Here is a 57671-nt window from a genome sequence, read left to right on the forward strand (position 1 = left end):
GCCGGCCCTCCTGCAGGGCCGGCCGTTCCGTGTTCTCCGGTGAGGGAGCAGGATGACGGCATGGGCAACGCGTTCTCGACCGGCTGGCGCATCGCGCGCGCACGGCGGTCGGAGTTCCTCGACCCGGCGCGGCTCCGACGCCGGACCGTCGTGACCGGCACGGTCGCCGTCGTCTCCGGCACGGTCATGGTCATCGCCGATCTGCTCTGGGGCGTCTTCGACGGGCCGTGGCCCCTGCGTCTCCTGGCGATCGTCTGCTTGGCGGCCGCACTCGGGTGCATGGTCGGGGTGTTCCTCCGGGTCCATCGTCGAGATCTCGACCTCGGCGGCACCCACCGCGGCACCGGTGACTGGCGCCGCGATGAGCGCATCGACCGGCAGTTCGCCGCCCGTCCTCCGGCGATGTTCCCGGAGGACCGCGACGAGGTACTCGACCGGGCCGAGCGCACCCTCGGCCCGTCCGTCGCCCTCGCCGCCCGGTTCGTCCTGCTGCCGATCGCCTGGGCGCTCGTCTGGGCGGGGGCGCTGCTGTCGGGGCTCGGCTCGCTCGACTCCCCGCTCGTGTTGTTCTGGCCACCGATGCTCATGCTGCTGCAGTCGGCGTCCTTCATCGCCGTGGTGACGGGGATCGGGAGGTCCGACGCCGCACGCCACCGAGCCCTCGCGCTCGAGCCAGCCCCGGTCGTCGAGGCACCGCCGCGCCGGAACGTCGACCCCCGCGGCTCGAAGATCGGTCTCCCCGGCGACTGACCCCGGTTGCGGCAGGCTGAAAGCGTGAGTCAGATCAGACGTGGGCAGGTGTTCGCGTGGGGCATGCATTCGATCACCTTCGCCCTCATCGCCGGCCACGCGCTGGCGTGCGTCCTGGCAACGCCAGCGGAATGACCAGCAGGACGTTGAGACCCCAACCGGCGCAGTCGATGAGGAACGGGCCCGATGGGTCTGTGGCGATGATGATTCCGCTGACCGTCCCTGCAGCCGCCGAGGCTGCTCACCTTCGGGTTTGACGGCACCAACTACGAAATCGACCTCACGGACGACAACGCTGACCAGCTCCGCGAAGCGTTCTCCGACTACATCGCCGCGGATCTCCACACCAGCAACCGCAGCGGCCGCGCCTCCTCTGGCAGCGCCCCCCAAGCGTGGCAACCCCGAGGAGCTCGGCAAGATCCGCGAGTGAGCCGCAGCCAACGGCCACGATGTCTCCTCCCGCGGCCGCATAGCCAGGCCGTCCGTGACGCGTACGACGCGGCACACTGACGCCACTTCCCCACCCGCAGCAACGGCCGGCCGCCCCTCGGGATGGCCGGCCGTTACTGTGCGCGCCGATAGCGGTCTCTTATGTCAGGATGCTGGTTCAACCCCCGCGATTGGCAAGTTGGGACTGAACCTTTTGTTCCGCGTCCGCCCCGTAATCATGGTTGGATCTCATCGACGTACGCAACCGGTGTAATTCATCTCGCACCTCTCTACGGATTCGCACCTCGTCCAGTCCTGTCATCTCCTCGCGCCGTTTACGCGCCGCGCGAATCAGTTCTTCGGGGACGGACTCCATTCGCGTGACATCAACTACGAGAGGAAGACGCGGGGCATCGGACGACATCGATCTCCTCAAGGGCCCGAGACGAAGCAGCTGTGCCAAGTAGTCCGGGCTCAGAGCAGGTGTGTCTGGAGCGTTTCGCCCCAACTGATCACGTAGCCAGGCATCCAACTTGAACGCCGTCTTGTCGAATGTCAGCCACCAGGCGTCATAACCCAGAGCAGACCGAGGCCCGTGGCGGAGCTGTATGACACCAACCGCACTCTCCACGTCGTGGGCAGCCAGACGGTCATGGGAAACGTCAGACCGGCGTCGTCCACCACGTCCCGGACGATTCCGCCCATACCCACCGTTTTTCTTTCTGAACAGTTCCAGTACCGCGGCGCGCAATTTTTGATCTGCTTGATCCGCCAACTCTTTCAGGTCTCGCCTCGTGATTGAATAAGTGAGTTCGAGGAATTCCGCAATGTCGTGATCGGGAATGACATCACCGCGGAAGTTGAGCAACCAATGTCCGAATGCCCTCTCATCGCGCCCTGAAAGCATGTAAGCGCTATAGACGAACGGCACCTCCCCTTCCCAATCCCTCCCGGCATTGATATACGCAACACAACGTTCTAGGTGGTATCGAATCTCCTCGATGACGCCATCCGTAACCAACAAAGAAACCCCGGAATCCACAGCGGCGCGAAGGAGAGAGGTTTGTAGCCGATCCGAGGGTTCGTCGATCAAAGTTTCGGCGATAAGAGGTAGCACCGCCGAAGTATCAAGCCAGATCTTCGCAGTGTCGAACACCCGCGATAGCGCCTTTTGCACATCTGGGGTCTGCTGCAGGAAGGCCATAAGGGTATACGCGTTTAGGACCCGTACAAGGTGACTTCTGGTTCTCGCATCCGGCGCGGCCAGCACATCCATAATGGCTTTTGCAGCATCATCTGGATGCATGCGAAGCGCCGACGCGCGTTTCGAAAGAAAGTCAGAAATTGATTGCCGCGACAGAAGCTTCACTTCCCCGCCTTCGACTGCATCCACGAACTGCTCCCCATTCTGCAGTAGCAGTGCTTCGAGTGCGAGACGCAGCTCTTTACCCTCAGCTTGCAGCTGAACGAAGTCTGCATCAAGTTCAACGACATAGCCGTAAGCTGCGGCGGCCAGATCGGCCTCAACGGTGTGCTGATCGAGCAGGTACTCTGCGGCAGATTCCTGCCAGCGCTTTGTCGCCTCGTGACTGAGATGATAGGTATCGGCTGTCCTGATCCACTTCACGGGCCCTCGCTTTGCGCTGAGTCGCGTCAGAGCACTGTCGATCAAATCCTTCACTTGACGTTCGGAGCCGTGAGGCACTAGCACGTGAACGCGATCAAACACTTCGCCGCGGTCAACTGCCGTATCCTGCGTGGTGCCTATTAACACGCTTTGCACAAGCGAATCAAAGGATACTTTAGTTAGATTTTTATCGCCGACGGTATCAGAGGAATTTAGGGCAAGCTGAACTAAGGCAACACGGCCGTCTTGCAAAGCAAGAGCGCTACCCGTATTCTCCGCGATACCACGCGCTGAAGTGATCGGATCAACAACCAGACGGCAAAATTGTGCTGATGCCGCTTCGCGTTCGGCAGTGTCCATTTCCCGGTCGCAGAACCACTCGCGATCTCGGACATCGAGAAGGATTTGATGGTCCTTCCAAAGGGCCGCTTTCAGGTCGTCGACCTTTGATCCGATAGCCTGATTTGTGCAGTACACGATTAGTCGATAGTCGAGCTTGTTATCGAGCAGTGTCTGTACTGTCCGACGAATTTTCGCAGACCAATCTGTCGCAACAGAATACTGAAACCCCGTGTGCTCCTCGCCGGGTACAGAAAAGACTTCCCCGTCTCGGCCTCGATCACCGGAGGCAGTTGCCGTGGTACGAATACTGGGAAATTCGCCAACTAGAAAGGTTGAAGCAAGCCGCTCAAACAGCAGCCAGTCGCCTGACGACAGCTGTTCGAGCCCGAAACGGAACCTGCCACTCACCATGAACAGATGATATTCCGCTTCGCGTTGGAGCGCGAGCCATTTCGTCGGCAGCGGTCGCAGAGAAGCCCTGGGTGAAGTTGTGGTGCTGAGGTACACCTCAGCGCAACGCCAGCCGGGCGCGCTCCCTTACGTGCTGTCAGGGTCCGTTGCACTCCTTCGCCACAGATCTGCGTGAGGGTCTAGACGTGGTGCAACACCAGAGGCAGATCGGCACCCGCGCGCGCATCAACTCGACCGATCAAACCCTCGCCCGCCCGAGGCCGTCGGTGGCACGGATCGGGCCTTCGAGGGGAAGGCGTCGGTCAGGCCCTGGCCCGATTGGCGTCCCCCATCGTGTCGCAGAGACGTCGCGAGCCCAGCGCGCAGCCCGAAGTTGTCACGGTCGACGTAAGCGGGCGAGCGGAGACATCGGTCTGACGTCGCACGCCGCCGATCCCTCCCGCTCGCACCGACCCCCGTCGTAGCCGCGCCCCACAGCGGAACGTCCACCCCCGCGGCTCGGCCACCATCCTCCCCAACGCCTGCCACCCGCGCTCCGCGGACCCTCCCGCCGCGTGCCCCGCCCACCCGGTGCCCGTGCGCAGCCGAGCGGGGATTCACTCGGTGCATGCGCACCATGGGAGTCGAGGAAGAGCTGCTGCTCATCGATCGGAGGACTGGTCACCCGGTCCCGGTCGCGGACCAGGTGCTCGCCCGTGCAATCGCGGCCGGCGGCCCGGGCGACGGCGGCGAAGTCGTGGCCGAGATGCACCGCGAGGCGATCGAGCTCGTCACCCGCCCGCACTCGTCCCTCGCGACGCTCGGCGACCAGGTCCGGACGAACCGTGCGTTCACCGAACAGCTCGCGTCCGAGGTCGAAGCGCACGCCGCACCGCTGGGCACCTCGCCGTGCCCGGTGACACCGCACCCGACCGAGTCTCCGCGGTACCTGGCGATCATGCAGCGGTACGGCGCCCTGCCGCGACGGGTGCTCACCTCGGGCCTGCACGTGCAAGTGTCGATCGACTCCCCGGACGAAGGTGTGGCCGTCCTGGACCGGATCCGGACGTGGACGCCGGTCCTCATCGCCCTCTGCGCGAACTCCCCGTTCCACGATGGCGTCGACACGGGTCACGCCAGCTGGCGATCGGTGCTCTGGAACCAGTGGCCGTCGTCGGGCCCGCAGGAGCGCTTCGGCTCGCTGTCCCGCTACCGTGCGGTGACCGAGGCGATGCTCGGCACCGGCGCGCTGCTCGATCCCGGCATGCTCTACCTCGACGCGCGGCTGTCCGCGAACCACCCGACGGTCGAGGTCCGCGTCGCCGACGTCCCGCTCGACCCCGGCACGACCGTCACGGTCGCCGGCCTGGTGCGCGCCCTGGTGGACACGGCGGCGAACGACGCCGCAGACGGCCGGGAGGCTCAGAGCACCCCCGCCGCCGCGCTCCGGCTAGCGAACTGGCAGGCTTCCCTCGAGGGGCTCGATGGGTGCCTGGTCGACCCGACGACGGAGCGTCCGGCGCCGGCGCGGGAGGTCGTGATGCGGTTCCTCGCGCACGTCCTGCCGGCCCTCACGTGCAACGGCGACGACCAGCTGGTCGAACGCGGGATCGACGACCGCTTCACCAGGGGCACCGGCGCAGCTCGGCAGCGCGCGGCCCGCCGGCCTGCCGCGGAACCCGGGCGCGACGACCTCGGGCACGTCGCCCTCGCCGCAGCTCGGCAGGAGGGCTGAGCCGGCGGGGTCGCGCGTCATCGGGGCAGCGGCGCCTCGAGCGGCCGGTCGCCGCCGTACTCCACCACCACCCGGCTCCCGTCGACGTGCAGGTGGAAGACGCCACCGATCGACGCACGGTCCGTCCTGACCTGGTTGCTGTTCGCCCAGGCCCGTTCTCCCGTGGCGGCGCGGAAGGACCACCCGTCGCGGAAGCCGAGCTGGAGCTGACGTCCGCCGAGGGACCGGTAGTCGGCGACGGTCACCGTGCGACCGGAAGCCGAACCGACGTCGACGTACCGCACCGACCCGCCGAGGGACGAGAGCGCGACGTAGCCGAGCGCGCACGCCACGAACCCGACCGACAGGAGCACCGCCGCCGCGCGAACCGGCGTCCTGCCCGCCCGGCGTGCCGCCCGCGTCAGGTGCCACGCCCAGGTGCAGGCGGCACAGGCCGCACAGAGTGCGCCGACCGACCAGCAGGCCGCCCTGATCGTCTCGGCCCCACGCCCGGCGATGACGAGCTGTGCGTCCGCACCGTCGGACTGCCCGAGGACTGCGCCGCCGACGAGCGCGACGACTGCCATCACGAGAGCGGCCCACCGGATCAGCGCCGACCCGGTCACGTCAGAGCCGAGTTCGCGGTACCGCCACTCCGCGACTCCCCCGCCGGCACGATCCGCTCCAACAACCGCAACACCCGTTCCCCGTCAACCGCGTCCGGATCGAGCAGCCACTGCACCTGCAGCCCGTCCGACACCGCGATGCTCAGGCTCGCCAGGTCCTCCGCGTCCAGGTCGTCCCGGATCCGTCCGGACGACTGGTCCCGCCGGATGAGCTCGGCCAGGTCGGCACGCAGCCGGGTGAACCGCTCGCGCATGAACTCCCGCGTCGCCGGGTGCCCCTCCTGCACGGCGTCGGCCGAGAGGGTCGTGTACAGCTGCACGAGTCCCGGCACGGCGCGGTTGCGGGCGGCACTCTCGCGCATGTCGCCGATCGCGGACTTCATCCGCTCCGGTGCACCCTGTTCGCGCACCTCGTGCTCGCCGTAGACGGCGAGCAGCAGTTCGTCGCGGCTCGGGAAGTAGTGCCGGAGCGCCGCGTGCGTGATCCCGAGGGCGTCCGCGACGGACCGCAGCGAGGACGCGTCGACCCCCTGCTCGGCGACCATCCGGATCATCTCGTCCAGGATCTGGGCCCGCCGCTCGGTGCCCTTGCGGTAGCCGCCGCGGCGCGACGGCGTCACTGCGTCGTCGTCCACGGGGTCGGTCATCGTGCCAACTTACCGCTGGAAGGTTTTCGCGGCCAGTGGCGGACGGGAGGCCGGGCTCACGCGGTCCCGCCGGTGCCGGACGCCTTCCCTCCGCTTCCCGACTGCGCGGAGCGGAGCAGGAGGCCGTGGTGGTGCGTGGTGAGCGTGGCTGCTCGGACGGTGCCGAACGGGTCGCCGTCGAGTTGGATCCGCTCCGGGGTCTCGAGCTCCAGGTGCAGGGTCCGCGCGCGGGTCGTCGGGAGTGCTCGGGAGGTCGGGAGCACCCGGGCGATGACCCGTCCGAGCCGGGTGCTGGAGAAGAACCGGTTGAGGGAGAGCGTGTACCCGATCTTGGTCCACCCGAGCCAGCCCTCGGGGCGGAACGCGACGGCGTCCAGGATGCCGTCGTCGGGTTCGGCCCGGGGCAGCAGCAGCACGCCCGCGGTGAGGCTGCCGCAGTTCCCGACGATGACGGTGTGCGCGTGCATCGTCCGGGTCGGCCCGTCGTCCAGCGAGTAGTGGACGGGGATCTGTCGGTTCCCGACGATCGACCGGGCGATGGGGTCGGAGTACGCGACCCATCCGAACCGCTTCTTCACCCAGGCGTTGGTGTCCGCCGCCATGCTGGCGTCGAGACCGATGCCCGCCATCACGAGGAACGCGTGCGTGCTGGTCGCTCCGTCGGCGTCGGTGAGTTCGGCGATCCCGACGTCGATCGGCCGGTCGGAGCCGCTGAACGCCGCCCGCACAGCGCCGGCCATGTCGTTGCGGTGCAGGCCGATGTTGCGGGCGAACAGGTTGCCGGTCCCGCTCGGGACCAGCGACACCGGGATCCCGGTCCCGCGCAGTTCCTCGGCGACCACACGGAGGGTGCCGTCACCGCCCGCGACGAGCACCACGTCCGGCGCGGCGTCGACGGCAGCGCGCGCAGCAGCACGCCCGTCGTCGTCGGCAGCGGTCTCGAACCACCCGGTCTCGGCCCAGCCACTGCGGGCAGCCTCGGCGTCGACGAGTGTCCGGAGTCGTTCCGGGTTGCCCTTCACCGGGTTGACGACGACCGCCGCGCGCTGCGGTGCCGGAGCGTTCATCCGGCTGTCGGCGCTCAGTTGGTTCCTTCGATGGGTGCTGACTCCGGTGCCGGAGCCCCGGGGCAGGGGTGCGCTCAACGCTAGGGCGGCGGCGGCATCCTGAGCAACTCCACGCGTGAGCAACGTGGCGCGTCAGCGACTCGCCGCGCAAGCGACGTGACGCATCAGGTCGCGGTGGCGGACGGGAGGCCCGGATCACCACCCGTGACGCGCCTCCCGTCCGGTGGGTGTCAGGAACCGGCGGTCGGACCGCCGGCGTCAGCCCCGGCCTCCGGCACCGTGTACTCGTCCACCGGTGTCGGCAGGCCGGCGTCGAGCGCGGCCGTGATCTGCGCGAGACAGCGTGCCAGGACCTCGTTGTCCTCGGCGGAGAGGTGATCGATGACCTCGACGACGGCCTCGTGGAAGACCTCGTACGACCGGTCGATCTTGCGGGCGGCCTGCACGGTCGGCTCGAGCACCTGCGCCCGTCGGTCGGTGGGGTGCGGGACCCGGAGCAGGTCGCCCTTCTCGACCAGGCCGTCGACGATCTTGGTGACCGAGGCGTTCGAGACCGACAGCATGACGGCCAGGTCCTTCGGGCCCATGCTCCGGCCGTCGCGGTGTGCCTGCAGCATGTAGCGGACGGTGAGGAACTCGTTCTTCGTCAGGCCGCTCTCGCCACGGGCACGTTCCAGCTGGTCCTCTTCGGCGTGCTGCAGCCGGAGCAGGGCGTCGACGGCGGTCTTGGCGGACCGGGTGCGGGGCTCGCGGGCGTAGAGGTGGACGTGCTCGCGGCGGACGACGGTCAACGGCATGGGTCGGTGTCTCCCTCACCCGTCCGGGCGGGTGGTCGTGCGGGTGGGGCGGACGCGGTGGCTCCGGCGCCTGCGGTCAGGCGATCGGGTCAGGCGGCCGGCGCGACGAAGAAGTCGGCGTAGGACAGTTCGGTGCGGCGGGACAGCAGCGACGGGTCCTCGATCCGCTGGGCGACCCAGGCCTCGATGACGGCCGGGTCGGTCAGTCCCACGCGCGGGTGGGAGCCGCCGAACCGGGTGTCGTGCGACGTGCCGTGGTACGTGCTCTGCATGGGTGCGCCTTCCTCGTCGAGGGTCTGCCGTCGGTCCGCCCGTCCGGACGTGAGAACTATTTCACGACGTGAACAATGAGGGCAACAAACAGTTCGTCGAGTTGTACAGTTCGCGCACCGAACGACCGCGGAGCCAGGTGAACGTGCAGGAGCCCCTCCTCCGTCGGAGGAAGGGCTCGTGCGTGGAACGGGTCGGACTACTCCTTGTTGAGCTTGTCCTGCACCGTGCCGGCGATCTTCTCGACCGTGTTCGGCAGCTCGGTCGTGCCGTACAGGCGCGAGTCCGGGTGCGTGGGCGGCGGCATCGGCACCGAGGTGGTGGGGCCGTCGTGGTACGAGTACTCGCCCTTGCCGTCGAACGACGGGCCACTCGCCCACGAGCCCTCCTTCGCCTGCGCACCGTCGGAGAAGTTGAGGTACTGGTAGTTGACCTCCTGGTTCTCCTTGTGCTGCGGGAAGTTGCTCGGCACCGGCAGGGTCTCGAGGCCCTGCTCGCGGAGCTCGGCGGCGGCGGTCGCCCACATGTTCTGGTGCATCGTGTCGCGGGCGATGAGGAAGCTCAGCAGGTCCCGGACGCCGTGGTCGTCGGTCATGTGGTAGAGCCGCGCGGCCTGCACACGGCCCTGCATCTCGGCGTTCTCGTTCGCCGTGAAGTCCGCCAGCAGGTTGCCGCTGGCCGTGATGTAGGAGCCCTGCCAGGGGTTCCCGTTGCTGTCGACCGGACGCGCACCGGCGCCGGCGACGATGGCGTGCTGGACGTCCGTGCCACCGACGATCGCAGCGACCGTCGGGTCGTCCTGCAGGGCGTCCTCGGTGATGCCGAGCGGGGACTTCTCGAGCAGCTGGGCGATCATCGTCGCGAGCATCTCGACGTGGCCCATCTCCTCCGCGCCGATGCCGAACACCATGTCGCGGTACTTGCCCGGGATGTGCATGTTCCACGCCTGGAACTGGTACTGCAGGGCGACGGAGATCTCGCCGTACTGGCCGCCGAGCACCTCCTGGAGCTTCCGCGCGTAGACCGCGTCGGGCTTGTCGGGGGTCGCCTTGAACTGGAGCTCTTGCTTGTGGAAGTACAAATCGTTCTCCCGTTTCCGTGTCGGTTCAGTGGGGCGGGTCAGAGGTGCCGGCGCAGAGGTGCGAGCTCAGAGGATCGGCGTGCCACCGGTGACGGCGATGCGCGCCCCGGAGACGTAGCTGCCGTCGTCGCTCGCGAGCAGGACGTAGACCGGGGCCAGCTCGGCGGGCTGTCCGGCGCGACCCAGGGGCGTCTGCGTCCCGAACTGCTCGACCTGCTCGGCGGGCATCGTCGACGGGATCAGCGGCGTCCAGATCGGACCGGGCGCGACGCTGTTCACCCGGATGCCGCGCTCCCCGACCAACTGCGCGAGCGCGGCCGAGAAGTTCGCGATGCCGGCCTTCGTCACGTCGTAGGGAAGGAGCGTCGGGACGGGGTTGTCTGAGTTCACCGAGCTCGTGCCGATGATCGACGCACCGGCGGACATGTGCGGCAGCGCGGCCTTCGTCAGGTGGAAGTAGGCGCTGAGGTTCGTGGCGAGGGTGTGGTCCCACTCCTCGTCGGTGATCTCCTCGAGCGTCTCGTGGGTCATCTGGTACGCCGCGTTGTTCACCAGGACGTCGATGCCGCCGAGCTCCGAGACCGCCGTGTCGATGACGCTCCGGCAGTACGCCGGGTCGCTGACGTCACCGGGGAACAGCACGACCTTGCGACCGGCGTCCTCGATCCAGTGCTTGGTCTCCTGCGCGTCCTCTTCCTCCTCGGGCAGGTAGGAGATGAGGACGTCGGCCCCCTCGCGGGCGAAGGCGATCGCGACCGCCTTGCCGATGCCGCTGTCACCGCCCGTGATGACGGCCCGCTTGCCGGTGAGCTTGCCGGAACCCCGGTAGCTGGTCTCACCGTGGTCGGGCGCCGGCCCCATCGCCTGCTCGGACCCGGGGGGTTCCTGCTGTTGATCGCTCATGTCGCTCCCTGGACGAAGGTCGTCGTGCAGGGAGCGATGGTCGGCGGAGGCCGCTGGACGGCCGTCCGGAGTGTTCAGATCACGCGGACGGGTCTGCCGTGCCCGCCGGTCAGGAGGCCGTGGTCACCCGCCCGAGCCACTCCTGCAGCAGCGCCCGCTCCGGGTCCGTCAGCCCGGGGAGCGCGGGGGCGGCGGCACGCACGGCCTGCAGCGCGCCGAGGGGCACCGCTGTGCCGTCGGCGCCCTCGTCGTCCGCCCAGGTCGGCGGGTCGGTGACGATGGCTGCCAGGACCGTGTCGAGCATCAGCTCGGGCAGCGAGGACCCGTCGCCGGGCGAGCTGCCCTGCGGTGCGCCGCCCTCCGGTGCGCCGCTGGAGAGCATCGTCAGCATCGACCCGGCGCCGGCCGCGCGGATCATCGCGACCGCCTGCTCCTCGGGCACACGGAGGCGTCCGGCGGCGGCGACCCGGTGCACCCGCGCGCGGAGGACCTCCAGGCCGGCGGCGACCGCCGGGGACTCGTCGTCCCGGTCCGAGGCGTAGAGCAGCCGGAACAGTGCGGGGTTGGCGAGCCCGAAGGCCACCTGAACGCGCCAGGAGTCGCGGAGGTCCTCGACCGGGTCCCCGTCGCCGTCGGCCTCGGCCGCCGCGTGCTCGGTCTTCGCGGCGACGAACTCCGCCAGGACGTGCTCGGCGACCGCGTCCAGCAGGCCGTCCTTGTCCCCGAACAGCCGGTAGATCGCGGGGGCCTGGACGCCGGCGGCGAGCGCCACGCTCCGGGTGGTGACCGCGGCGGCGCCGTCCTCGGCGAGCAGACGTGCGGCCGCGGTGACGATGCGGGTACGCGGGTCGGGTGCGGCGCTCATGGTTCCGATGCTACCGATCGGGCAGTAGCGGTGGTTCCGTCCCGATGATTCCAGTGGTACCTTCATCGTGTTATCACTGGAAACACGATCGGAGCAGTCATGATCATCGTCACGGGAGCCACCGGACAGCTCGGCGGAGCCGTCGTCGCCCACCTCCTCGAGCAGGTCCCCGCCCGCGAGCTCGCGGTCAGCGTCCGCGACCCGCACTCGGACGCTGCACGTCGTCTGGCCGACCGGGGCGTGCAGGTCCGCCGCGGTGACTTCACCGAGCCGGAGACACTCCCCACCGCGTTCGCGGACGCCAGCCGGGTGCTGATCGTCTCCGGCCCGGCCGACCCCGAGCCGCACCGCATCGCGGTGGAGGCCGCGGTCACCGCCGGCGCCGAGCATCTCGTCTACACCGCACACATGGCGACCTCGCCCGACTCACACTTCGGCCCGGCACGACAGCACGCCGTCACCGAGCAAGACCTCGCGGCCACCGGGATCGCCACGACGTCCCTGCGGAACGGCTTCCACGCCTCGAGTGCGCCGTTCATGCTCGGAGCGGGCCTCCGGACCGGCGAGCTCCGGCTGCCCGCCGACGGTCCGGTCGCCTGGACCGCGCAGGCGGACCTGGCCGTCGCCGCCGCGATCGCCCTCACCGACCCCGACCGGCTGCACGGCACCACGCCGCCGCTCACCGCGTCCCGTGCACTGGACATGGACGAGCTCGCCGAGGTCGTCTCCCGGATCACCGGCAGCACGGTCACCCGGACCGTGGTCGACGAGGACGAATACCGCGCAGCGCTCATCGCGGGCGGACTCCCGGAGGCGTTCGCCCCGATGATGACCGGGTTCTTCGCAGCCGCTCGAGACGGCGAGTTCGCCACCGTCGACCCGACGCTCGCCGACCTCCTCGACCGCGAGCCGCGCAGCATCGAGGACGTCCTCGCCGACACACTCCGGGCGTACTGACCCGGGCGGGTCACGTCGGTCCGATGCAGGCACGCTCCGGACGGGAGGCGCGGGGCGGCCCCGCCACGGGCCTCCCGTCCGGCACCCGGCCGGCCACCGGCGTACCGTCACCGACGTGGATCTCCAGCTGCAAGACCGTGTCGCACTCGTCGTCGGCGGGAAGGGGTACATCGGCACCGCCGTCGTGGACCGCCTCCGCCAGGAGGGTGCGACCGTCGTCGTCGCCTCCCGAAGCGCCGACGCGACCGACGGCCCCACGACGGGCAGTGTCGCGATGGACACCGCCGACCAGGCCGCCGTCGACGCGGCGGTCGCCCGCGTGCTCGAGCAGCACGGACGGATCGACGTGCTGGTGGTCACCGCGGCCCCGGCGGCGAACACCCTCGACCCCGAGCGCCGTTCCGACCCGGACCAGGTCGCCGGGGCCGTCGACGGCAAGGCCCTCGGGTTCCTCCGAGTGGCCAACGCCGTCCTGCCCGCGCAGCGTCAGGCCGGCTTCGGCCGGGTCGTCGTCGTCAGCGGGCAGAACGCCTACCTGTCGGGGAACATCACGACCTCGTTGCGGAACGCGGCCACGAACGTGATCGCGAAGAACCTGGCCGACGAGACCGCGGGCACCGGCGTCACCGTGAACGTCGTGAACCCGGGCACCGTGCGGGACGAGCCGAGCGCCGAGGTCCGACCCGGCGCCGGTGGCGAGTCCAGCCCCCAGCAGATCGCGGACCTCGTGGCCTTCCTGTCGTCCCCGCTCTCGGTGGTGTCGGGCGAGTCGATCTCGATCGCGCACCGCGTCCTGGGCAGCGTCACCGTCTGATCCCCCGGTGCGGACGACACTGCGTCCGTCCCCCCTTCCACCGCGATCCGGGCGGGTGTTGACTGCCGCCATGCAGCAGGCCCACTCCGCCGACGGAACGCCCATCGCCTGGGAGGCGATCGGCCCTGCCGACGCTCCCGGCGTCGTCATCACCGGCGGTGCGTTCAGCACCGCCGACGCCGCCCGTCCGCTCGCGCAGGCCCTCGCCGAGGTGGGCCTCCGCGGCGTGGTCCTCGACCGGCGCGCCCGAGGTGGCTCCGGCGACACCCGGCCGTACGCCCCCGAACGGGAGGCCGAGGACCTCATCGCCGTCGCCACCGCGGCCGGGCGTGTCCGAGCTGCGCTCGGACACTCGTCAGGTGCGGTCCTGACCCTCCGGGCAGCGGCCGGCGGGCTGGACGTCGACCACCTCTTCCTCTCCGAACCGCCCTTCGCCTTCGACGAGTCCCGGCCACCGCAGTCACCGGACCTGGTGGAGCGGTTGCAGGCGCACGTCGACGCCGGTCGGCCCGAGGACGCTGTCGTCCTCTTCCAGCGGGAGGCCGTGGGCCTGCCCGACGAGGTGATCGAGCAGATCCGGCACGCACCGATGTGGCCCGCCCTCGTGGACGTCGCCCAGTCGACCGTGTACGACGCGACGATCACCGGCGAGACGCCCGTGCCCTCCCCCGCGATGGCAGCCGTGACGACGCCGGTGACCGTGCTGCGGGGTGGGCGGACCTGGCCGTTCCTGGTCACCGCGACGGACCGGCTCGCCGCCCTGCTGCCGGCCGGGAGGCTCGTGGTCGTCCCGGAGTCGCAAGACCACGGTCTGCACCCGGCGGGCACGGCGCGGGAGGTCGCGGCCGCACTCGGGTGAGCCGGGTGGCCTGAGCGGGCGTGACGGCGGACGGGCGTGTCGGCAGATGACCGAGCGCCGGAACGATGAAGGCCCCGATCTCTCGATCGGGGCCTTCATCTGCTCGCTCTTGCGTGAAGAGCTCTGGTGCGCGAGGGGGGACTTGAACCCCCACGCCGTTTCCAGCACACGGACCTGAACCGTGCGCGTCTACCAATTCCGCCACTCGCGCCAGCGACGAGAACACTACCACGCACAGACGGGGCCAGGAGCCAACCACTACCATGCAGAGGTCAACGACCGAGAACGTGGGGACCATGGGCTTACTGGACAACTTCGAGCGAGGGTTGGAGCGCGCCGTCAACGGCGCCTTCGCGAAGACCTTCCGCTCCGGTGTGCAGCCGGTCGAGATCACCGCGGCACTGCGGCGTGAACTCGACACCAAGGCTGCCGTGGTCTCCCGCGAGCGCATCCTCGTGCCGAACGAGTTCACGGTGCGACTCGCGCCGCCGGACCACACCCGCATGCACGACGTCGGGCAGCCCCTCATCGACGAACTCACGCAGCGGGTGCAGCAGCACGCGGTGGCGCAGAACTACTCGTTCTCCGGTCCGGTCACGATCCGCCTGCAGCAGGACGGCACCCTCTCCACCGGCATCCTCGAGATCGACGCGACGACGGTGCAGCGCGACCTGGCCTGGGTGGCGGTCCTCGACATCGGGTCGCAGCGCCACCACCTCAAGCGCGGACGCACGATCATCGGCCGCGGCACGGATGCCGACATCACGGTCGCCGACACCGGGACGAGCCGGAAGCACGTCGAGGTCCTCTGGGACGGCAAGCACGCGCAGGTGAACGACCTCGGGTCCACCAACGGCTCGAAGCTCAACGGCGAACGCTTCAGTCAGGCCATCCTCGAGCCGGACTCAACCATTGAGATCGGTCGGACCCGTATGGTGTTCCGGGTGATCCCGGAGAACGACGGAGGTGCGCGATGACCACGGGCCTGACCCTGCTCGTCCTGCGCTTCGCGTTCCTCGCGGTGCTGTGGCTGTTCGTCTTCGTGATCGTCTTCGCGTTGCGCAGCGACCTCTTCGGCCAACGCGTCCGTGCGATCCCCACCGACCCCAAGGCCGGCCCGTCGACCCCGACCACCCCGCCGATGCCGGCCGGTGCCGGAACCGCAGCCGCAGCCTCCGGGGCGTCTCCCGGTGCGTTCACCGAGCTGATCGGTCAGGCCAGCGCACCGACCGCCGCCACCGCGGGTCCGGTCGCGACCCGTCTCGTCATCACCGAGGGCGCCCGTGAGGGCATGGAGATGCCCCTCGGCGGCGGCCCGATCACGATCGGCCGCTCCAGCGAGAGCAACGTCGTGATCCGCGACGACTACACGTCCACGAACCACGCCCGCCTCGACCTGCAGGGCGGTGCCTGGGTCCTGACCGACCTCGGATCGACCAACGGCACCTTCTTGGGCGGCCAGAAGGTCACCGTCCCCACCACCGTGGCGGAACGCACCCCGATCACCATCGGGACGACGACGTTCGAGCTGCGGCGGTAGTCCCGGATGACGGCTCGCACGCTGAGCGCCGCTGTGTCCCACGTCGGACGCATCCGCGCGAACAACCAGGACTCCGGCTACGCCGGGCAGCACCTGTTCGCGGTGGCCGACGGCATGGGCGGGCACGCCGGCGGCGACGTCGCCTCCGCGATCGCCATCCGGCGCATCCGAGAGGTCGACCGCGAGTTCCCCTCGGCACACGACGCCGAGTTCGCACTGCAGTCGGCACTCATCGCCGCGAACCAGCTCATCACCGAGACCGTGTTCGAGCACCAAGAGCTCACCGGCATGGGCACCACGGTGAGCGCCATGATCCGGGTCGGCGACCAGCTGGCGATCGCCCACATCGGCGACTCCCGCATCTACCGCTGGCGTGACGGCGAACTGCAGCAGATCACCTCCGACCACACGTTCGTGCAGCGACTCGTCGACAGCGGGCGGATCACGCCCGAGGAAGCCGCGGTGCACCCGCGCCGCTCGGTCCTCATGCGCGTGCTCGGCGACGTCGACGCCGCGCCCGAGGTCGACACCGCGATCATGGACATCCGCCCGGGTGACCGGTGGCTGCTCTGCTCCGACGGGCTGTCGTCGTACCTGGCAGAAGAGCGGATCCGGCACGCGCTCGCCTCCACGATGGACGCCAACCAGGTCACGCAGCGTCTGGTCAAGGAGACGCTCGACCACGGCGCCCCGGACAACGTCACGGTCGTCGTGCTCGACGTCACCGACTCCGAGCCGGGCGACGACGACGACGCGGCCACCACGGTCGGCTCGGCCGCCGCCCCGCTGACCTTCGAGGCGTCGACCGGCCGCAAGCCGATCCGCCTCCCCACGATCCTGCTGCACCCGCTCAAGGTGTCGGCCGCTCCGGAGGACTCGCACTTCGAGCCGGAGTCGGACCAGTACTTCGCCGAGCTCATCGCCGAGGACCGCCGCCGCCGGGTGCGTCGTCGGGTCTCGTGGTCGATCGCACTCGTCATCGCGATCCTGGCGCTGATCGGCGCGCTCTTCCTGGGCTACCGGATCGTGCAGGACCACTACTACGTGGGCACGGACCGCGGCTCGGTGGCGATCTACAAGGGCGTGCAGCAGTCCATCGGGCCGATCGCGCTGTCCGACGTCTACGAGGACACCGACATCTCGCTGACCGAGCTCCCCGACTACACGCGTGAGAACGTCCGCTCGACGATCAACGCGACGTCCCTGCAGGACGCCCGCGCGATCGTCGACCGGCTGCGCACCGCCGCCGAGACCGGTCAGGACCAGAGCGGGACGGGAGGCTCGGGAGACTCCCCGACGTCGTCACCGTCCGCCTCCCCCTCGGGGTCCGCAACGCCCCGATCCCCGTCACCCTCCCCGTCGAGGAGCGCACGATGAGCGCCACGACCGCACCCTCGTTGACCCAGGCGATCACGATCAAGCTCCGGGAGCCCGCGCGCGCCCGGAACCTCGAGCTCGTGCTGCTCGTCATCGCCTGCGGCATCTGCGGCGGTGCGATGGTGCTCGTGCAGCTCGGCACCAAGGGCCGCGTCTTCGACACCTCGGTGCTCTGGACCGCGGCCTCGATCCTCGGCCTGGCGCTCGTGATGCACGTCATCCTGCGCGTCGTCGCGAAGAACGCCGACCCCTTCATCCTGCCGGTGGCCCTCGTGCTCAACGGCATCGGGATCGCCGAGATCTACCGGATCGACATCCACAACGGCGCCTCCGGGTGGGCGGCGATCGGCGTCAAGCAGATCGCGTGGACCCTGCTGGCGATGGTGTTCGCGATCATCACGATCCTGCTCGTGCGCAACCACCGGTTCCTGCAGCGCTACCGCTACATCTTCATGCTGCTCACCATCGTGCTGCTCCTGCTGCCGATGCTGCCCGGCATCGGCACGAACATCGGCGGTGCACGGGTCTGGATCCGGATCGGACCGTTCTCGTTCCAGCCGGGTGAGCTCGCGAAGATCACGATGGCGCTGTTCTTCGCCGGTTACCTGGTCACCGCGCGGGACAGCCTGTCGATCGTCGGCCGGAAGTTCCTCGGCATGACCTTCCCGCGGGCCCGTGACCTCGGCCCGATCCTCATCATCTGGGGTGTGGCGATGAGCGTGCTGGTCTTCCAGCGCGACCTCGGCACCGCCCTGCTGTACTTCGGCCTGTTCCTCGTGATGATCTACGTCGCGACCGCCCGGCTCAGCTGGGTCGTGATCGGCCTCGTGCTGTTCATCGGCGGCGCCCTCGTCGCGGCGAGCGTCCTGGTCTACGTGCAGGGCCGGTTCCAGCAGTGGCTCGACCCGTTCGACCAGCAGATCTTCCTGCGACAGACGCAGGGCAGCTACCAGCTCGTGCAGGGCCTGTTCGGCTTCGCCAACGGCGGGATCACCGGCACCGGGCTCGGGCAGGGCCGGCCGTACATCACACCGGTGGCCAACGCGGACTACATCATCGCCTCGCTCGGTGAAGAGCTCGGGCTGATCGGGGTCTTCGCGATCCTCGGCCTGTTCGTGGTCCTGGTCTCCCGGGGCATCCGCGTCGGCTTCATGGCGCAGGACGACTTCGGCAAGCTGCTCGGCATCGGGTTCGGCTTCACGATCGCCCTGCAGGTCTTCGTCGTCGTCGGTGGCATCACCCGGATCATCCCGGTCACCGGACTCACCACGCCGTTCATGGCGGCAGGTGGTTCGTCCCTCGTGGCGAACTGGATCATCGCGGCGATGCTGCTGCGGCTGACCGAATCGATCCCCGCCGAACAGCGCATCCAACAGGGTGCGTTGTCGGAGCGGGGCAACACCGGCCGTGGCCGGTCCAGGAAGGAGCGCCGGTGAACCGCCAACTCCGCGGCGTCTCGACCGTCGTCGTGCTCATGTTCGTCGCGCTCTTCGTGTCGACGACGTCCATCCAGTTCTTCGCGGCGGACTCGCTCCGTGCCGACAGCCGGAACTCCCGAACCATCCTGGACAGTTACTCGACCAAGCGCGGGGCGATCCTGGTCGACGGCAAGCCGATCGCCGAGTCCACCGCGGTCGACGACCAGTACCAGTACCAGCGCAAGTACAACAACGGCGCGCTCTACTCGGCCGTCACCGGCTACTTCACGATCGGCCAGGGCAACTCGGGCATCGAGAGCGCCGAGAACGCCGTGCTGTCGGGCAACAGCGACGACTCGTTCTTCCAGAACCTCAACGCGATCCTCACCGGACAGGACATCCAGGGCGACAACGTCAACCTGACGATCGACCCTGACGTGCAGCAGGCCGCGTACGACGCCCTCGGCGCGAACACCGGTGCCGTCGTCGCGATCCAGCCGAAGACGGGCAAGATCCTGGCGATGGTGTCGAAGCCGGGCTACGACCCCAACACCCTCACCTCGCACGACACCAAGGACGTCATCGCGCGCTACCAGGCGCTCGAGGCCGACGCCTCGAAGCCGCTGGCGAACCGTGCCATCGCCGGCGACCTGTACACGCCCGGATCGGTGTTCAAGCTCGTGGTCGCCTCCGCGGCCCTGGCGAGCGGCGACTACACGCTCGACTCGACACTGCCGAACCCCTCGACCCTGACCCTGCCGGGCAGCAGCTCACGGATCAACAACGCCGAGGGTGGCAGCTGTGGCGGTGGCGACCAGGTGAAGCTCCGCGTCGCGATCCAGTACTCGTGCAACATCCCGTTCGCCGAACTCGGCCGGAAGCTCGGCTACGAGACGATCAAGAAGACCGCGGAGGAGTACGGCTTCGGCAACGTCATCGACGTGCCGACCTCGGCGACCCCGAGCCAGTACCCGGAGCCCGAGTCGACGGCCGAGCTCATGCTCAGCTCGTTCGGCCAGGCCAGCGACCGCGTGACCCCGCTGCAGATGGCGATGGTCTCCGCCGGCATCGCGAACGGCGGCCGCGTCATGCAGCCGTCGCTCGTCGAGTCGATCGAGACGAGCGACCTGAAGACGGTCGACTCGTTCTCGCCGAAGCAGTACAGCGCCCCGCTGTCGTCCGACGCGGCGTCCGACCTGACCGAAGCGATGCAGAGCGTCGTGAACGCGGGGACCGGAACGAATGCGAAGATCGACGGTGTCGATGTCGCCGGCAAGACCGGCACGGCCGAGGGCGGCACGGGCGATCCCTACACTCTCTGGTTCACGGGCTTCGCCCCGGCCAAGGACCCGGAGGTCGCGGTCGCCGTGGTCGTCGGGAACGGCGGCGGGCTCGGGCAGTCCGGAGTCGGCAACACGGTCGCGGCTCCCGTCGCGAAGAAGGTCATGGAGGCGGTGCTGAACAAATGAGACCCACCAGCGGACTCACCTTCGGTGGGCGGTACCAGCTCTCCTCCCGAGTCGCCATCGGCGGCATGGGAGAGGTGTGGCAGGCGACTGACCTCGTCATCGGGCGCACCGTCGCCCTGAAGATCCTCAAGGACGAGTACCTCGGCGACCCCGGGTTCCTCGAGCGCTTCCGCGCCGAGGCCCGGCACGCCGCACTCGTCAACCACGAGGGCATCGCCAACGTGTTCGACTACGGCGAGGAAGACGGCAGCGCCTACCTCGTGATGGAGCTCGTCCCCGGCGAAGCACTGTCCACGATGATCGAGCGCGAGCACACCCTGCCCGTCGACAAGGTCCTCGACATCGTCGCCCAGACCGCGAACGCCCTGCAGGCAGCGCACGCCGTCGGCCTGGTGCACCGCGACATCAAGCCGGGCAACCTGCTCATCACGCCGGACGGCCGCGTCAAGATCACCGACTTCGGGATCGCCCGCATCGCCGACCAGGTCCCGCTCACCGCGACCGGCCAGGTCATGGGCACCGTCCAGTACCTGTCGCCGGAGCAGGCGAGCGGCCACCCCGCCTCGCCGTCGACGGACGTGTACTCGCTCGGCATCGTCGCGTACGAGTGCCTGGCGGGTCGTCGACCCTTCACGGGCGAGTCGCAGGTCGCCATCGCGATGGCACACATCAACGACCAGCCGCCCGCGCTGCCGGGGACCGTCCCGGAGCCGGTGGCCGCCCTCGTGATGTCCTGCATCGCGAAGAAGCCCGCCGACCGTCCGGCGACCGCGGCGAACCTCGCCCGCGCCGCCCAGGCCCTCCGTCGTGGTGACGTCGCTGCGGCGACCGTGGCGGTGCCGGCCATCGGCGGCGCCGGGACGGTCGCGTTCAACCCGCCCCCGGGCAACGACGCCGCCACCGCCCTCATCGGCACCCAGGCGAACGCGCCGGTCGTCGGTGGCGGTGCGCCGCGCAGCCCCGCCGGTCCCGAGGAAGACACCGACGAGAAGAAGAGCCGCGCCTGGATCTGGTGGCTCGTCGGCGCCGTCGTGCTCATCGCGGCGATCGTGATCGGGGTGCTCGTCTTCGCGAACGCCGACCCGGACACCAAGCCGTCATCGTCGCAGAGCAGTGCTCCGTCGCAGACGAGGTCGCAGGCGCCGAGCCAGGAACCGTCGGCCACCCCGACCGAGACCCGGACGACGATCAACCCCGCCGACTACATCGGGCGGGCGACCGACCAGGTCCAGACCGAACTGCAGAGCATGGGCTTCGCCGTCCAGGTGCAGGACGGCGACCCGGCCGAGACCGCCGAGCAGGCGAACACGGTGCAGTCGATCAGCCCCACCGGCAGCCTGTCGGACGGCACACTCATCACCCTGCGTGAGTACACCGCGCCGCCGTCGGTCAACAAGCCGAACACCCCGAGCGCCGGCGCGGTCTCCGCCACCGGAGCCGTGACGTTCAGCTGGTCGACCGCCACCTGCCCGACCGGGTACACCGTCTCGAAGTACTCGTGGACGGTCTCCGGCGGCAAGGACTCCAGCGGCGCCACGAGCGGTGACACCTCGGAGACGTCGGTGGACATCCAGGCCGACCAGGCCGGCGACGACGTCACGCTGTCCTACACGGTGACGTGCGGCAACCTCGCCGCGTCGAGCACCTCGGACCCGGCCACCGCCACGTGGGTCGCCCCCGTTGAGCCGACGGACGCGCCGACCTCGACGGCGACGCCGCAGGACTGACGCACCACCTGCACCACCCCCGCGAGGCCCCGACACGGAACGTGTCGGGGCCTCGCCACGTTCCGGTAACGGTTGCTCGTGGAGCACGGCCAGCCAGCGTCCCCCCAGAGACCCCTGCCGTACACTTGCCCGGACGGACATTCGGAGGAGTACGTGCCTGAAGGTGTGACCGCGGGGATCACGCTCCTCGCCAACCGGTACGAGATCGGTGACGTCATCGGACGCGGCGGCATGGCCACCGTGCACGTGGGCACCGACACGCGACTGGGCCGGCGAGTGGCCGTGAAGCTGCTCAAGCCGAGTCTCGCGAACGACCCGGCGTTCCGCACGCGCTTCCGGCAAGAGGCGCAAGCGGCGGCCCGCATGGCCCACCCGACGATCGTCCGTGTCTACGACGCCGGCGAAGAGACCGTGCGCGAGTCCTCGGGCGCCGAGGTGCAGGTCCCCTTCATCGTCATGGAGTACGTCGAGGGCCGCCCGCTGAGCGAGATCGTCGCCGAGGGTCCGGTCGTGCAGGAAGAAGCCGCGCGCATCGTCGAGGGCATCCTCACGGCACTCGAGTTCTCCCACCGCGCCGGTGTCGTCCACCGCGACATCAAGCCCGCGAACGTCATGATCACCCACTCGGGCCAGGTCAAGGTGATGGACTTCGGCATCGCCCGAGCGATCACGGACACGTCGGCCACGGTGGCGCAGACCACGTCGATCCTCGGCACCGCGTCGTACTTCTCCCCGGAGCAGGCCCGCGGCGAGGTCGTCGACGCCCGCACCGACCTGTACTCGACCGGCATCGTGCTGTTCGAGCTGCTCACCGGACACCCGCCCTTCCGCGGTGCCTCCCCGGTGGCCGTCGCCTACCAGCACGTCAGCGAGCAGCCCGTCGCACCGTCCACGATGACGTCGACGGTCTCACCGGCACTCGACGCGGTCACCCTCCACGCCCTCGTGAAGGACCGCACCCGTCGGTTCCAGAACGCTGCGGAGTTCCGCCGCGACCTGCAGCAGGCCGCCGCCGGACACGTCCCGATCTCGAAGAAGAAGCTCGCGGCCGCGGCGGCGGACGACGCCGCGCTGCTGTTCGGGGTCAACCCCCGTGCGGCCGCCAACGCCGACGTCGCCTTCCGCGAACTCGACGACACCTCGGAGCGCCGACCCCAGCGGACCCAGAACCGGCCCCCCGTCGCCTGGATCTGGCTCGGGATCGTCCTGACCATCGCGGTCATCGCCGCCGTCGCCTACTTCGTCGCGAACCTCGAGCCGGGCAAGCCGCCGGTCAGTTCATCGATCAAGGTGCCCAGCGTCGCCGGCCAGACCTACGACCAAGCCCAGGCGACGCTCGAGCGTCGCGGGCTGAAGGCCGCGCGCGACGACGAACCCTCGGACAGCGTCGACAAGGACGACGTGATCCGGACCGTGCCGGACGCCAAGACCTCCGTCGCCCGTGACCAGGAGATCCGGGTCGTCGTGTCGACCGGACCGGAGCAGATCGCCGTGCCGGACGTCCGGTCGCAGACGCAGGACGCCGCCACCAAGGCCCTGGACGCTGCGGGCTTCTCGGTCGGCGCGGTCAGCTCGGACTACTCGCCGACGGTGCCCGAGGGCACGGTCCTGAGCAGTGACCCGGCGTCGGGCGTCACCCAGGCCAAGGGCTCGGTCGTGAACCTCGTCGTGTCGAACGGCAAGGTCCAGCTGCCGGACGTCACACAGCAGCCCTTTGACACCGCCCGGTCCACGCTCGCCGGCAAGGGACTCACCGTCCAGTCCGCGCCGTCGTACGCCTGCACCGGCACCACGGTCACGCAGCAGAGCGTGCCCGCCGGCGACGTCCCTCAGGGCACCACGGTCACCCTGACCTACTGCGCAGCCTCGGCACAGCCGCAGCGGCAGCCGTCGCGCCAGCCGGCACCCGGTGGCGGCACGTCCGACGGCGGCGGTGCGGCCACCGGTGGCGGCGCGACGAACGGCGGCGGCGGCTCGCTGAACCCGGGCGACGGCGGCAACTGACCACTCGGGTCGGACGTCCTGGCGGCGACCGATCAGGCCGACGTGAACGGCCGGGCCGACACGACCGGCACGCCGCGACCGGTCAGCCGACTCGACTCGTCAGGCCGGAACGACCGGTCGAGCCGACTCCATCGACATGGCCGGAGCGTGCCTGGTGGTCAGCCGTCGGGTGGTCAGCGTCCGGAGATGAGCGGTCCGAGTCCGGCAGCCCGCTCGGCAGCGCCACTGAGGCCGGCCGTCTCGAGCCAGTTGCCGACCATCCGGTAGCCACCCTCGGTGAGGACGGACTCCGGGTGGAACTGCACGCCGTAGACCGGCGCGCCACGGTGCTGCACGCCCATGATCACGCCGCCTGCGGTCCGGGCCGTGATCGTCAGCTCGTCCGGGACCGTGCCGTCGACGATCGCCAGCGAGTGGTACCGCGTCGCTGTGAAGGGGTGCGGGACACCGGTGAAGAGCACGCTGTCGTCGTGGTCGACCTGCGACGTCTTGCCGTGCATGAGCTCGTCGGCGTGCGTGACCGTGGCGCCGAGGGCCTCGGCGATCGCCTGGTGTCCGAGGCAGACGCCCAGCAGGGGCTTGTCTGCCGCGATGGCCGCACGCACGGTCGGGATCGAGACGCCGGCGTCGGCGGGGGTGCCCGGGCCGGGAGACAGCAGCACGCCGTCGTACTCGGCGATCCGGTCGGCGATCTCGCTCTCCGGGAAGGCGTCGTTGCGCACGACGTCGGTGTCCGCACCGAGCTGCTGGACGTAGCCGTTGAGGGTGTACACGAAGCTGTCGTAGTTGTCGACGACGAGGATCTTGGTCATTGGCCGTTCACCGTACTCGTGGGGGATGTGAGTCACGTCCGACGAGGCCGGAACTCACGCATGGTGACGGTAGGATACCGGCCATGGCCATGGACAAGGACCGCACCAAGCCCGCCCGGACGACCCGAGCCGACTCGGTCGACACCGCGGGGGACCAGCCGAACCCCGTGTGGTTCAAGCCCGTCATGTTCGGCTTCATGCTGATCGGACTCGCATGGGTCATCGTCTTCTACGTCTCCGGCGGCACGCTTCCGGTCCCGTCGCTGAACTCGTGGAACATCCTGATCGGCTTCGGCATCATGTTCGTCGGCTTCCTCATGACCACGCGGTGGCGCTGACCCCCCGCTCGAACGCTTCCTCGACGCCCGTCGCACCGGTTCCGGTGCGACGGGCGTCGTCGTTGGTCCCGACACCAGATCCAGTCGCCACTGTCCACAAGCAATGAGGGTGGGAACGGGCCGCTCGGGAGGCTCGACGCGGTTCTCCACAGATCGGCGCGTTCTCCACACGGTTGTCCCCACCCCCGCCCCGGAGTTCTCCACAGGCGCCTCCACAGTGGGGATAATCACACCGGTGTAACTCACCGATTTGTCCCCAACTGTGGATAACTCGACGGAGTGGTGTGGAGAAGCAGGCGGTGGGCGCGGGGACCTGCCGGAACTCGTCGTCGTCGGGAGACCAACCGAACGCTGGTCAGCGCCCGGCAAGCGTCGCTCGCGCCCGGCCGGCGCGGCATCGCTGCACGGCAGGGCACGGCCCCCATCCCAACCCCGCACAGCACTCGGCACTCGGCACTCGGCACTCGGCACTCGGCACTGGGTACAGCAACGCGGCACGGCCCGCCACCGCAAGCCGCACGCCGCACGCCGCACGCGGCACGCGGCACGCGGCACGCGGCACGGCATCGAAACACAGCACGGCACGGGAGGGCGAGACTCGGCAAGTCTCGGCACGGCACTGCGAGTGTCGGCACCACACGGCACGCCCAGCAAGGGACATGAGGGGACGGCGAGTCTCTGCACGACACTGCACACCCGTCACGACACTGCACGCCCAGAGCGGCACGGGACACCCAGCACTGGACGGGATGCCAAGACTCGGCGAGTCTCGGCACCACACGGCACGCCCAGCTCGGCGCGCAGCATGACGGCCTGACAGGACGCGACCCGGCGCGATACGGCCCGACCGGATCGGATCGGATCGGACCGGACCGGACCGGGAAGAGGTGCGATGCGACGCATCGCCACAGGACAGGACGAGACGCAATGACAGAACGCCCCGTCGCGAAAGCGACGAGGCGTTCTGGTGGACCTGCGGAGGCGTCAGCCGGTGGTGACCGCGTACCCGACGAAGCAGAGCGCGATGGCGACCACGGCCTCCAGGGCGAGCAGCGTCATCTGCAACCCGCGCTGCCGGACGTTGCGCGTCCGCGAGAACACGAACCCGGTCACGAAGCCCGCGAGGACGCCGCCGACGTGGGCCTGCCACGAGATGTTCGTGCCGGGCAGGAACCCGATCACCAGGTTGAGCCCGATGATCACGAGCAACTGCACGGCGTTGTTGCCGAGGCTGCGCTGCAGGACGAAGAACGCCGCGAACAACCCGAAGATCGCTCCCGAGGCGCCGACGACCCATGTCCCCGGAGCCAGGAACGTCACGAGCATCGAACCGGCGATGCCCGAGATGAAGTAGAGCGCCAGGAACCGCCACGTCCCCAACATGTTCTCGAGCATCCGTCCGAAGATGAACAGCGCCCACATGTTGAACAGGATGTGGAAGACGCCCGAGTGCACGAACAGCACGGTGACGATGCGCCACGGCTGGGTCGGCAGCAGGGCCGAGTTGTACGCGAGCCACTGGCTCAGGAACCCACCCGACAGACGGTCGAGCAACCAGATGACGACCGAGACCGCGATGAGGACGACGGTCCCCTTCTGGTCGAGCATCGCGAACCGGCGCCGAGCGACCGTGAGGCTGCTCGGACCGGAAGCGCGACGGTTCTCGGTGAACTTCGCCCGCTGCTCACGCACGCACTCGGGGCAGTGCACCCCGACCGCTGCCGGCGTCTGGCACTCCGGGCAGATGGTTCGCCCGCAGCGCTGGCAGAGCACGAAGCTCTGCCGGTCAGGGTGCCGGTAACAGGTGTTGGACGAAGCCGAGGTGGAGTCGGTCACTCGGTTCAGACGTCCTCGACGTCGATGCTCTGGATGACGACGTCCTCGACGGGCTTGTCACGACCGTCGGTCGGGACACCCTCGATCGCGTCGACGACGGCACGCGACTCGTCGTCGGCGACCTCACCGAAGATGGTGTGCTTTCCCTGCAGCCAGGGAGTCGCCACCGTGGTGATGAAGAACTGCGAGCCGTTGGTGCCACGGCCACCCTGCAGGCCGGCGTTCGCCATGGCGAAGATGTACGGGTTCTGGAACGTGAGCTCCGGGGAGATCTCGTCGTCGAAGCGGTAGCCCGGGCCGCCGATGCCCTGACCGAGCGGGTCGCCGCCCTGGATCATGAAGTCCTTGATGATGCGGTGGAAGACGACACCGTCGTAGAGCTTGTCGGTCGACACCTTGCCGGTGCCGGGGTGCGTCCACTCCTGGGTGCCGGTCGCGAGACCGACGAAGTTCTGGACGGTCTTCGGTGCGTGGTTGCCGAACAGGTTGACGCGGATGTCGCCCTTGTTGGTGTGGATCGTTGCGACAGCGGTGTGCAGAGACATGACCCGATTCTCGCATGTGCCGCTGGATGTGCACGGGACCCACAGCCGGGGTTCTGTGACCTGTCAGGCACTCGGGTGGCAGGATGGGGTCACGTCGAGCCATGGAGGTACCGAATGTCGATCGAGATCCCGCGCAAGCGCCGGAAGCAGATCAAGAAGCTCAAGGGCAAGACCGCCTCACTGCTCGGTGAGCAGCGGAAGGTCCTGGAGCACGCGAACGCCATCCTGACCGAGGCCCGTGAGCACGCGGCAGATGCTGCGCGCAAGGACTTCGCTCCCCGCGTGCAGAACGCGATCGACAACGGGCTCCGTCCCGCGGTCGCGACCGGGGTGCACGCTGCGACCTCGGCAGCACAGAACGCCTCGCACCGGTTCCAGTCGGAGGTCGTTCCCGGCCTCATCTCCACCGCTGGCTCCGTGCTCAGCGTCGGGGACCTGGCGAAGGACCCCCGCGTACAGAAGATCGTGAAGGAAGCACAGAAGCGCAGCAAGACCGCGCGCAAGGCTGCCGGCAAGTACGTTCCGGCCGTCGCACCGAAGAAGGGCATCGGTTTCGGTGGGGTCGCCCTCATCATCGTCGGTGTCGTGGCAGTCGCCGGTGCTGCGTACGCCGCGTACCAGACGCTCCGTGCCGACGACGACCTCTGGGTCGCCGATGACGCGGACAACGCGGGCAAGCCCGCCGCCTGATCTCCTGGTTCGCTCGAAGGGCCCCGGCACTGCGCCGGGGCCCTTCGTCGTCCCCGGGTGCCCGTGCCCTCGCGCCCGCCGAACCCCGCCCTCGTCCCTGCCCCTCGCCGCGAGGTCGCACAACACGCCGACACCCACCCACCGACGTCGCACAACCTGCCGCTGCCCGGCGCCGGACCCGGCAGGTCGGACGACCTCGGCGACCACCACACGGCACGTCCTGCGACCTCGGCCACACGCCACCTCCCGGCGTCGAGGTCGCACAACACGCCGCCACCCACCCGCCGACGTCGCACAACCTGCCGCCGCACGTCGCCGGCCCCGGCAGTTCGGGCGACCTCGACGACCACCACACGGCAGGTCCTGCGACCTCGGCCACCAGGCGCCGCCGCACGACCGGCCACGACACCCCGCAGGAGATCCGCCGACCGGTCACGAACCGTCGCCTGGAGGCCCGCCAACCGACGACTCGTGACCTCTCGACGCCAGACCCACGGCGAGCCGGCGGACCGAGGGTGGGCACGCCGAGCCATCGAGCCCGGGCAGCCCTCAACGGGCACACCGACGACCCCGACGCGCCGAACGCACCAACGCATGACGCCCGCGCCACAGGGGCGGCGGCGCGTATGGGAACAGAACGAAGCCCCTGGGCAGCGACGCAATCGCAACCAGGGGCTTCTCGAGTGGAGCCTAGGAGATTCGAACTCCTGACATCTGCCTTGCAAAGGCAGCGCTCTACCAACTGAGCTAAGGCCCCGAAGCGACCGAACGGGCCGCAACGCCGAGACTTCCGACGCGGGAGTTGAATTGTGGTGGGGCTACAAGGACTTGAACCTTGGACCTCTTCGTTATCAGCGAAGCGCTCTAACCGCCTGAGCTATAGCCCCTCAGACCGGATGAAAGCCTACCCCACGATCGCGCCGGAGCGAAATCGAGCGAGTCGGCCCACCCGGACCGGGTCAGTTGTTGGTGAAGCCCACGAGCACGCCGCCCGTGATCCGCACGCTGAGGTTGTACAGGACGCTGACGATGGCGCCGAGGACGGTCCCGACGACGACGTTGAGGATGCCGACGACGATCGAGAACCCGAGGACCTGGCCCAGCGAGAACTGGTCCATGATCGAGTAACTGTTCTGACCGGTGACGTCCTTCAACAGGCTGTCGATCTGGTCGAACACACCGGTCTGGTTGAGGATGACCCACACCAGCGCCGTGGCGACGACGATCACGATCGAGCCGGCCAGGGCGATGAGGAAGGACAGCTTCACCATCGACCAGAAGTCGACGTAGACCAGGCGGAGTCGGACCTGACGAGTCCCGACGGGCCGCTTCGCCTTCCGCTGGAGCTTCTCGGCGACACTACTCATTGCTTGACTCGTCCTCTCCGGCCTCGACAGGCGCGGCGTCGGTGGGCAGTGCGTCGGTGGAGACTTCCTCCACGAGCTCTGCGTCGGCGGCGTCGGCGACCGCTTCGTCCGGGCTGACGGTCTCGACCGGGCCTGCAGGCTCGATCTCGGCGTCCTCCTGGTCGTCCAGGTTCCGCTCACTGTTGCGGGCCACAGCGATGATCCGGTCGTTCTCCGCGAACCGCGCGAAGACGACCCCCATCGTGTCCCGGCCCTTGGCTGGGACCTCGGCCACGGCAGACCTTACCACCTTGCCCGATTGCAGCACGACGAGCACCTCGTCGTCCTCACCGACGATCAGGGCACCCACCAGGTCGCCTCGATCGGCGGCCAGACGGGCCACCTTGATGCCGAGACCACCACGGCCCTGGATGCGGTACTGGTCGACCGAGGTGCGCTTGGCGTAGCCACCCTCGGTCATCACCCAGACGAAGCCGTCGTCCGAGACGACCGATGCCGACAGCAGCGAGTCGTCCCCGCGGAAGGACATGCCCTTCACGCCGGAGGTCGAGCGACCCATCGGGCGGAGCGTGTCGTTCGTCGCGGTGAAGCGCAGCGACATCCCGTGGCGCGACACCAGCAGCAGGTCGTCGTGCTCGTCGACGAGCAGTGCGGACCGGAGCTTGTCGCCCTCGCGGAGGTTGATCGCGATGATGCCACCGGTGCGGTTGGTGTCGTACTCGGTGAGCGCGGTCTTCTTCACGAGACCCTGCTCGGTGGCGAGCACCAGGTACTGCGCCGCCTCGTAGTCGCGGATGTCGAGGACCTGCTGGATCTTCTCGTCCGGCTGCATGGCCAGGAGGTTCGCGGAGTGCTGGCCCTTGGCGTCACGCCCGGCTTCCTGCAGCTCGTACGCCTTGGCCCGGTAGACGCGGCCCTGGTCGGTGAGGAACAGCAGCCAGTGGTGCGTCGTGGTGACGAAGAAGTGGTCGACGACGTCGTCCGCACGGAGCTGGGCGCCACGGACACCACGGCCGCCGCGGTGCTGCGAGCGGTACTGGTCGCTGCGGGTGCGCTTGACGTACCCACCGCGCGTGATGGTGACGACGACCTCTTCCTCGGGGATGAGGTCTTCCATGCTCATGTCGCCGTCGAAGCCGAGCATGATCTCGGTGCGCCGGTCGTCCCCGAAGCGGTCGACGATCTCGGTGAGCTCGTCGATGATGATCGTGCGCTGGCGCTCCGGTCGGGCGAGGATGTCCTCGAAGTCGGCGATCTTCAGCTCGAGGGCTTCGGCCTCCTCGTGGATCTTCTGGCGCTCGAGGGCGGCCAGCCGACGCAGCTGGAGTTCGAGGATCGCGCGTGCCTGGATCTCGTCGACGGAGAGCAGCTCCATCAGGCCGTTGCGGGCCTCCTCGACGTCGGGCGACCGGCGGATGAGCGCGATGACCTCGTCGAGGGCGTCGAGCGCGGCCAGGTAGCCGCGCAGGATGTGCGCACGCTTCTCGGCTTCGCGCAGACGGAACTGGGTCCGGCGGACGATGACCTCGACCTGGTGGTCGACCCACGCGCTGATGAACCCGTCGAGCGCCAGGGTGCGGGGCACCCCGTCGACGATCGCGAGCATGTTCGCGCCGAAGTTCTCCTGCAGCTGCGTGTGCTTGTACAGGTTGTTGAGCACGACCTTGGCGACCGCGTCGCGCTTCAGCACGATGACCAGGCGCTGACCGGTACGACCCGAGGTCTCGTCGCGGATGTCGGCGACGCCGGCGAGACGGCCGTCCTTGACGAGTTCGGCGATCTTGATCGCCAGGTTGTCCGGGTTGACCTGGTACGGCAGCTCGGTGACGACCAGGCAGGTGCGGCCCTGGATCTCCTCGACGCTGACGACGGCGCGCATCGTGATCGACCCGCGACCGGTCCGGTAGGCGTCGACGATCCCGCGGGTGCCGAGGATCTGCGCGCCGGTCGGGAAGTCCGGGCCCTTGATGCGCTGCATCAGCGCTTCGAGCAGCTCTTCACGCGTGGCGTCGGGGTGCTCGAGCGCCCAGACCGCACCGGAAGCGACCTCGCGGAGGTTGTGCGGCGGGATGTTCGTGGCCATGCCGACCGCGATGCCGACGGAGCCGTTGACGAGCAGGTTCGGGAACCGGGCCGGCAGGATCGACGGCTCCTGGGTGCGACCGTCGTAGTTGTCCTGGAAGTCGACGGTCTCTTCCTCGATGTCCCGCACCATCTCGAGGGCGAGCGGGGCCATCTTGGTCTCGGTGTACCGCGGGGCCGCGGCGCCGTCGTTGCCGGGCGAACCGAAGTTGCCCTGGCCGAGCGCGAGCGGGTACCGCAGCGACCACGGCTGCACGAGGCGGACCAGCGCGTCGTAGATCGCGCTGTCACCGTGCGGGTGGAACTGCCCCATCACGTCGCCGACCACGCGCGAGCACTTCGAGAAGGCCCGGTCCGGACGGTAGCCACCGTCGTACATCGCGTAGATCACGCGGCGGTGCACCGGCTTGAGGCCGTCGCGGACCTCCGGCAGGGCACGACCGACGATGACGGACATCGCGTAGTCGAGGTACGAGCGCTGCATCTCGAGCTGCAGGTCGACCTGCGAGATGCGGTCACCGGAGACGACGATGTCCCCGCTGTCGCCGTGCACGATCTCGGGCTCGTCGGCGCCGTTCTCGTTGTCGTCAGCCATGTGCTTGCGTTGCCTTCCTTGACAGCCTGGAGGCTCGTCGTCCGTTGGTCGCGCCGGGCGCGACCACGAGGGGTCGGGTCGGGTCGACGCGGCTCACGCCGCGCCTCCCGGCCTAGATGTCCAAGAAGCGGACGTCCTTCGCGTTCTGCTGGATGAACTGGCGACGGGCGTCGACGTCCTCACCCATGAGCGTGGCGAACACGCTGTCCACCGCGGCGGCGTCCTCGAGCGTGACCTGCAGGAGCGTCCGGGTGTCCGGGTTCATCGTGGTGTCCCACAGCTCCTTGTAGTCCATCTCGCCGAGGCCCTTGTAGCGCTGGATCCCGTTGTCCTTCGGGATGCGCTTGCCCGCGGCGATGCCGGCCTGCAGCATGGCGTCGCGCTCCCGGTCGCTGAACACGTACTGGTCGGCCGCGTTCGTCCACTTCAGGCGGTACAGCGGCGGCTGCGCGAGGTACACGTAGCCGCGCTCGATCAGCGGACGCATGTAGCGGAACAGCAGCGTCAGCAGCAGCGTCGTGATGTGCTGGCCGTCGACGTCGGCATCGGCCATCAGCACGATCTTGTGGTACCGGGCCTTGTCCGGGTCGAAGTCCTCGCCGATGCCGGCGCCGAACGCCGTGATCATCGACTGGATCTCCTGGTTGGCGAGGGCGCGGTCGAGCCGGGCCTTCTCGACGTTCAGGATCTTGCCGCGCAACGGCAGGATCGCCTGCGTCATCGGGTTGCGGCCCTGCACGGCGGAACCACCGGCGGAGTCGCCCTCCACCATGAAGATCTCCGACAGGGTCGGGTCCTTCGACTGGCAGTCCTTGAGCTTGCCGGGCATGCCGCCCGACTCGAGCAGGCCCTTGCGTCGCGTGGTCTCGCGCGCCTTGCGGGCGGCGAGGCGCGCCTGCGAGGCCTGGATCGCCTTGCGCACGACGTCGCGCGCCTGCGTCGGGTTGCTCTCGAACCAGTGCGTGAGCTCGGCACCGACGACGCGCTGCACGAAGCCCTTCGCTTCGGTGTTGCCGAGCTTGGTCTTCGTCTGGCCCTCGAACTGCGGTTCGCCGAGCTTGATGGAGATGACGGCGGTGAGCCCTTCGCGGATGTCGTCACCCGTGAGGTTGTCGTCCTTCTCCTTGATGATCTTCGCTTCGCGGGCGTACTTGTTCACCAGGTACGTCAGTGCGGAGCGGAAGCCCTCTTCGTGGGTGCCGCCCTCGTGCGTGTTGATCGTGTTCGCGAAGGTGTGGACGCTCTCCTGGTAGGAGGTGTTCCACTGCATCGCGACCTCGAGCGCGATCTTGCGCTCCGGGTCCTCGGACTCGAAGCCGATGACGTCCGGGTGGACCAGGTCGGCCTTCTTCTGGGCGTTGAGGTACTCGACGTAGTCGGCGAGACCGCGCTCGTAGCGGAAGGAGTCCTTGCGGGCCTCTTCACCCTCGGCCGGGGTGCGCTCGTCGACGAGGGTGATGCGCAGGCCCTTGTTGAGGAAGGCCATCTGCTGGAAGCGGGTGCGCAGCGTCTCGTAGTCGAACTCGACCGACTCGAAGATCTCGGCGTTCGGCCAGAAGGTGATCGTGGTGCCGGTCTCGTCGGACGCTTCGTCCTGGGACAGCGGCGACACCGGGACACCGTCGGTGTAGCTCTGGCGCCAGACGTGTCCCTGACGACGGACCTCGACGTCGAGTTCGCTCGAGAGCGCGTTCACGACGGAGGAACCGACACCGTGCAGACCACCGGAGACCGCGTACCCGCCACCGCCGAACTTGCCGCCGGCGTGCAGGACGGTCAGGACGAGCTCGACCGTCGAGATGCCCTCGTTGGGGTGGATGTCCACGGGGATGCCACGGCCGTTGTCGATCACGCGGACGCCGCCGTCTTCACGGATGGTGACGTTGATCGTGTCGCAGTACCCGGCCAGGGCCTCGTCGACGGAGTTGTCGACGATCTCCTGCACCAGGTGGTGGAGACCACGTGGGCCCGTGGACCCGATGTACATGCCCGGGCGCTTGCGGACGGCTTCGAGGCCCTCGAGCACCTGGATCTGGTCTGCGCCGTACGATGGTTCGCTCTGCGGGGCCTGCTCCTGCGGCTGGGCCTCGTCACTCTGCGGGTCTCGCTGGTCGTCGTCAGATTCAGATGTCATGTCGGGAGTGCTCCTGCCTGCGCGCGGAACGCCCGCACACTGCACTCCCCAGTCTACCGCAGCGAGGCCCGGGTCCGGGGGCCGTACGCCCCACAGAGCGACGAATCTCAGACGGATGGATGATTTCGTCTGGTCAACCGTAGGTATCGCGAGGGCCGCGCCCCTGGACCGACCTGAGGCCGCGTTTCCATGTGGGGGCGTCCGGCCCGGAAACCCGGATCGACTCGACCCCTGCTGCCGGGTACCGCTGGGCGATGGTCGTCGTGACCGTCCCGCGCATGAGTCGCAGCTGCGTCGCCCAGGCCGTCGAGTCGCACCGGATGACCAGTGCGCCGTCCTCGATCGTCACCGGGGTGGAGTGCTTCGCGAGTTCGTCGCCGACCACGCTCGGCCAGTCCACGAACAGCTCCGAGCGTGCCAGCGGCTCGGTCCAGCCCAGCTCGGCGGTGAGGGCACCCATCACGTCGCCGAGTCCGGTGGGCTCACGTCCCTTGCCGTAGGGCACCGAGTCCGGGTCCTGGCCGGCGGCTCGGCGTCGGCGCGCGTCGAGGCCGCGCTTCGACGGGTCGCCGAAGACCGCCTTGAAGTGCTGGTAGACCCGCGACGGTTCGGCGGGCTTCCGGGGCGCGGGCATCAGGACGCCGCCGGGGTGGCGTCCGGACGGGAGGCCCGGTCAGCGTCCGCCTCGTCGCTCACGATCGCGCCGGCTTCGATCCGCACGGTGTGGGCGGCGAGCTGGCCCGGGACGTCGCCGTGCACCGCCGCGGTGATGAGCACCTGCTCGTAGTCCGCGACCGCTCCCGCCAGGCGTTCCCGGCGGGATTCGTCGAGTTCGGCGAACACGTCGTCGAGGATGATGATCGGGTCGCCGAGCGCCGACTCCGCGCGGAGGATCGTCGCCGATGCCAGCTGCACCGCGAGCGCGAAGGACCAGGACTCGCCGTGACTGGCGTACCCCCGGGCCGGTAACCCGTTGAGCTCGAAGAGGACGTCATCGCGGTGCGGGCCGGTCAGGGTCAGGCCGCGGTCGAGTTCGTCGCGACGACGACGCTCGAGGGCCGCGCGGAACGCGTCGGCGGCGGCCGCGATCGAGACCGGCTCCTCCGGGGTCCCGAGCACCGGGTCGGTGGCGGCCGCGTCCTCCGGATCGGCTCCACGGACACTGAGCACGCCGGCGATCGACGCCTGGTGCCGTTCGCCGGCGACGGTCGCGTACGACTCGGCCACGAACGGGGCGAGGCGCCGGGTGAGGTGGTCGCGGGCTGCGATGATCTCGGCACCGAACTCGACGAGCCGGTCGTCCCAGACGTCGAGCGTCGAGAGCGCCCCGGCTTTCGCTCCGGTCGCCCGCGCCGACTTCAGCAGGGTGTTCCGTTGCCGGAGCGTCCGGTCGTAGTCGGCCAGGACGCCCTGCATCCGCGGCGCGATCTGGACCAGGAGCTCGTCGATCATCCGACGGCGGCCGGACGGTTCGCCCCGGACGAGGGCGAGGTCCTCCGGTGCGAAGAGCACGCTCGTGCAGTAGCGCGGGAGCTCGCGGGGCTTGATCGCCGAGCGATTCACCTGCGCGCGGTTCGAGCCGGTCCGGTTGATCTGCACCTCGGCGAGGATGCTCCGGTCTTCATGCGCCAGTCGGGCCCGGACGATCGCAGAGTCGCACCCCTGCCGGACGAGGGCGGCGTCGGTCGGCACCCGGTGCGACCCGAGGGTCGACAGGTACGCGATGGACTCGACGAGGTTGGTCTTGCCCTGGCCGTTGCGGCCGACGAACAGGTTCGGCCCGCGTGCGAAGTCGACGTCCGCCTCCCGGTAGTTCCGGAAGTCGGAGAGCTGGAGATGGTCGACGTGCACGCGGGCCGAGACGGGTCGAGGGGGTTACCTCGACCGACTACGCCTTCTTGACGGCGTGGCCGCCGAACTGGTTGCGAAGTGCCGCGACGGCCTTCATCGTCGGGGACGCGCTGCCCTGACGCGAGACGAAGCGCGCGAACATGGCGGCGGAGAGCGCCGGCATCGGCACCGCGAGCTCGATGCCCTCTTCGAGGGTCCACCGACCCTCGCCGGAGTCGTCGACGTAGCCCTCGAGCGCGTCGAGCTTCGGGTCCTCGTTGATCGCGAGGACGAGGAGGTCGAGCAGCCAGGAGCGCACGACGGTGCCGCGCTGCCATCCGGCGAAGACGGCGGGGACGTCCGTGATGATGTCCTTCGCCTCGAGGAGCTCGTAGCCCTCGCCGTACGCCTGCATGATCGCGTACTCGATGCCGTTGTGGACCATCTTCGCGTAGTGGCCCGCGCCGATGCCGCCGGCGTGCGAGAAGCCCTCTTCGCGCGGGCCCTCGGGACGGAGTGCGTCGAAGACGGGCATGGCGCGCTCGACGTCGGCCGCGTCGCCGCCGGCCATCATGCCGTAGCCGTTGTCCTTGCCCCAGACACCGCCCGAGACGCCGACGTCCATGTAGCGGATGCCCTTGGCGTCCAGCTGCTTGGCGTGGATCTCGTCGTCGAGCCACTTCGAGTTGCCGCCGTCGATGACGAGGTCGCCCGGCTCGAGGACCTCGGCGAGGTCGGTGATGACGTCGTCGGTGATCTTCCCGTGCGGGACCATGACCCAGACCAGACGCGGGCCGGAGAGGGCCTTGGCGAGTGCGCCGAGGTCGGGGACGTCCGAGACGGCGGGGTTGGCGTCGTACCCGACGACGTCGATCCCTGCGTTGCGCAGACGCGCACGCATGTTGTTGCCCATCTTCCCGAGGCCGACAAGACCGATCTGCATGATTTCCTCTTCTTCGTCGATGTCGCGCTGGTGCTGGTTTCCACCCGCCAGCGCTGGATGTCTGTTGCGCTCAGCGCAGCAGCAGGTTGGGCTGCAGCAGGTACCGGTATCCGTCCGTGGCCGGTTCCTCTCGCGAGGACTGTCCGGTGATCAACACCGGGCCCGGCTTGTTCGGGTTCTCCGTCTTGGTGAAGGAGATCCGGACGAACTCGGAGTGCACTGCATTCAACCCGTCCAGGAGGAAGGCCGGTTTCAGGGAGACAACCGTTTCCTCACCGGTCAGCAACGCATCGATCGACTCTGACGCCTGCGCTTGTTCGGAACCGATCGCCTCGAGCGTGAGCCCGTCGACCGTGAAGGAGAACCGGAGTGCGGCTTCGCGCTCCAGGACGAGGGAGACCCGTCGGACGGCTTCGACCAGTTCCGCGGTGTTGATGACCGCGTGGTCCTGGACCGCCTCGGGGAAGAGCCGGCGGACCGGCGGGTAGTTGCCCTTGATGAGCAGCGACGTCACGGTCTTGTCGTCGGCGTGGAACGCGATGAGCTCGCGGTCCGAGCCGCCGCTGATCGAGACCGAGACGGTCGTGGCCGACCCGAAGGTGCGGCCGACTTCCTGCAGGGTGCGGGCCGGGACGAGGGCGTGGAGGGTCGTGGCTGCGTCGCCGTCGTCGCCGGCGCGGCCCGAGTCCCACTGGATCGTGCGAACGGCGACGCGGTAGCGGTCCGTGGCGATGAGCGAGACGTCGTGCTCGCCGACCTCGAGCTGGACGCCGGTGATGACCGGGGTGACGTCGTCACGGCTGGCGGCGACGGCCACCTGCGAGACGGCTTCGGAGAACGAGTCGCCCGGGATGACGCCGGTCTGCGGACCGATCTCGGGGAGGGTCGGGTACTCCTCGACGGGCATCGACAGCAGCGTGAAGTGCGCCGAGCCGCAGGTGACCGTGATGCGGGAGTCTTCGGTCGAGAAGCTCACCGGGGCGTTCGGCAGTCGGCTCGCGATGTCGTTGAGGAGCCGGCCGGAGACGAGCACCGTGCCCGGGTCGTCGATCTGCGCGGCGATCGAGGTCTGTGCCGAGACCTCGTAGTCGAACGACGACAGCGTCAGACGATCGCCGTCGGCGTGGATCAACACACCGGACAGGATCGGGAGGGTCGTGCGCTGAGGGAGGAGCTTCACCGCGAAGGAGACGGCTTCGGAGAAGACGTCCCGGTTGACCTCGAACTTCACGGCGTGGACCCCTGTCGATCGGTTGACTGCCCGGCGGCCCCCATTGTGGCACAGCGGCGGCAGACCACCGATCCGTGCCATTCGCCGTCCCCAGAGGTTGGCCCAGGGAGAAGGAGAGAGAAGAGAGGAGTAATGGTCTTAACGCCTGTGCACACTGTGGACAACTCTGGGGATGCCGCTCCCCGACTGGGAACTACAACCGTGTGACTTGTTGGTGGCGTGTGAGCGACCTCTGGATGAGCAAAGTTCATCTATCCACTTCTCTCCCCAGTTTCCACAGGCACCCCTCCAGCTGTGTACAAGCGGGCGGCGTGTCCTCCACAGTTATCCACAGGCTTTCCACACTGTGGGGAATCCGCCGCATGGAACCGTCTCAGATGGTGGACGCGCGCAGAAGGAGGCCGATCCCGGGTGTGGGACGGGCCTCCTGGACGGGGGGTGGCGGGCTGGTGCGCGCTACCGGTACCGACGGTCCTGCTTGATCCGGCTGGTCAGTTCGGTGACCTGGTTGTAGATCGAGCGACGCTCCTTCATGAGCTCCGCGATCTTCTTGTTGGCGTACATCACTGTCGTGTGGTCGCGGTTGCCGAACAGCTGACCGATCTTCGGCAGCGACAGGCTCGTGAGCTCCCGGCACAGGTACATCGCGATCTGGCGAGCCGTGGCGATCGCCTGCGACCGGGACGAGCCGTAGAGGTCGTCGACCGAGAGCTTGAAGTACTCCGCGGTGTGGTTGATGATGTCCGTCGGCGCGATGACGTTGTCCTCGTCAAGCGTGATCAGGTCCTTGAGGACCGTCTGCACCAGCGCCATGTCGACGGCCGTCCGGTTGAGGCTCGCGAACGCGGTCACCCGGATCAGGGTGCCCTCGAGCTCGCGGATGTTGCTCGACACCTTGGACGCGATGAACTCCATGATGTCGTCCGGCACCTGCAGGTGGTCGGACTGCGCCTTCTTGCGGAGGATCGCGATGCGCGTCTCGAGGTCGGGCGCCTGGACGTCCGTGATGAGACCCCACTCGAAGCGGCTGCGCATCCGGTCCTCGAACCCGGTCAGGTGCTTCGGCGCGACGTCCGAGGTGATGACGACCTGCTTGTTGTGGTCGTGCAGCGTGTTGAACGTGTGGAAGAACGCCTCTTGCGTGGAGTCCTTGCCCTGCAGGAACTGGATGTCGTCGATCAGCAGGATGTCGATGTCGCGGTACCGCTGCTGGAACTGGTTCGACCGGTTGTTCGCGATCGAGTTGATGAAGTCGTTCGTGAACTCCTCACTCGACACGTAGCGGACGCGGATCCCCGGGTAGAGGCTCTCGGCGTAGTGCCCGATGGCGTGGAGCAGGTGCGTCTTGCCGAGGCCCGAGTCGCCGTAGATGAAGAGCGGGTTGTACGCCTTCGCCGGCGCCTCGGCCACCGCGACCGCCGCCGCGTGGGCGAACCGGTTGGAGGCACCGATGACGAAGTTGTCGAAGTTGTACTTCGGGTTGAGCCGGGATTCCGGACGGCCACCGGTGCCGGGCGAGTCCACCGGGCTCGGGACGAACGGCGCCTCGATGTACTGGCGCGGTGCGGCGGTCTGCGGCACGTGCTCCTGCACCGGCTCGGCGTAGGAGGGCACGGCGACGGCGTCGACCCGCGGCTCGGAGGCCATGTCGGGGTTCACGGTGATCGCGAAGTTGGCGACCGAGTCGTCCCCGATGCGCGCGACGGCCTCGGTGATGGGCACCCGGATGCGCTGCTCGAGCATCCCGCGGGTCAGGTCGTTCGGGACCTCGAGGTAGAGCGTCCCGGCGAGGACGCCCTTCGGCTCGACGAGGTTCAGGAACCCGTGCAGCTGCGGCGTGATCCGGTCGTCGTCGGCGAGGATCCCGAGCACTGACGACCAGAGGTCCTGGACGGGGTCGGCCGGCATCGTCATGGCGTGCTCGTCTCCTGGTCTCACTGCTCGGGTGCGTCACTCTGCGGGCGCAGAAGGTCCGGGTTCGGTACGAGCCACGCCGGGGCCGACCCGCGCCTCCTGGATGGCCGGAGGCGATCGGCACGGTGTTCTGGGCGCCGTTCCCCGTCGAGCTTCCCACAGGGTTGTCCACAGTCTGCTCCACGGCCGCGCGGACCGTGGTCGAGGGGGTACTCCCCCGTACTACCGGGCTTCCGGCGGTGCGGTGACACAACTGTAAAGGACCGGAGCGCGTGGTACCCAACGGAAGTTCTCCCCAGTGTGGAGAATCGGGAGGCCGTGGTCACCACGGCCGCGCGGGTCCAGGGGTGTTTGACCTGGCAGCCCTCGTCACGTACCGTTGTCCAGTTGACTGCGGCCGTTCGGTCGCGCCTTCCGTGTCAACCAACGCATACGTGACGGCTCGCCGCGAGCAGCCGTGTGGAGATCATCATGAGCAAGCGCACCTTCCAGCCGAACAACCGCCGCCGCGCCAAGAAGCACGGCTTCCGTGCCCGCATGCGCACCCGCGCCGGCCGCGCCATCCTCGCCGCACGCCGCGGCAAGGGGCGCACCGAGCTCTCCGCCTGATCCGCGGGGGTCTTCGTCGTGTTGGCCCGAGCCAACCGCATCGTCCGAGGCGACGACTACCGGATGGTCGTGCGTCGTGGTCGCAGAAGCGCCACGGCACACGCCGTCGTGTCGGTGGTCCGTCGCCTCGATGACGATCCTGGTCCCACCAGGTTCGGGTTCATCGTGGCGAAGACCGTCGGGAACGCGGTGACGCGCAACCTCGTGCGTCGCCGTCTGAAGGCGATCGCGCATGGGGTCCTCCCGAGCGCGCCGCTCGGGTACGACGTGGTGGTGCGTGCACTGCCAGCCGCCGCGCAGGCCGCATGGCCTACCCTGCTCGAAGACATCACGCGCTCCTTCGCGCGCGGTGTGGAGAAGGCAGCATGAACCGGTTCCTCTGGGTCGTCGCGTTGCTCCCACGCAACGCGTGCGTCGTGGTGCTCCGGGCCTACCGTGCGGTGATCTCACCGCTCTACGGCAACGTCTGTCGGTACCACCCCTCGTGCTCGCGCTACGCGCTCGAGGCGATCCAGCAGTACGGCGTGGTCCGCGGATCGGCGATGGGCGCTTGGCGCATCGCTCGGTGCAACCCGTGGGCAGCCGGCGGGATCGACGACGTCAGGGAACGTCGCCGCCCCTTCACCGTCAGTCGGTTCGGGTTCGTCCTCGCGCCGATCCCGCAGCAACAGCAGACCTCGGCCGGCACGGTCCGTCCGGTGCTGCTCCCCCAGCGCACTCGAAAGGCGTGACCGTCCCCATGGACCTCATCGGTACGATCCTCTGGCCACTCAAATGGGTGGTGTCCGCGATCCTGGTCGGCTTCCACTGGGTCTTCGAGAACCTCGGGATGGACCCCTCTGCGGGTATCACGTGGGTGCTGTCGATCATCTTCCTGACCTTCGTGGTCCGGGCCGCGCTGATCCCCATCTTCGTGCGACAGATCAAGTCGCAGCGACGGATGCTGGAGGTCGCGCCCCAGCTGAAGAAGATCCAGGACAAGTACAAGGGCAAGAAGGACCAGTTCTCGCGCGAGGCCATGTCACGCGAGACCATGGCGCTGTACAAGGAGACCGGGACGAACCCGCTGAGCTCCTGCCTGCCGCTGCTCATCCAGATGCCGATCTTCTTCTCGCTGTACTCGGTGCTGCACGAGGCGCAGATCAACAAGACGGGCATCGGCCTGCTCACCGGCGACCTCGCCAAGTCGTTCGGCAACGCATCGCTCTTCGGAGCCCCCCTGCACGAGACGTTCACGAACGCGTCCGGCTGGGAAGTCCGCATCATCGCGGGCATCATGATCGTCGTGATGACCGCCTCGCAGTTCATCACCCAGCTGCAACTCGTCGCCAAGAACATGTCGCCGGAGACCAAGGAGTCTCCGATGTACCGCCAGCAGAAGATGATGCTGTACGTGCTTCCCCTGGTCTTCGTGATCTCGGGTCTGTCGTTCCCCCTCGGCGTCATGTTCTACTGGCTGGCCTCCAACCTCTGGACGATGGCGCAGCAGTACTTCGTCATCCGCAGCATGCCGACGCCGGGCTCCGAGGCAGCCCTCGCCCGTGAGGTCCGTCTCGCCAAGAAGGCCCAGCGCCGCGGAACCCCCGCGACGACCGGTGTCCTCACTGAGGCCGGGACCGGTGCCTCCATGGCCGAGGTCGAAGCACGTGTGAACAACCAGCGCCAGCAGCCGGTCGGCAAGTCGCGCGCCAAGAAGAACGGGAAGACCAAGTGAGCGAGCAGGACACCGCTGCGGTCGTCGACACGACGGACGACGAGCAGCACCTCGCCCCCACCGACGCGACGGTCGACGGCGATGACGTGGACGGTGACGACGAGAGCCGCGACGAAGCGGACATCGCTGCCGACTACATCGAAGAGCTGCTCGACATCTGCGACCTCGACGGAGACATCGAGATCGAGGAGCGCGCCGGACGCGTCTACCTGACCGTCACGGACGACGGAGCCGCCCTGCGCGTGCTCGCGAAGCCGGACACGGTCACGGCCCTCCAGGAGCTGGCTCGCATCGCGGTGCAGGCCGAGACCGGAGAGTTCAGCCGACTCATCCTGGACATCGGTGGATCCCGCGACGCCCGTGCGACGGAACTGCAGCGGTTGGTCGACACCGCCGTCGAACGCATCGAAGCCGGTTCGACGACGGCAGCACTGCCCCCGATGTCGTCCTACGAGCGCAAGCTCGTGCACGACCTGGTCGCCGAGAAGGGCTTCCACTCGGAGTCCGAGGGTGAGGGCCGCGACCGTCACACCGTCATCACGCGATGACGGACGCCCACGTCACGGCCGGTTCGGAGCCTCCTGTCCTGGAGGCCGAGCCGGCCGTCGCCGCGTCGCTCTTCGGTGACCAGATCGACGGTGCCCGGTCGTTCGCCGACGAGCTCGCCCGCCGCGGGGAGGAGCTCGGGCTGATCGGCCCACTCGAGCTCCCGCGGTTGTGGACCCGACACATCCTCAACTCTGCGCTCGTGGCACCGCTGCTCCACGCCGGAGCTTCTGTCGGTGACGTCGGGTCCGGAGCTGGCCTGCCGGGCCTGGTCTTGGCGATCGCGCGACCGGACGTCTCCATGACGCTGATCGAGCCGATGGAGCGTCGGACCGACTGGCTCCGTGCCGAGGCTGACCGCCTCGAGCTCGAAAACGTCACGGTCCTTCGAGCCCGCGCGGAGGACGCTGCAGACGCACTCGTGCTCGACCAGGTGACCGCGCGTGCAGTGAGTGCGCTCTCGAAACTCATACCGCTGACGGTGCCCCTCGTCCGGTCCGGTGGGCAGCTCATCCTCATGAAGGGTGCGCGCGTCGACGACGAGGTCGCAGCCGCGCGCAAGGTCATCCTCCGCAACCGTCTGGAAGACGTCGAGGTCCTCGAGCTCGGAGTCGGAGTGGTCGAGGAGACCACGCGCGTCTTCCGGGCTACAGTTGACTGACGCCACCGATCCGGTCTGATCGGGTTCCGTCGTAGCGTGTTCCCACGGCTGCACAACGGAGCGCGTCGAGGGGCGACGGCCGTGCCGACCGCCCGATGTTCCACGTGAAACACAGACCGGGGAAGAGGCACTCGTTGAGTTCGTCCACTGACTACGACGCGTCGACACCCCTCGCGCGCGAGATCGCCGACCTCAATCGACGCCGGCGCGCGATCGCGACGCAGCAGTTCCCGCTGCCGGAGAAGACCCGAGTCTTCACGGTGTCGAACCAGAAGGGTGGCGTCGGCAAGACCACCACCACGGTGAACCTCGCCGCTGCCCTGGCGCACGGTGGGGCGCGCGTCCTGGTGATCGACCTCGATCCGCAGGGCAATGCGTCCACCGCGCTCGGTATCGACCACCAGGCGGAGGTTGCCAGCATCTACGACGTCATCGTCGACGAAGCCCCGATGGCGGACACCGTGCAGCGCTCCCCCGAATCCGAGACGCTTTGGTGCGTGCCGGCGACCATCCATCTGGCAGGCGCCGAGATCGAGCTGGTCTCGCTCGTGGCCCGCGAGCAGCGTCTCCGCACCGCGCTCGACGAGTACCTCGCTTCCGTCGAGGAACCGTTCCACTACGTCTTCATCGACTGCCCGCCGTCGCTCGGCCTGCTGACGATCAACGCCTTCGTCGCGGCCAAGGAAGTCCTCATCCCGATCCAGTGCGAGTACTACGCGCTCGAGGGTCTCAGCCAGCTGCTGCGGAACATCGAGCTCATCGAGCGGCACCTCAACCCGCACCTGGCCGTGTCGACGATCCTGCTGACCATGTACGACGGGCGGACCAACCTGGCGAACCAGGTCGCCAACGAGGTCCGGACCCACTTCGGCGACCAGGTGCTGCAGGCGATGATCCCGAGGTCGGTCCGGGTCAGTGAAGCGCCCAGCTACGGGCAGAGTGTGGTGTCGTACGACGTCAACTCCACCGGCTCGCTCTCCTACCTGGAGGCCGCGGCCGAGATCGCAGAACGAGGAGCAAAGGCCTGATGGCACCCAAGCGGACCGGACTCGGGCGTGGCATCGGCGCGCTGATCCCCACCACAAACGAGCAGCAGGAGCGGCCCGTCGACGTCTTCTTCCCGTCGGGTGGGACCTCGGCGTCGGAGGCGACCGGTGGCGGCACGGCAGAAGAGCTGCTGGCCGTTCCGGGTGCACGGCTGGCGAACCTCAACCCGCTCGACATCGTGCCGAACGCCCAGCAGCCGCGGAAGGAGTTCCGCGAGGAAGAGCTGCAGGAGCTCGTGCACTCCATCCGTGAGATCGGTCTGCTGCAGCCGATCGTGGTGCGACCCATCGCTGGTGCTGCCGGGACTGCGCCGCAGTACGAGCTCATCATGGGTGAGCGACGACTCCGCGCCACGAAGGAACTCGGGCTCGCGACGATCCCGGCGATCGTGAAGGAGACGCCTGACGACGCGATGCTCCGGGACGCGCTCCTGGAGAACCTGCACCGCGCCCAGCTGAACCCGCTGGAAGAGGCGTCGGCGTACCAGCAGCTCCTCGCCGACTTCGGTATCACGCAGGAGCAGCTCGGGCAGCGGATCGGTCGGTCGCGTCCGCAGATCACGAACACCATCCGGCTGCTTCGGCTGCCCTCCCCCGTTCAGCGTCGCGTCGCCGCGGGTGTCCTCTCTGCAGGGCATGCTCGCGCGATCCTCGCGGCCCCGGACGCCGAGGCGATGGAGTACCTGGCGGAGAAGATCGTCAACGAAGACCTCTCCGTTCGCGCTGCCGAAGCGATTGCGCAACAGCTCTCCACGAAGACGCCCGCCAAGACTCCGGCGGCTCCGTCGAAGCGCCAGGTCCACTTCAACGACATGGCCGAACGCCTTGGGGATCGGTTGAACACCCGGGTGAAGATCGCCGTCGGTGCCCGCAAGGGTTCGGTCACCATCGACTTCGCCAATCCCGACGATCTGTCCCGGATCCTCGGGGAACTCGGCATCCAGGACGTCGCTGGCTGAGGCTCGTTCGGCACGAGCGCTGTGCGCCCGTCTGAGCGCTCGAGATCGCGCAGGTGGGTACTGACGCCACCCTGCCGGTCCCGGGGGCCTCTGGGGGCATCAGAAGCGCTTCCTGGGTCCCTCTCGGCCGTCTAGGCGGGGTCCATTGGCTCGCCTCCGGTCCGAGGACTCAGCGCCCGGCGCTGTCTCGGCAGTCGGGCGTCCGAATCGTCATGCTCGTAAGCCTTCGGCGTTCGGCGGGCTGCAACCGGTGGCCCGGTTTTTCTCCTTGCAGCTCTGCCCTCGGCAGCGTCGCTGATTTGCTTCCCGGAGCATCGGTGCACAGACGGACAGTTCGCGATGTTCCACGTGGAACATCGACTCGAACGCGGGAGGTAGCGGTCGCACCCCGGTCGGGCGCGCTCACCGTAGGAAGAGAACTGTCTTCCACCGTGCCACGTCGGTGCTTGCCGGGTCTTGGGCGGACAGGTTTGGTGGTGGGGCCATCCCTTCGGTGAGGGGAGGTTCTGTCGCGGCGGACCGTGCCAGGAAGCTCGCATCGTCAGGGTCCTCCGTGGCTTGACCGCCTTTAGGCTTCTCCGCGTTGCCGAGTCTGCTTGACGATGTTCCACGTGAAACCACAAGGGATCTGTCACCTCCCGCGGTGCCGTCCTGAGGGAGAACGTTCGCGTGATCTTGCCTATCGGCTACCGGCTGTCCGGTGATGATGCAGCGGCGCGCAAGTGGCGGTGACGGTTCACGACGGGAGCTTGTGATCCTGCGCTGGTGCGCTGGTGCGGTCGGCTACTTGGGCATTCGTGGGCTCGGGTGCTTGGGCTTTCGTGGGCTCGTGGTCCGGCGGCAGAGTGACCGAATGCCCAGGGGCTCGCGGGATCAATCAACAGCGTCCCTCAGTGCCGTGCTCGCTGAAGGGCCGCGGTCCCGCGTCCCCGCGATCCCGCGATCCCTCGTTCCCGCGTGGCCCCGTGGCCGCGTGCTCGCGTGCAGGCCTACCCGCTTGGCGTCGTTCCCGCGTGAACGTGTGCCCGCGTGACCGGTCCGGTTGCCCGTGTACGAGAGCACTGAGCACTGAACGCTGAGCTCTGAACTCTGAGCTCTGAGCTCTGAGCTCTGAGCTCTGAGCCCGGCGCCCTGAGCGCCGATTGCCCGACTAACCCAACGCCCGGCAGCCCGAGTACCCGGTTGCCCGTTCCTCCGGTCCCCCGTTTCCCCGGTTGCCCGGTCGTCCGCGGCCCCGTTTCCCCCGTTGCTCGTTCCTGCGGGTTGCCCGTTCCTCCGGTCCCCCGTTTCCCCGGTTGCCCGGTCGTCCAAGGCCCCGTTTCCCCGGTTGCCCGGTCGTTCGATCGCCCGATTGCCTGAGTCACCGAGCGCCCCGGTCCCCCAGTCGACGAGCTCCCTGGCCCTCAGTCCCCGAGATGCCGAGTTCCCGAGCGGACTATTTGCTGCGTGGTTGCGGCTGCGTGTCCAGGTGCTGGAGCGGCAGCGCGACGATCAGGCGACAGGTACCGGCGCCGGGCCGCGCTGCATCGCTACCCGAACTCTCGGATCTGTATTGTGCGCGCAGCCCTCGCGGCATCACCGAGATTTGACCGCGTCGGTTTCCGGCAGCCGCACTGTCGGCGCGTCACAGGCGTTCTACTGGGACAGCACGAGATGCCACTGGCCCGGGGCCCGTCGAAACGGAACGATGAGACCCGCGGCGCCGACCTCGAGAGAGCGCTCCCGCACGGCCCACGAACGCGGAGACCGACCGGCAGCGACGTCGTCCTGCCACGGAGCGACCGCGTCAGCCAGGTCGATGCCGATCGCTCGCAGTACCTCGGTATCGCGCAGATCGATGACCGCCTGCGCCTCGACCTCAACCCGGACGACGTCGATTCGTTCTGCCCGTGCCGCGCGGTGCGCGATCATCGCAGCGTCGACCCCGGCGATCGCCGAGCTCAAGGAGAGCGCGGGCTCGTGTGCCCGCGAGTGGCGGCCGGCTGAACGTGATCCGGTGAGGGCGAGCTCGCGGAAGGCAGGGTCGACGGTTCTGAAGAACGAGCCGCGGATCGTGGGCGTGAAGATCCAGTCGGTGTCTGCCACATGCTCAGGATGCCACCGGGAGGCCCCTCCAGCGTCGGGTAGCGACCCATCAGCGATTCAGTAACGGGCCAGCGACGATGTTCCACGTGGAACAATCCACGAGGTCAACCAGGAGCGCGCCACCATCCGGCAGTGGCGGCACCCGACTGGCTACCGACCTCAGGCCGAGTGGTCGCGGATTGCCTGCTCCGCCAGCTCGGCGTAGGTCCACCCGAGATCGAAGCCCGACGCGGAGAGCGCCTGCGGCACAAGCGACGTCTCGGTGAGCCCCGGCAGCACATTCGCTTCGAGGAACCACGGCGTCCCGGCTCCGTCGATGATGATGTCCACGCGAGACACGTGCCGCAGCCCGAGGGCCCGGTGCGCCAGGATCGCAGCAGCAGAGGCAGCCTGTGACTGCTCCTCGCTGAGCCGGGCGGGGGTGAAGAACGTCGTCTCCCCCGCGTTGTACCGCGCCTCGTACCCGTAGAACCCGTTCCGCGGCACGATCTCGACCGGCGACAGTGCCAGTGGGCCGTCCCCGGTGTCGATGATGCCGACCGCAATCTCGGTCCCTCGGATCAGCTGCTCGACGACCGCGTCCTCGCAGTACGTGTAGGCCGCGACCATCGCGCGCGGCAGGTCGTCGACGTTCTCGACGAGGGTGACACCCTGAGCGCTCCCACCGCGCGCTGGCTTCACCGCGAGCGGCACCGGGTGCTCGGAGGCGATGGCCTGCAGGACACCGACGGCACCGAGTTCGCGGAAGACGTCGTGGGACAGCGTGATCGAGCGCGGTGTCCGGACGCCCGCCCGGGACACGAGCGCAGAGGCGGTGGGCTTGTCCCATGCCAGGCGCGCCGACGTCGAGCGTGAGCCGACGTACGGGATGTCGAGGGCCTCCAGGATGCCCCGGAGCGCGCCGTCTTCGCCGGAGGCGCCGTGCAGGGCCGGCCAGACGACGTCCGGTCGGTCCGCTGCGAGTGCGGGCAACAGGGAGGCGTCGGCGTCGCGGAGGTCGACCTGCCACCCGTACCCGGTCAACGAGTCCGCGACTCGACGACCGGAGCGCAACGAGATGTCCCGTTCGTGGGAGATCCCGCCGGCGACGACGACGACGTGACGGCGGGCGAACTCAGCCATGGGCGGGATCCTCTACGGACGGGGTGGAACGATGGAAAAGCCTGATCAGGGCATGTTCGGCTGCGGTGAGCTGACCGACGAGGTACTCACCGATGCGCTGGACCGACTGGCGGACCCGAAGGTCTCGACCAGTTCGAGCTCGTCGTTGACCACCGACGCCAACCGCTTCACGCCGACCCGGATCTGCTCCGGAGTCGGGTAGCAGAACGACAGGCGGATGTTGCCCGCTCCGCGGCCGTCGGCGAAGAACGCGGTCCCCGGTGTGTAGGCGACGAGTTCCTTCACGGCCCGAGGGAGCATGCCCTTCGAGTCGAGGGAGTCGGGCAGCGTCAACCAGATGAAGAACCCGCCGTTCGGCACCGTCCAGCTGAGGTCGGGCAGGAACTCCCCCAGTGCCGAGAGCATCGCGTCGCGTCGCTCGGCGTAGATGCCGCGGAAGGTGTCGACCTGACCCTTCCAGTCCGCGGCGTCGAGGTAGGCGTTCACGACGTACTGCCCGAACGAGTTCGGGGCGAGGACGGCGGATTCGTTGGCGAGCACGAGCTTCTCGCGGATGGCGTGCGGCGCGAGGGCCCACCCGACGCGGAACCCGGGCGCGAGGGTCTTCGAGAACGAGCCGAGGTAGACCACACCCTCGTCGTCGATCGACCGGATGGCCTGCGGCGCGGGCTCGTCGAACCAGAGCAGCCCGTAGGGGTTGTCCTCGAGCACCAGGATGTTGTTCGAGCGGCAGATGTCGAGCACCTCGATGCGGCGCTCCCGGCTCATCGTGACGCCGGCGGGGTTGTGGAAGTTCGGGATCGTGTAGAGGAACTTCATCCGCTTGCCAGCGGCCCGCAGACGGGCGATCGTCTCGCGCAGGGCCTCCGGGACCAGACCGAGCTCGTCGGTCGCGACGTGGACCGTCTCGGCCTGATAGGAGCGGAACACACCGATGGCGCCGACGTACGACGGGGACTCGGCCAGGACGACGTCGCCCGGGTCGATGAACAGGCGTGTGACGAGGTCCAGGGCGTGCTGCGACCCCGTGGTCACCACGACGTCCTCCGCGCTGGCACGGATGCCCTCGAGGGACATCACGTTGACGATGTGCTCGCGGAGGGATCGCAGACCCTGTCCGCCGCCGTACTGCAGCGCCATCGCGGCGTCCTCGGCCATCACGCGGTCGAGTGAGCCGGTCACGAGCTCACGCGGCAGCGCGGAGACGAAGGGCATGCCGCCGGCGAGCGAGACCACCTCGGGCCTCGACGCGACGGCGAACAGAGCTCGGACCTCGGAGGCGCTCAGCCCGGCGGTGCGCTGGGCGTAGGAGTCGTACCAGGGGTCGAGACTGTTGCCGTTCGTCATCGAGTTTCCTCCACTCGGTCGTTCTCGCCACAGTACGACATCTGCCCGGAGAACCCGCCGCCGAGACCGGTACCAATCTCCAGCCTGTGGCACGCGTGACGAACGCAGCGCGTGACGCTTCTTGTGTGGAACCGTTCGCCGTTCGGCCAAACAACACATAGGCAATCTGATACGTCGGTGATAGGTTCGAGCTGCCAATGGGGCAATCCCATGGCTGCTGCTACCGCAAGGTCGCCCGCAGCCCAGAAGAAATGAAGGATGACAATGACGTTTCGGGTACATCGCCTCCCCCTCGCCGCTCTTGCACTCAGCGCCAGCCTCGCCTTCGGAGTCATCGCGCCCGCTCAAGCTCGGGCTGCCGTGGATGACGGCCGGGCAGCGCTCGGCCCGTGCAACTCGGCACAAGCCGTGAGATTCACGAACTCCGGGAGCAACGGAGGGACATCGACCATCCAGAACTGCTTCTCGACGAAAAAGCGCGTCGCGATGCGAATCCACAACGTGGTCGGGCTGATCGGCTGGGACCAGAACGGACGCTGTGTCACGCTGAATCCTGGTGGGAAGACGAGCATGCGGAACTCCGTCTCGAGTTACGGCTTCAGTTGGGCGGCCTGCTGAACCGCTGCGTGCCTGCGGTATCCGAGCAGGGAGCGGATGAGGACGCACCAGACAACGAACGCCCCGCCCTCCGATGGAATGGAGGGCGGGGCGTCCGCGTCTGTGTGGCGGATCCCTACGCGAGGAAGTCCGCGAGGTCGGCCTCGAGGGCCGGCTTCGGCTTGGCGCCGATGACGGTCTTGACGACCTCGCCGCCCTTGAACACCTTCATCGCCGGGATCGACGTGATCTGGTAGTTCATGGCCGACTGGGGGTTGTCGTCGACGTTGAGCTTGACGATCTCGATCTTGTCGGCGTGCTCCGCGGCGATCTGGTCGAGGATCGGCGAGACCGCGCGACACGGGCCGCACCACTCAGCCCAGAAGTCCACGAGGATCGTCTTGTCGGACTTGAGGACTTCGGCCTCGAACGTGGCGTCGGTCACTGCCTTTGCGCTGGACATGTTTGCTCCTTCGACGGGAAGTCGGTTCGGTGTGGTGAACGGGGACGCAGCGACGCGCATTCCCGTGGCGTGCAGGGCCGGGGTCAGACCCGGGCGGTGACGTCGATGATCGCCTCGGCCGGGGTGACACCCTCGGCCTGGTCGGTCAGGTCGTGGTCGAGGTCGGCCAGGTACTTCTCGGCGTCGAGCGCTGCGACCGCACCGGAACCGGCGGCGGTGATCGCCTGGCGGTACGTCGGGTCGAGCACGTCGCCGGCGATGAAGACACCCGGGACGCCGACGGCGCGGGAGGTGCGACCCTCGACCGCGAGCGTGCCCTCGGGAGCGATCTCGAGCTGGCCGTGCACCAGGTGCGTGCGCGGGTCGTTGCCGATCGCGATGAACAGGCCGTCGAGGGCGAGGGAGGACTCTTCGCCGGTGACGGTGTCCTTGAGCGTGACGCCATCGACCGAGGAGTCACCCGTGATGCCGGTGACCTCCTTGTTCCAGGCGAACTCGATCTTCGGGTCGTTCATCGCGCGGTCCTGCATGATCTTCGACGCACGCAGCGAGTCCTTGCGGTGGATGACCGTCACCTTGTCGGCGAAGCGGGTGAGGAACGTGGCCTCTTCCATCGCGGAGTCGCCACCGCCGACGACGGCGATGTTCTTCTGACGGAAGAAGAAGCCGTCGCACGTGGCGCACCAGGAGACGCCGTGACCGGACAGGCGCTCTTCGTCCGGGAGGCCCAGGTGGCGGTACGCCGAACCGGTGGCGTAGATGACCGTGAGGGCCTCGTACGTCTCGCCGGAGCCGACCGTGACCTTCTTGACCTGACCGGTGAGGTCGACCGAGACGGCGTCGTCGTACAGGACCTCGGCACCGAACTTCTCGGCCTGTTCCTGCATCTTGATCATGAGGTCGGGGCCCTGGACGCCCTCGGGGAAGCCCGGGAAGTTCTCGACCTCGGTGGTCTTGGTGAGTTCACCGCCGGTCTCGACACTCGAGGCGACGATGAGCGGCTTCAGCTCAGCGCGCGCGGCGTAGATGCCGGCCGTGAACCCGGCAGGACCGGAACCGATGATGATGAGCTCGCGCATGCGTGATTGCCCTTCCGTTGCTTGCTGACCGGGTCAACCAATGGTACCGGCGCGCCATTCCCGCGGCCTGGCTGTGCGGTCAGCGTCCGAGGCGGCTGCGGACCAGCGTCACGGCGTTCGCGATCTCGCCGTTCTTCGCGACGACGAGCACACCGAAGTACACGGCTGCCATGACCGCTCCGGTCAGCACGAGCGTGATGAGGGCGCTCGTCACGTCGGCCATCGCGAAGCCGCCCTCGGAGAACGCACCGAAGAAGTTCGCGACGAGCACCCCAGCGACCCCGGCGATCAACGCGCCGATCAGGAACTGCACGTGCGATCGGGTGACGTTCGGGCCGTCGATCCCGCCGAGACGCTTGCGGACGAGGACGAGGGCCACGATCGTCTGCGCGGTACCGGCGAGCGTGGTGCACACCGCGATGCCGACACCGATGTGTTGCGCGGGGAACGTGGCCACCGCGAGGGCCCCGATGACGAAGAGGCCGGACTGCACGATCTGCATGAGGAACGGAGTGCGGTGGTCGTGCAGGGCCCAGAAGACGCGCTGGATGATGAAGAGCATGCTGAAGAGGACCAGCCCGGGCATGAACCCCACGAGCACCCACGCCATGGCCTGGGTCAGCCCGAACGTGTTCTCCCAGATGCGCGCGAACGAGGTCGACGTCACGATCAGCGCCACCGTCGCGAACACGGTGAAGAGCCCGACGATCCGGAGGGACAGCGACAGGTTCCGCCGGACTGCGTCGAGGTCTCCCCGCTCGGCGTCGTGGCTCATGCGGGTGAAGTACGCGGTCGCGATCGACACGGTGATGATCGAGTGCGGCAGCATGAAGAGCAGCCAGCTCGTCGCGAGTGTGGCGTTACCGGCACCCTCTGCCAGGGACGCGACCCGCGACTGGACGAGGCCTGCGAGCTGCGTGATGAGGATCATGCCGAACAGCCAGCCGGCCGCCGTCCCGGTGGACTTCAGTCCGACGCCGCGCCAGCGGAAGTCGAGTCGGAAGGACAGTCCTGCTCGGCGCCAGAACAGCGGGAGGAACGCGGCCTGGGCGAAGACGCCGAACGACGCACTGCCGGCGAGGATGGCGACCTTGAGCGGAGTCCACGCATCGACGCTCGAGTTGACGTCTCGTCCGTGGAACATGGCGATGAACACGACGAGCCCGGCGATCGCGATCACGTTGTTGATCAGCGGTGCCCAGGTGAACGGCCCGAACACCTGCTTCGCGTTGAGGACCTCACCGAGCAGTGAGTACATCGCGTAGAAGAGGATCTGGGGGAGGCACCAGAACGCGAACGCGATGGCCAGGTCCGTCTGCGCCGGTGTGAAGCCCTTGCCACTGTCCCCGGCACCCTGGCTGTAGGCGTTCACCAGGAACGGTGCGAGGAGTGTCGCCGCGATCGTGATCACGATGAACACGGAGCCGGCGAGCGTCACGATCTTGTTCACGTACGCTGTGCCGCCGTCGTTGTGCTGCTTCATCGCGCGCACGATCTGTGGGATCAGCACGGCGGAGAGCAGGCCACCGGCGATCAGGGCGTAGATGTTGTTCGGCAGCTGGTTGGAGACCGAGAAGGCGTTCGCCGCGCGGGACCCCGAGTTGCCGATCGCGTAGGCGAGCACGAACGTCTTCGCGAACCCGAGCAGGCGCGAGATCATCGTCCCCGCCGCGAGCATGGCGCTGGCCCGGCCGAGGCCACGCCCCTCGCCCTGCTCGGCGTCGACCTCGGCGCTGGGCTGGGTGGTGCTGATGGTCGGCTCCTCGGGGCGGTGGTCGGACGGGAGGCTCGACTCGACCCCGGCACGCGCGATCGCGTCCTCGAGACGGTCGCCGTCCCCACCGACGGTGTCGGTGCCGGAGCTGGCCGCGGCGATCGCGGTGGCGGCGCCGGGGACGGTGGTCGGGCCTCCAGGCTGTGAGAGGTCGGCGGCCTGGGAGAGGTCGGCAGACCGGGAGACGTCGGCAGACCGGGAGGCGTCGGCCGACGGTGCGGCGTCGGCGCCCACCGGGGGCTCACCGGGCCCGGGGGGCTGGACCTCGAGGGGACGGTTGGGGTCGTCGTCCTCCTCTGGTTCCGGTTCGCCGTTGCGGCGACGCAGACGGCGGCGGACGTTGCGGAGGATCCCCAGGCCGAAGACGACGACGACGGCGATCGCGGCGAGGGCCGTGATGACGGTCTCCCACTGCGCCTGCACGTTGATCTCGACCGTGGCGGGGGTGGCGATGCGGGCCCCGCTCGCGCTCGTCAGCGCCATCGACAGGGCGACCTTGCCGTTCGCGACCGACTGCACCGGGAACGTGGTGCGGGTCGAGGAGCGGGGTTGGATCGTGACCTCGACCGCGTTCCGTTCGATGCGCAGGAACGAGTTCGACGGCGTGACGGTCAGGAACACCGTGACCGGCCAGTCGGACCGGTTCCGGACCGAGATCGGCAGCGAGGACCGGTCGCCGAGCAGGGTGATGTCGCTCGAGTTCACGATGCCGACGCTGGCGATGGTCTTCTGGTCGTCCGCGGTGATGCCGTCCACGACGGTCGTGAGCCCGTCCGTGTCCGCACGCCAGGCGTTCGACGCCGCGGCGAGGGTGCGCAGGCGGGCCGGGGCGGTGACCTGGACCGGGTCGGCGACGGCGCTGGCGAAGCCGACGAGGGCCTGCTCGGAGCGGACCAGGCGGCGGAGGACCGTCAGCCGGTCGGAGCCGTCGTCCTTGCTCTGCAGGGTCAGCGATCCGGGCTTGGCGTCGACGACGGTGGAGAAGTCCGTGGGCGCGATCCAGGCGGTGTCCTCGAGGGCGTCCAGCGCCTGCTCGAGGCGCGCGGAGTCGGTCGGCCAGGACCGGTCGAGCGTCAGCAGGACGGGGCCGGTGGCGCTGCCCTGGACGGCGACGGTGGCGAGGGTCGCTCGGAGGGTGGCCATCGCGCGGTCGGTGGCGCGGGCGGACTTCGCGTCGGCGGCCTGGCGCAGCAGGTCGGACATCCCCTGGTCGGCGACGAGGGCCTTGGTGGAGGAGACCTGCTCGGCCGCGGCGACCGTGGTGTCCTGGCCGGCCGAGGTGTTGCCGCTGGACAGGATCGTCGAGGTGTAGCCGGCGGTGCGGAGTGCCGGGAGGTCGTCCGAGGAGACGGTGCCCTCGACCGGCCACGCGACGGTGTCGACGGTCCAGGGGAAGGACACCAGCGAGGCCGAGGTGGGGATGGTGGCGGGGTCGGTCTCGTCGGTGTTCCCGGTGCCGTTCCCGTTGCCGGTGCCGTCGGCGGCGTCCGTGGTGGCGGTGTCGGTCGGCTCGGTCGCGGTGTCGCCCGGGGTCTGGGTGGTCGAGCCCGCGCCGTCGGTGGGCTCCTGCGCCGGGTCCGTCGCCTGGTCGGTCGGGGCCGGGGTGGTGGTCGGGCTCGGGGTGGCCCCGGGGAACCGGTCGGCGTCGACGGCGGCGGCGATCGCCTGGTCGAAGGAGATCGGCGCCGCGATGCCCGACAGCCCCGCCTGGCGCAGCCCCGTGACGTCGGCGTCGGCGTAGGACAGCGGGAACTTCTCGTTCCGGAGGCCCTCCAGCCGCTCGAGCCACGCGGTCGCCGAGGTCGGGGCGTCGTCGCCCAGGATCCGGATGGACGCGATGATGCGCGGGTCGACGGCGAGGGCGACACTGTGGCCCTCGGCCGCGTCGAGCTGCTGGGTGAGGGTGCCGTCGACGGCGGTGTCGGCGGCCAGGGCGTTGGCGCTGAGCAGACCGTCGTCGGTCGCCGGCACCGTGACGGGCATCGCCACCGCGACGTCGACCGGCGCGGGGTCGGGTCCGGGGTTCCAGGTGAAGGCGGAGCGTCCGACGGCGAGGGTCGAGCCGGCGATGTACGAGGCCGCGATGCGTCGGGCACCGAAGGGGTTGAGTGTGCCGAGACGGACGTCGGCGAACGGCACCGAGATCGAGTCGACCGTGACGGATCGGTGTGCCGGGACCTCCGGGATCGTCACGCGGTCCATGCGCTCCCCGGGGTAACCGTCCGGGGAGGTGTCGTTGATCCAGTCGGTGAGGATGTCGCGCGTGCCGACGACGGGCCGGATGATGTCCAGGTCCGCGCGGCCCGCGGGCAGCGCGGAGTCGGTGTCGTTCGTCACCGTGACGGACAGCGAGAGGTCGTCGCCGAGGTTCATCACCCCGCGTCCGGACGGCGTCACCTGGACCGACGTGGTGCCGGCCTGGGCCGCGGCCGGCGTCGCGGGCTTCGAGGTGGTGGCGGCGTCGGCGACGTCCACCGCGGCGGGCGCGATGACCAGACCGGTGGCGACCAGGGCGGACGCGGCGGCGGTGAGCACGGTACGGAGAATCTGCATGTGGGAGGGCCCTGGTCGGAGCGGGCCACGACGAGTGTATGAGCCACGACCATGACAGCAGGCGAGCGCGCAGGTGCTCGGGCCCACTATCTGGGATGATCGTGGGCGTCATGCAGTCCGTAGCCCAGGCCGTCGAGCGACTCGACGCACTCGCCGCCACCGACACCGTCGACGTCCTCGCACGGGCGTTCGCCGCCGCCGGTCACGAGCTCGCCCTCGTCGGCGGGCCCGTCCGCGACGCCTTCCTCGGCCGTCCGGTGACCGACCTCGACTTCACGACGGACGCCCGACCCGACGCCGTGCTGGCGATCGTCGAGCCCCTCGCCAGCAACACCTGGGACGTCGGGCGCCAGTTCGGCACCATCGCCGCCATGGTCCGCGGCGAGCAGGTCGAGATCACCACCTACCGCAGTGACGTCTACGACGGCGAGACCCGCAAGCCCGAGGTCACGTTCGGCGACACCATCGAGGCCGACCTGCTCCGCCGCGACTTCACCGTCAACGCGATGGCGCTCCGACTCCCCCAGCGCGAACTCGTCGACGTGCACGGCGGCGTCGAGGACCTGCTCGCGCAGCGCCTGGCGACCCCGCAGGCGGCCCGGGTGTCCTTCCGCGACGACCCGCTCCGGATGATGCGCGCCGCCCGGTTCACGGCGCAGCTCGGCTTCACCGTGTCCGACGACGTCCGTGACGCGATGACGGACCTCGCCGACTCGATCGAGAACATCTCCGCCGAGCGCGTGCGGGACGAGCTCGTGAAGCTGCTGAACACGAACGACCCGGTCGAGGGCATCCGGCTGCTGGTCGACTCCGGCATCGCCGAGCTGGTCCTGCCCGAGCTCCCCGCGATGAAGCTCGAGATCGACGAGCACCACCACCACAAGGACGTGTACGAGCACTCGCTCACCGTCCTGACCCAGGCGATCGGGTACGAGGCCGAGCGGCACCCGGGCGAGGCCCCCGACACCGTCCTGCGCCTGGCCGCACTGCTGCACGACATCGGCAAGCCGGCGACCCGGAAGCTCGAGCCGGGCGGCGCCGTCAGCTTCCACCACCACGACCTGGTCGGCTCGAAGCTCGCGAAGAAGCGGCTGCGGGCCCTGCGCTTCGACAACGACACGATCGC

50 protein-coding genes and 3 tRNA genes (1 of these 53 running past the window's edge) are annotated in these 57671 nt (G+C 68.8%); 24 read left to right on the forward strand and 29 right to left on the reverse strand.

The window, feature by feature from the left end:
* Positions 1-60: 60 nt before the first annotated feature.
* Positions 61-750, forward strand: a complete 690-nt coding sequence (locus QCD68_RS05575; protein ID WP_301222338.1) for a hypothetical protein — start codon at positions 61-63, stop codon at positions 748-750.
* 237 nt (positions 751-987) lie between these two features.
* Complete coding sequence (locus QCD68_RS05580) at positions 988-1260, forward strand: Lsr2 dimerization domain-containing protein (RefSeq protein WP_301222366.1); 273 nt, start codon at positions 988-990, stop codon at positions 1258-1260.
* A gap of 97 nt (positions 1261-1357) precedes the next feature.
* Here QCD68_RS05580 and QCD68_RS05585 read toward each other — a convergent pair whose 3' ends face one another.
* Positions 1358-3559 carry a hypothetical protein gene (locus QCD68_RS05585; protein WP_301222339.1) on the reverse strand — a complete coding sequence of 734 codons (2202 nt, stop codon included), beginning with the start codon at positions 3557-3559 and terminating at the stop codon, positions 1358-1360.
* 607 nt (positions 3560-4166) lie between these two features.
* Here QCD68_RS05585 and QCD68_RS05590 point away from each other — a divergent pair.
* The gene (locus QCD68_RS05590; protein ID WP_301222340.1) at positions 4167-5273 is read left to right on the forward strand and encodes a carboxylate-amine ligase; all 1107 of its coding nucleotides are present in this window, start codon (positions 4167-4169) and stop codon (positions 5271-5273) included.
* Between the two features lie 17 nt (positions 5274-5290).
* Here QCD68_RS05590 and QCD68_RS05595 read toward each other — a convergent pair whose 3' ends face one another.
* The 8 genes from QCD68_RS05595 to QCD68_RS05630 all read right to left on the reverse strand — a co-directional run bounded on the left by QCD68_RS05595 (position 5291) and on the right by QCD68_RS05630 (position 11508).
* Positions 5291-5878, reverse strand: a complete 588-nt coding sequence (locus tag QCD68_RS05595; RefSeq protein ID WP_301222341.1) for a hypothetical protein — start codon at positions 5876-5878, stop codon at positions 5291-5293.
* The gene (locus QCD68_RS05600; RefSeq protein ID WP_301222342.1) at positions 5875-6525 is read right to left on the reverse strand and encodes a TetR/AcrR family transcriptional regulator; all 651 of its coding nucleotides are present in this window, start codon (positions 6523-6525) and stop codon (positions 5875-5877) included. The genes QCD68_RS05595 and QCD68_RS05600 overlap by 4 nt, the downstream gene beginning before the upstream one ends.
* 56 nt (positions 6526-6581) lie before the next feature.
* Positions 6582-7592 (reverse strand): diacylglycerol/lipid kinase family protein, encoded by a 1011-nt coding sequence (locus tag QCD68_RS05605; RefSeq protein ID WP_301222343.1) that lies wholly within the window; start codon positions 7590-7592, stop codon positions 6582-6584.
* 230 nt (positions 7593-7822) lie between these two features.
* Complete coding sequence (locus QCD68_RS05610; RefSeq protein ID WP_301222344.1) at positions 7823-8389, reverse strand: MarR family winged helix-turn-helix transcriptional regulator; 567 nt, start codon at positions 8387-8389, stop codon at positions 7823-7825.
* A gap of 89 nt (positions 8390-8478) precedes the next feature.
* Positions 8479-8661 carry a hypothetical protein gene (locus tag QCD68_RS05615; RefSeq protein ID WP_111075333.1) on the reverse strand — a complete coding sequence of 61 codons (183 nt, stop codon included), beginning with the start codon at positions 8659-8661 and terminating at the stop codon, positions 8479-8481.
* Between the two features lie 197 nt (positions 8662-8858).
* Positions 8859-9740: a manganese catalase family protein gene (locus QCD68_RS05620; protein WP_301222345.1), complete on the reverse strand. Its 882-nt coding sequence runs from the start codon at positions 9738-9740 to the stop codon at positions 8859-8861.
* A gap of 66 nt (positions 9741-9806) precedes the next feature.
* On the reverse strand, positions 9807-10643 hold the full coding sequence (locus QCD68_RS05625) for an SDR family oxidoreductase (protein ID WP_301222346.1): 837 nt from the start codon (positions 10641-10643) through the stop codon (positions 9807-9809).
* A gap of 109 nt (positions 10644-10752) precedes the next feature.
* On the reverse strand, positions 10753-11508 hold the full coding sequence (locus QCD68_RS05630; RefSeq protein WP_301222347.1) for a TetR/AcrR family transcriptional regulator: 756 nt from the start codon (positions 11506-11508) through the stop codon (positions 10753-10755).
* 99 nt (positions 11509-11607) lie between these two features.
* Between QCD68_RS05630 and QCD68_RS05635 the strand changes: the two genes are divergently transcribed.
* From QCD68_RS05635 to QCD68_RS05645, 3 genes are all read left to right on the forward strand, one after another.
* Positions 11608-12465, forward strand: coding sequence for an NmrA family NAD(P)-binding protein (locus QCD68_RS05635; RefSeq protein ID WP_301222348.1), 858 nt, complete (start codon positions 11608-11610; stop codon positions 12463-12465).
* A gap of 115 nt (positions 12466-12580) precedes the next feature.
* Complete coding sequence (locus tag QCD68_RS05640) at positions 12581-13279, forward strand: SDR family NAD(P)-dependent oxidoreductase (RefSeq protein WP_301222349.1); 699 nt, start codon at positions 12581-12583, stop codon at positions 13277-13279.
* 70 nt (positions 13280-13349) lie between these two features.
* Positions 13350-14138 (forward strand): alpha/beta fold hydrolase, encoded by a 789-nt coding sequence (locus QCD68_RS05645; protein WP_301222350.1) that lies wholly within the window; start codon positions 13350-13352, stop codon positions 14136-14138.
* Between the two features lie 124 nt (positions 14139-14262).
* Here the strand turns inward: QCD68_RS05645 and QCD68_RS05650 are convergent.
* Positions 14263-14349 (reverse strand) — tRNA-Leu (locus tag QCD68_RS05650).
* Positions 14350-14434: 85 nt separating this feature from the next.
* On the opposite strand from QCD68_RS05650, the gene QCD68_RS05655 reads away from it, so the two are divergent.
* The 7 genes from QCD68_RS05655 to pknB all read left to right on the forward strand — a co-directional run bounded on the left by QCD68_RS05655 (position 14435) and on the right by pknB (position 23673).
* Positions 14435-15115, forward strand: a complete 681-nt coding sequence (locus QCD68_RS05655; RefSeq protein ID WP_253465862.1) for an FhaA domain-containing protein — start codon at positions 14435-14437, stop codon at positions 15113-15115.
* Positions 15112-15678 carry an FHA domain-containing protein FhaB/FipA gene (locus tag QCD68_RS05660; RefSeq protein WP_301222351.1) on the forward strand — a complete coding sequence of 189 codons (567 nt, stop codon included), beginning with the start codon at positions 15112-15114 and terminating at the stop codon, positions 15676-15678. Before QCD68_RS05655 ends, QCD68_RS05660 begins: the two co-directional genes overlap by 4 nt.
* A gap of 6 nt (positions 15679-15684) precedes the next feature.
* The gene (locus QCD68_RS05665; RefSeq protein WP_301222352.1) at positions 15685-17055 is read left to right on the forward strand and encodes a Stp1/IreP family PP2C-type Ser/Thr phosphatase; all 1371 of its coding nucleotides are present in this window, start codon (positions 15685-15687) and stop codon (positions 17053-17055) included.
* Positions 17052-18491 carry an FtsW/RodA/SpoVE family cell cycle protein gene (locus QCD68_RS05670; protein WP_301222353.1) on the forward strand — a complete coding sequence of 480 codons (1440 nt, stop codon included), beginning with the start codon at positions 17052-17054 and terminating at the stop codon, positions 18489-18491. The genes QCD68_RS05665 and QCD68_RS05670 overlap by 4 nt, the downstream gene beginning before the upstream one ends.
* The gene (locus QCD68_RS05675; protein ID WP_301222354.1) at positions 18488-19942 is read left to right on the forward strand and encodes a peptidoglycan D,D-transpeptidase FtsI family protein; all 1455 of its coding nucleotides are present in this window, start codon (positions 18488-18490) and stop codon (positions 19940-19942) included. Before QCD68_RS05670 ends, QCD68_RS05675 begins: the two co-directional genes overlap by 4 nt.
* Positions 19939-21669 carry a protein kinase domain-containing protein gene (locus QCD68_RS05680; protein ID WP_301222355.1) on the forward strand — a complete coding sequence of 577 codons (1731 nt, stop codon included), beginning with the start codon at positions 19939-19941 and terminating at the stop codon, positions 21667-21669. Before QCD68_RS05675 ends, QCD68_RS05680 begins: the two co-directional genes overlap by 4 nt.
* A 153-nt stretch (positions 21670-21822) precedes the next feature.
* Complete coding sequence (pknB, locus tag QCD68_RS05685) at positions 21823-23673, forward strand: Stk1 family PASTA domain-containing Ser/Thr kinase (RefSeq protein WP_301222356.1); 1851 nt, start codon at positions 21823-21825, stop codon at positions 23671-23673.
* Between the two features lie 173 nt (positions 23674-23846).
* On the opposite strand, the gene QCD68_RS05690 is transcribed toward pknB, so the two are convergent.
* The gene (locus QCD68_RS05690) at positions 23847-24485 is read right to left on the reverse strand and encodes an anthranilate synthase component II (protein WP_111075322.1); all 639 of its coding nucleotides are present in this window, start codon (positions 24483-24485) and stop codon (positions 23847-23849) included.
* An 83-nt stretch (positions 24486-24568) separates the two neighbouring features.
* Between QCD68_RS05690 and QCD68_RS05695 the strand changes: the two genes are divergently transcribed.
* Positions 24569-24823 (forward strand): cell division protein CrgA, encoded by a 255-nt coding sequence (locus tag QCD68_RS05695; protein WP_110902913.1) that lies wholly within the window; start codon positions 24569-24571, stop codon positions 24821-24823.
* A gap of 984 nt (positions 24824-25807) precedes the next feature.
* Here QCD68_RS05695 and QCD68_RS05700 read toward each other — a convergent pair.
* Together QCD68_RS05700 and QCD68_RS05705 are read right to left on the reverse strand one after the other, a co-directional pair.
* Positions 25808-26515 carry a rhomboid family intramembrane serine protease gene (locus QCD68_RS05700; protein WP_367316829.1) on the reverse strand — a complete coding sequence of 236 codons (708 nt, stop codon included), beginning with the start codon at positions 26513-26515 and terminating at the stop codon, positions 25808-25810.
* A gap of 149 nt (positions 26516-26664) precedes the next feature.
* Entirely contained in the window at positions 26665-27204 is a 540-nt protein-coding gene (locus tag QCD68_RS05705; protein WP_111043631.1) for a peptidylprolyl isomerase, read from the reverse strand.
* A 114-nt stretch (positions 27205-27318) separates the two neighbouring features.
* On the opposite strand from QCD68_RS05705, the gene QCD68_RS05710 reads away from it, so the two are divergent.
* On the forward strand, positions 27319-27894 hold the full coding sequence (locus tag QCD68_RS05710; RefSeq protein ID WP_111075320.1) for a hypothetical protein: 576 nt from the start codon (positions 27319-27321) through the stop codon (positions 27892-27894).
* Positions 27895-28578: 684 nt separating this feature from the next.
* Here QCD68_RS05710 and QCD68_RS05715 read toward each other — a convergent pair.
* The 10 genes from QCD68_RS05715 to dnaA form a co-directional block, all read right to left on the reverse strand.
* Positions 28579-28651, reverse strand: a tRNA-Ala gene (locus tag QCD68_RS05715).
* A 53-nt stretch (positions 28652-28704) separates the two neighbouring features.
* A tRNA-Ile gene (locus QCD68_RS05720) sits at positions 28705-28781 on the reverse strand.
* 72 nt (positions 28782-28853) lie between these two features.
* Positions 28854-29261 carry a DUF3566 domain-containing protein gene (locus QCD68_RS05725; RefSeq protein WP_110902908.1) on the reverse strand — a complete coding sequence of 136 codons (408 nt, stop codon included), beginning with the start codon at positions 29259-29261 and terminating at the stop codon, positions 28854-28856.
* Positions 29254-31938, reverse strand: coding sequence for a DNA gyrase subunit A (gene gyrA, locus QCD68_RS05730; RefSeq protein WP_253465853.1), 2685 nt, complete (start codon positions 31936-31938; stop codon positions 29254-29256). Before gyrA ends, QCD68_RS05725 begins: the two co-directional genes overlap by 8 nt.
* 112 nt (positions 31939-32050) lie before the next feature.
* Positions 32051-34072, reverse strand: a complete 2022-nt coding sequence (gene gyrB / locus QCD68_RS05735) for a DNA topoisomerase (ATP-hydrolyzing) subunit B (RefSeq protein ID WP_301222358.1) — start codon at positions 34070-34072, stop codon at positions 32051-32053.
* 133 nt (positions 34073-34205) lie between these two features.
* Entirely contained in the window at positions 34206-34706 is a 501-nt protein-coding gene (locus tag QCD68_RS05740) for a DUF721 domain-containing protein (RefSeq protein WP_204610591.1), read from the reverse strand.
* Positions 34706-35923, reverse strand: a complete 1218-nt coding sequence (gene recF, locus QCD68_RS05745) for a DNA replication/repair protein RecF (RefSeq protein WP_301222359.1) — start codon at positions 35921-35923, stop codon at positions 34706-34708. Before recF ends, QCD68_RS05740 begins: the two co-directional genes overlap by 1 nt.
* Before the next feature lie 37 nt (positions 35924-35960).
* Complete coding sequence (gnd, locus tag QCD68_RS05750) at positions 35961-36845, reverse strand: phosphogluconate dehydrogenase (NAD(+)-dependent, decarboxylating) (RefSeq protein ID WP_111075316.1); 885 nt, start codon at positions 36843-36845, stop codon at positions 35961-35963.
* A 70-nt stretch (positions 36846-36915) separates the two neighbouring features.
* Complete coding sequence (gene dnaN, locus QCD68_RS05755; protein WP_111075315.1) at positions 36916-38076, reverse strand: DNA polymerase III subunit beta; 1161 nt, start codon at positions 38074-38076, stop codon at positions 36916-36918.
* Between the two features lie 456 nt (positions 38077-38532).
* A complete protein-coding gene (gene dnaA, locus QCD68_RS05760) occupies positions 38533-39990 on the reverse strand; it encodes a chromosomal replication initiator protein DnaA (RefSeq protein WP_221849357.1) in 1458 nt (485 codons plus the stop codon).
* A gap of 471 nt (positions 39991-40461) precedes the next feature.
* Here dnaA and rpmH point away from each other — a divergent pair, with 471 nt between their 5' ends.
* From rpmH to QCD68_RS05800, 8 genes are all read left to right on the forward strand, one after another.
* Entirely contained in the window at positions 40462-40599 is a 138-nt protein-coding gene (gene rpmH / locus QCD68_RS05765) for a 50S ribosomal protein L34 (RefSeq protein WP_043595303.1), read from the forward strand.
* An 18-nt stretch (positions 40600-40617) separates the two neighbouring features.
* A complete protein-coding gene (rnpA, locus tag QCD68_RS05770) occupies positions 40618-40968 on the forward strand; it encodes a ribonuclease P protein component (RefSeq protein WP_111075313.1) in 351 nt (116 codons plus the stop codon).
* Entirely contained in the window at positions 40965-41330 is a 366-nt protein-coding gene (gene yidD, locus QCD68_RS05775) for a membrane protein insertion efficiency factor YidD (RefSeq protein ID WP_253465848.1), read from the forward strand. The genes rnpA and yidD overlap by 4 nt, the downstream gene beginning before the upstream one ends.
* A gap of 8 nt (positions 41331-41338) precedes the next feature.
* Positions 41339-42313: a membrane protein insertase YidC gene (yidC, locus tag QCD68_RS05780; RefSeq protein WP_111075403.1), complete on the forward strand. Its 975-nt coding sequence runs from the start codon at positions 41339-41341 to the stop codon at positions 42311-42313.
* Positions 42310-42861, forward strand: coding sequence for a Jag family protein (locus tag QCD68_RS05785; protein ID WP_301222360.1), 552 nt, complete (start codon positions 42310-42312; stop codon positions 42859-42861). The genes yidC and QCD68_RS05785 overlap by 4 nt, the downstream gene beginning before the upstream one ends.
* Positions 42858-43520 (forward strand): 16S rRNA (guanine(527)-N(7))-methyltransferase RsmG, encoded by a 663-nt coding sequence (gene rsmG, locus QCD68_RS05790; protein ID WP_301222361.1) that lies wholly within the window; start codon positions 42858-42860, stop codon positions 43518-43520. The genes QCD68_RS05785 and rsmG overlap by 4 nt, the downstream gene beginning before the upstream one ends.
* A gap of 95 nt (positions 43521-43615) precedes the next feature.
* Positions 43616-44548, forward strand: coding sequence for a ParA family protein (locus tag QCD68_RS05795; protein ID WP_166780580.1), 933 nt, complete (start codon positions 43616-43618; stop codon positions 44546-44548).
* The gene (locus QCD68_RS05800; RefSeq protein WP_111075309.1) at positions 44548-45525 is read left to right on the forward strand and encodes a ParB/RepB/Spo0J family partition protein; all 978 of its coding nucleotides are present in this window, start codon (positions 44548-44550) and stop codon (positions 45523-45525) included. The genes QCD68_RS05795 and QCD68_RS05800 overlap by 1 nt, the downstream gene beginning before the upstream one ends.
* A gap of 1635 nt (positions 45526-47160) precedes the next feature.
* Here QCD68_RS05800 and QCD68_RS05805 read toward each other — a convergent pair.
* From QCD68_RS05805 to QCD68_RS05830, 6 genes are all read right to left on the reverse strand, one after another.
* Positions 47161-47610 carry an RES domain-containing protein gene (locus QCD68_RS05805; protein WP_301222362.1) on the reverse strand — a complete coding sequence of 150 codons (450 nt, stop codon included), beginning with the start codon at positions 47608-47610 and terminating at the stop codon, positions 47161-47163.
* A 159-nt stretch (positions 47611-47769) separates the two neighbouring features.
* Positions 47770-48732 (reverse strand): D-alanine--D-alanine ligase family protein, encoded by a 963-nt coding sequence (locus QCD68_RS05810; protein WP_301222363.1) that lies wholly within the window; start codon positions 48730-48732, stop codon positions 47770-47772.
* Between the two features lie 45 nt (positions 48733-48777).
* Positions 48778-50079 carry an aminotransferase-like domain-containing protein gene (locus QCD68_RS05815; protein ID WP_204610621.1) on the reverse strand — a complete coding sequence of 434 codons (1302 nt, stop codon included), beginning with the start codon at positions 50077-50079 and terminating at the stop codon, positions 48778-48780.
* Between the two features lie 733 nt (positions 50080-50812).
* Positions 50813-51139 carry a thioredoxin gene (gene trxA / locus QCD68_RS05820; protein WP_110902894.1) on the reverse strand — a complete coding sequence of 109 codons (327 nt, stop codon included), beginning with the start codon at positions 51137-51139 and terminating at the stop codon, positions 50813-50815.
* An 83-nt stretch (positions 51140-51222) separates the two neighbouring features.
* Positions 51223-52218, reverse strand: a complete 996-nt coding sequence (gene trxB, locus QCD68_RS05825) for a thioredoxin-disulfide reductase (protein WP_301222364.1) — start codon at positions 52216-52218, stop codon at positions 51223-51225.
* A gap of 79 nt (positions 52219-52297) precedes the next feature.
* Positions 52298-56545 carry a DUF6049 family protein gene (locus QCD68_RS05830; protein ID WP_301222365.1) on the reverse strand — a complete coding sequence of 1416 codons (4248 nt, stop codon included), beginning with the start codon at positions 56543-56545 and terminating at the stop codon, positions 52298-52300.
* A gap of 110 nt (positions 56546-56655) precedes the next feature.
* Between QCD68_RS05830 and QCD68_RS05835 the strand changes: the two genes are divergently transcribed.
* On the forward strand, positions 56656-57671 hold the 5' portion of the coding sequence (locus QCD68_RS05835; RefSeq protein WP_111075402.1) for a CCA tRNA nucleotidyltransferase. Its footprint extends 418 nt past the window's final position; 1016 of the gene's 1434 nt are visible here — the first part of the coding sequence; the start codon lies at positions 56656-56658; the stop codon falls past the right edge of the window.

This window comes from Curtobacterium sp. PsM8, assembly GCF_030433875.1.
In the GTDB taxonomy this organism is placed as follows: domain Bacteria; phylum Actinomycetota; class Actinomycetes; order Actinomycetales; family Microbacteriaceae; genus Curtobacterium.

Coding starts and splice junctions, on each gene's coding strand:
- QCD68_RS05575 (WP_301222338.1), top strand. CDS start 61: ATGGGCAACGCGTTCTCGACCGGCTGGCGCATCGCGCGCGCACGGCGG.
- QCD68_RS05585 (WP_301222339.1), bottom strand. CDS start 3,559: ATGGTGAGTGGCAGGTTCCGTTTCGGGCTCGAACAGCTGTCGTCAGGC.
- QCD68_RS05590 (WP_301222340.1), top strand. CDS start 4,167: ATGCGCACCATGGGAGTCGAGGAAGAGCTGCTGCTCATCGATCGGAGG.
- QCD68_RS05600 (WP_301222342.1), bottom strand. CDS start 6,525: ATGACCGACCCCGTGGACGACGACGCAGTGACGCCGTCGCGCCGCGGC.
- QCD68_RS05605 (WP_301222343.1), bottom strand. CDS start 7,592: ATGAACGCTCCGGCACCGCAGCGCGCGGCGGTCGTCGTCAACCCGGTG.
- QCD68_RS05610 (WP_301222344.1), bottom strand. CDS start 8,389: ATGCCGTTGACCGTCGTCCGCCGCGAGCACGTCCACCTCTACGCCCGC.
- QCD68_RS05615 (WP_111075333.1), bottom strand. CDS start 8,661: ATGCAGAGCACGTACCACGGCACGTCGCACGACACCCGGTTCGGCGGC.
- QCD68_RS05625 (WP_301222346.1), bottom strand. CDS start 10,643: ATGAGCGATCAACAGCAGGAACCCCCCGGGTCCGAGCAGGCGATGGGG.
- QCD68_RS05630 (WP_301222347.1), bottom strand. CDS start 11,508: ATGAGCGCCGCACCCGACCCGCGTACCCGCATCGTCACCGCGGCCGCA.
- QCD68_RS05635 (WP_301222348.1), top strand. CDS start 11,608: ATGATCATCGTCACGGGAGCCACCGGACAGCTCGGCGGAGCCGTCGTC.
- QCD68_RS05645 (WP_301222350.1), top strand. CDS start 13,350: ATGCAGCAGGCCCACTCCGCCGACGGAACGCCCATCGCCTGGGAGGCG.
- QCD68_RS05655 (WP_253465862.1), top strand. CDS start 14,435: ATGGGCTTACTGGACAACTTCGAGCGAGGGTTGGAGCGCGCCGTCAAC.
- QCD68_RS05660 (WP_301222351.1), top strand. CDS start 15,112: ATGACCACGGGCCTGACCCTGCTCGTCCTGCGCTTCGCGTTCCTCGCG.
- QCD68_RS05665 (WP_301222352.1), top strand. CDS start 15,685: ATGACGGCTCGCACGCTGAGCGCCGCTGTGTCCCACGTCGGACGCATC.
- QCD68_RS05670 (WP_301222353.1), top strand. CDS start 17,052: ATGAGCGCCACGACCGCACCCTCGTTGACCCAGGCGATCACGATCAAG.
- QCD68_RS05680 (WP_301222355.1), top strand. CDS start 19,939: ATGAGACCCACCAGCGGACTCACCTTCGGTGGGCGGTACCAGCTCTCC.
- QCD68_RS05690 (WP_111075322.1), bottom strand. CDS start 24,485: ATGACCAAGATCCTCGTCGTCGACAACTACGACAGCTTCGTGTACACC.
- QCD68_RS05695 (WP_110902913.1), top strand. CDS start 24,569: ATGGCCATGGACAAGGACCGCACCAAGCCCGCCCGGACGACCCGAGCC.
- QCD68_RS05705 (WP_111043631.1), bottom strand. CDS start 27,204: ATGTCTCTGCACACCGCTGTCGCAACGATCCACACCAACAAGGGCGAC.
- QCD68_RS05710 (WP_111075320.1), top strand. CDS start 27,319: ATGTCGATCGAGATCCCGCGCAAGCGCCGGAAGCAGATCAAGAAGCTC.
- QCD68_RS05725 (WP_110902908.1), bottom strand. CDS start 29,261: ATGAGTAGTGTCGCCGAGAAGCTCCAGCGGAAGGCGAAGCGGCCCGTC.
- gyrA (WP_253465853.1), bottom strand. CDS start 31,938: ATGGCTGACGACAACGAGAACGGCGCCGACGAGCCCGAGATCGTGCAC.
- gyrB (WP_301222358.1), bottom strand. CDS start 34,072: ATGACATCTGAATCTGACGACGACCAGCGAGACCCGCAGAGTGACGAG.
- QCD68_RS05740 (WP_204610591.1), bottom strand. CDS start 34,706: ATGCCCGCGCCCCGGAAGCCCGCCGAACCGTCGCGGGTCTACCAGCAC.
- gnd (WP_111075316.1), bottom strand. CDS start 36,845: ATGCAGATCGGTCTTGTCGGCCTCGGGAAGATGGGCAACAACATGCGT.
- dnaA (WP_221849357.1), bottom strand. CDS start 39,990: ATGACGATGCCGGCCGACCCCGTCCAGGACCTCTGGTCGTCAGTGCTC.
- rpmH (WP_043595303.1), top strand. CDS start 40,462: ATGAGCAAGCGCACCTTCCAGCCGAACAACCGCCGCCGCGCCAAGAAG.
- yidD (WP_253465848.1), top strand. CDS start 40,965: ATGAACCGGTTCCTCTGGGTCGTCGCGTTGCTCCCACGCAACGCGTGC.
- yidC (WP_111075403.1), top strand. CDS start 41,339: ATGGACCTCATCGGTACGATCCTCTGGCCACTCAAATGGGTGGTGTCC.
- rsmG (WP_301222361.1), top strand. CDS start 42,858: ATGACGGACGCCCACGTCACGGCCGGTTCGGAGCCTCCTGTCCTGGAG.
- QCD68_RS05795 (WP_166780580.1), top strand. CDS start 43,616: ATGTTCCACGTGAAACACAGACCGGGGAAGAGGCACTCGTTGAGTTCG.
- QCD68_RS05800 (WP_111075309.1), top strand. CDS start 44,548: ATGGCACCCAAGCGGACCGGACTCGGGCGTGGCATCGGCGCGCTGATC.
- QCD68_RS05810 (WP_301222363.1), bottom strand. CDS start 48,732: ATGGCTGAGTTCGCCCGCCGTCACGTCGTCGTCGTCGCCGGCGGGATC.
- QCD68_RS05815 (WP_204610621.1), bottom strand. CDS start 50,079: ATGACGAACGGCAACAGTCTCGACCCCTGGTACGACTCCTACGCCCAG.
- trxA (WP_110902894.1), bottom strand. CDS start 51,139: ATGTCCAGCGCAAAGGCAGTGACCGACGCCACGTTCGAGGCCGAAGTC.
- trxB (WP_301222364.1), bottom strand. CDS start 52,218: ATGCGCGAGCTCATCATCATCGGTTCCGGTCCTGCCGGGTTCACGGCC.
- QCD68_RS05830 (WP_301222365.1), bottom strand. CDS start 56,545: ATGCAGATTCTCCGTACCGTGCTCACCGCCGCCGCGTCCGCCCTGGTC.